This window comes from Vibrio intestinalis, from assembly GCF_025195085.2.
Lineage (GTDB): Bacteria > Pseudomonadota > Gammaproteobacteria > Enterobacterales > Vibrionaceae > Vibrio > Vibrio intestinalis.
This window is the reverse complement of the sequence record NZ_JANAVY020000001.1, coordinates 865,073-922,283: the sequence shown is the minus strand read 5'-3', so window position 1 is coordinate 922,283 and position 57,211 is coordinate 865,073. Positions and strand designations below refer to the sequence as shown.

At 45.7% G+C, this 57,211-nt stretch carries 55 protein-coding genes, 15 tRNA genes and 1 riboswitch (2 of these 71 cut by a window edge); of the genes, 28 read left to right on the top strand and 42 right to left on the bottom strand.

The features are described 5' to 3' along the window. From flgL to MU515_RS04115, 3 genes are all read left to right on the top strand, one after another. Window positions 1–369, top strand: the final stretch of a protein-coding gene (flgL, locus tag MU515_RS04125) for a flagellar hook-associated protein FlgL (protein WP_260259074.1). Its footprint begins 825 nt before the window's first position; 369 of the gene's 1,194 nt are visible here — the last part of the coding sequence; its start codon lies beyond the left edge, outside the window; it ends in the stop codon at window positions 367–369. 419 nt (window positions 370–788) lie between these two features. Further along, window positions 789–1,928 (top strand): flagellin, encoded by a 1,140-nt coding sequence (locus MU515_RS04120; RefSeq protein WP_260259073.1) that lies wholly within the window; start codon window positions 789–791, stop codon window positions 1,926–1,928. Window positions 1,929–2,442: 514 nt separating this feature from the next. Continuing rightward, window positions 2,443–3,579 carry a flagellin gene (locus MU515_RS04115; protein WP_260259072.1) on the top strand — a complete coding sequence of 379 codons (1,137 nt, stop codon included), beginning with the start codon at window positions 2,443–2,445 and terminating at the stop codon, window positions 3,577–3,579. A 421-nt stretch (window positions 3,580–4,000) separates the two neighbouring features. Here MU515_RS04115 and MU515_RS04110 read toward each other — a convergent pair. From MU515_RS04110 to lolB, 19 genes are all read right to left on the bottom strand, one after another. Then, window positions 4,001–4,075: transfer RNA gene (locus MU515_RS04110), tRNA-Gln, on the bottom strand. Between the two features lie 30 nt (window positions 4,076–4,105). Beyond that, window positions 4,106–4,190, bottom strand: a tRNA-Leu gene (locus MU515_RS04105). A 24-nt stretch (window positions 4,191–4,214) separates the two neighbouring features. Beyond that, window positions 4,215–4,299, bottom strand: a tRNA-Leu gene (locus MU515_RS04100). Between the two features lie 52 nt (window positions 4,300–4,351). Continuing rightward, window positions 4,352–4,428, bottom strand: a tRNA-Met gene (locus tag MU515_RS04095). Window positions 4,429–4,447: 19 nt separating this feature from the next. Further along, window positions 4,448–4,532 (bottom strand) — tRNA-Leu (locus MU515_RS04090). Window positions 4,533–4,583: 51 nt separating this feature from the next. Beyond that, window positions 4,584–4,658 (bottom strand) — tRNA-Gln (locus tag MU515_RS04085). A 30-nt stretch (window positions 4,659–4,688) separates the two neighbouring features. Continuing rightward, window positions 4,689–4,773: transfer RNA gene (locus MU515_RS04080), tRNA-Leu, on the bottom strand. A gap of 55 nt (window positions 4,774–4,828) precedes the next feature. Then, window positions 4,829–4,903: transfer RNA gene (locus MU515_RS04075), tRNA-Gln, on the bottom strand. A gap of 16 nt (window positions 4,904–4,919) precedes the next feature. Beyond that, a tRNA-Leu gene (locus MU515_RS04070) sits at window positions 4,920–5,004 on the bottom strand. A 28-nt stretch (window positions 5,005–5,032) separates the two neighbouring features. After that, window positions 5,033–5,117 (bottom strand) — tRNA-Leu (locus MU515_RS04065). Window positions 5,118–5,188: 71 nt separating this feature from the next. Beyond that, window positions 5,189–5,265: transfer RNA gene (locus MU515_RS04060), tRNA-Met, on the bottom strand. Between the two features lie 80 nt (window positions 5,266–5,345). Continuing rightward, window positions 5,346–5,420 (bottom strand) — tRNA-Gln (locus MU515_RS04055). A 29-nt stretch (window positions 5,421–5,449) separates the two neighbouring features. Continuing rightward, window positions 5,450–5,534: transfer RNA gene (locus tag MU515_RS04050), tRNA-Leu, on the bottom strand. A gap of 37 nt (window positions 5,535–5,571) precedes the next feature. Next, a tRNA-Met gene (locus MU515_RS04045) sits at window positions 5,572–5,648 on the bottom strand. A 283-nt stretch (window positions 5,649–5,931) separates the two neighbouring features. Further along, the gene (ychF, locus tag MU515_RS04040; protein WP_260259071.1) at window positions 5,932–7,023 is read right to left on the bottom strand and encodes a redox-regulated ATPase YchF; all 1,092 of its coding nucleotides are present in this window, start codon (window positions 7,021–7,023) and stop codon (window positions 5,932–5,934) included. A gap of 10 nt (window positions 7,024–7,033) precedes the next feature. Continuing rightward, the gene (gene pth, locus MU515_RS04035) at window positions 7,034–7,624 is read right to left on the bottom strand and encodes an aminoacyl-tRNA hydrolase (protein ID WP_260259070.1); all 591 of its coding nucleotides are present in this window, start codon (window positions 7,622–7,624) and stop codon (window positions 7,034–7,036) included. Window positions 7,625–7,774: 150 nt separating this feature from the next. Continuing rightward, entirely contained in the window at window positions 7,775–8,719 is a 945-nt protein-coding gene (locus MU515_RS04030; RefSeq protein WP_260259069.1) for a ribose-phosphate pyrophosphokinase, read from the bottom strand. Between the two features lie 28 nt (window positions 8,720–8,747). Continuing rightward, complete coding sequence (gene ispE, locus MU515_RS04025; RefSeq protein WP_260259068.1) at window positions 8,748–9,620, bottom strand: 4-(cytidine 5'-diphospho)-2-C-methyl-D-erythritol kinase; 873 nt, start codon at window positions 9,618–9,620, stop codon at window positions 8,748–8,750. Beyond that, a complete protein-coding gene (lolB, locus tag MU515_RS04020; protein WP_260259066.1) occupies window positions 9,620–10,237 on the bottom strand; it encodes a lipoprotein insertase outer membrane protein LolB in 618 nt (205 codons plus the stop codon). Before lolB ends, ispE begins: the two co-directional genes overlap by 1 nt. A 282-nt stretch (window positions 10,238–10,519) precedes the next feature. Here lolB and hemA point away from each other — a divergent pair, with 282 nt between their 5' ends. Genes hemA through kdsA form a run of 6 tightly spaced genes read left to right on the top strand, consistent with a single transcriptional unit; the run spans window position 10,520 to window position 15,893 of the window. Beyond that, complete coding sequence (gene hemA, locus MU515_RS04015) at window positions 10,520–11,779, top strand: glutamyl-tRNA reductase (protein ID WP_260259064.1); 1,260 nt, start codon at window positions 10,520–10,522, stop codon at window positions 11,777–11,779. 24 nt (window positions 11,780–11,803) lie between these two features. Then, window positions 11,804–12,892, top strand: coding sequence for a peptide chain release factor 1 (gene prfA, locus MU515_RS04010; protein WP_260259063.1), 1,089 nt, complete (start codon window positions 11,804–11,806; stop codon window positions 12,890–12,892). A gap of 3 nt (window positions 12,893–12,895) precedes the next feature. Next, on the top strand, window positions 12,896–13,762 hold the full coding sequence (gene prmC / locus MU515_RS04005) for a peptide chain release factor N(5)-glutamine methyltransferase (RefSeq protein ID WP_260259062.1): 867 nt from the start codon (window positions 12,896–12,898) through the stop codon (window positions 13,760–13,762). 19 nt (window positions 13,763–13,781) lie between these two features. After that, entirely contained in the window at window positions 13,782–14,162 is a 381-nt protein-coding gene (locus tag MU515_RS04000; protein ID WP_260259061.1) for a SirB2 family protein, read from the top strand. Between the two features lie 18 nt (window positions 14,163–14,180). Continuing rightward, complete coding sequence (locus MU515_RS03995) at window positions 14,181–14,990, top strand: SirB1 family protein (RefSeq protein WP_260259185.1); 810 nt, start codon at window positions 14,181–14,183, stop codon at window positions 14,988–14,990. Window positions 14,991–15,041: 51 nt separating this feature from the next. Further along, window positions 15,042–15,893, top strand: a complete 852-nt coding sequence (gene kdsA, locus MU515_RS03990; protein ID WP_260259060.1) for a 3-deoxy-8-phosphooctulonate synthase — start codon at window positions 15,042–15,044, stop codon at window positions 15,891–15,893. Between the two features lie 52 nt (window positions 15,894–15,945). Here kdsA and MU515_RS03985 read toward each other — a convergent pair whose 3' ends face one another. The 4 genes from MU515_RS03985 to bepA are packed head-to-tail and all read right to left on the bottom strand — an operon-like array spanning window position 15,946 to window position 18,813. Continuing rightward, entirely contained in the window at window positions 15,946–16,380 is a 435-nt protein-coding gene (locus MU515_RS03985) for a DUF2069 domain-containing protein (RefSeq protein WP_260259184.1), read from the bottom strand. A 47-nt stretch (window positions 16,381–16,427) separates the two neighbouring features. Next, on the bottom strand, window positions 16,428–16,997 hold the full coding sequence (wrbA, locus tag MU515_RS03980; protein WP_260259058.1) for an NAD(P)H:quinone oxidoreductase: 570 nt from the start codon (window positions 16,995–16,997) through the stop codon (window positions 16,428–16,430). Next, entirely contained in the window at window positions 16,994–17,338 is a 345-nt protein-coding gene (arsC, locus tag MU515_RS03975) for an arsenate reductase (glutaredoxin) (protein WP_260259057.1), read from the bottom strand. The genes wrbA and arsC overlap by 4 nt, the downstream gene beginning before the upstream one ends. 17 nt (window positions 17,339–17,355) lie before the next feature. Continuing rightward, window positions 17,356–18,813, bottom strand: coding sequence for a beta-barrel assembly-enhancing protease (gene bepA, locus MU515_RS03970; RefSeq protein ID WP_260259056.1), 1,458 nt, complete (start codon window positions 18,811–18,813; stop codon window positions 17,356–17,358). 342 nt (window positions 18,814–19,155) lie between these two features. Between bepA and MU515_RS03965 the strand changes: the two genes are divergently transcribed. From MU515_RS03965 to MU515_RS03955, 3 genes are all read left to right on the top strand, one after another. Beyond that, window positions 19,156–19,383 (top strand): sulfurtransferase TusA family protein, encoded by a 228-nt coding sequence (locus tag MU515_RS03965; RefSeq protein WP_260259055.1) that lies wholly within the window; start codon window positions 19,156–19,158, stop codon window positions 19,381–19,383. Next, complete coding sequence (locus tag MU515_RS03960; RefSeq protein WP_260259054.1) at window positions 19,384–20,451, top strand: AI-2E family transporter; 1,068 nt, start codon at window positions 19,384–19,386, stop codon at window positions 20,449–20,451. It abuts the gene before it with no gap. Window positions 20,452–20,678: 227 nt separating this feature from the next. Then, window positions 20,679–22,550 (top strand): methyl-accepting chemotaxis protein, encoded by a 1,872-nt coding sequence (locus MU515_RS03955; RefSeq protein WP_260259053.1) that lies wholly within the window; start codon window positions 20,679–20,681, stop codon window positions 22,548–22,550. A gap of 73 nt (window positions 22,551–22,623) precedes the next feature. Here MU515_RS03955 and bcp read toward each other — a convergent pair whose 3' ends face one another. Continuing rightward, on the bottom strand, window positions 22,624–23,091 hold the full coding sequence (bcp, locus tag MU515_RS03950; RefSeq protein WP_260259052.1) for a thioredoxin-dependent thiol peroxidase: 468 nt from the start codon (window positions 23,089–23,091) through the stop codon (window positions 22,624–22,626). A gap of 13 nt (window positions 23,092–23,104) precedes the next feature. Further along, window positions 23,105–23,647: a glycine cleavage system transcriptional repressor gene (locus tag MU515_RS03945; protein WP_260259051.1), complete on the bottom strand. Its 543-nt coding sequence runs from the start codon at window positions 23,645–23,647 to the stop codon at window positions 23,105–23,107. A gap of 374 nt (window positions 23,648–24,021) precedes the next feature. On the opposite strand from MU515_RS03945, the gene dapA reads away from it, so the two are divergent. Both dapA and bamC read left to right on the top strand, forming a co-directional pair. Beyond that, on the top strand, window positions 24,022–24,900 hold the full coding sequence (gene dapA / locus MU515_RS03940) for a 4-hydroxy-tetrahydrodipicolinate synthase (RefSeq protein ID WP_260259049.1): 879 nt from the start codon (window positions 24,022–24,024) through the stop codon (window positions 24,898–24,900). Between the two features lie 54 nt (window positions 24,901–24,954). Continuing rightward, window positions 24,955–25,977 (top strand): outer membrane protein assembly factor BamC, encoded by a 1,023-nt coding sequence (bamC, locus tag MU515_RS03935; protein ID WP_260259048.1) that lies wholly within the window; start codon window positions 24,955–24,957, stop codon window positions 25,975–25,977. A gap of 79 nt (window positions 25,978–26,056) precedes the next feature. On the opposite strand, the gene MU515_RS03930 is transcribed toward bamC, so the two are convergent. Together MU515_RS03930 and rnt are read right to left on the bottom strand one after the other, a co-directional pair. Then, window positions 26,057–27,382, bottom strand: a complete 1,326-nt coding sequence (locus MU515_RS03930; RefSeq protein WP_260259047.1) for a Na+/H+ antiporter family protein — start codon at window positions 27,380–27,382, stop codon at window positions 26,057–26,059. Between the two features lie 29 nt (window positions 27,383–27,411). Further along, entirely contained in the window at window positions 27,412–28,062 is a 651-nt protein-coding gene (rnt, locus tag MU515_RS03925; RefSeq protein ID WP_260259046.1) for a ribonuclease T, read from the bottom strand. Window positions 28,063–28,340: 278 nt separating this feature from the next. On the opposite strand from rnt, the gene motY reads away from it, so the two are divergent. After that, complete coding sequence (gene motY, locus MU515_RS03920; protein WP_260259045.1) at window positions 28,341–29,222, top strand: flagellar protein MotY; 882 nt, start codon at window positions 28,341–28,343, stop codon at window positions 29,220–29,222. Window positions 29,223–29,327: 105 nt separating this feature from the next. On the opposite strand, the gene MU515_RS03915 is transcribed toward motY, so the two are convergent. Together MU515_RS03915 and gloA are read right to left on the bottom strand one after the other, a co-directional pair. After that, window positions 29,328–29,765, bottom strand: coding sequence for a DUF2753 domain-containing protein (locus tag MU515_RS03915; protein ID WP_260259044.1), 438 nt, complete (start codon window positions 29,763–29,765; stop codon window positions 29,328–29,330). A gap of 120 nt (window positions 29,766–29,885) precedes the next feature. Next, entirely contained in the window at window positions 29,886–30,302 is a 417-nt protein-coding gene (gene gloA / locus MU515_RS03910; protein ID WP_260259043.1) for a lactoylglutathione lyase, read from the bottom strand. Between the two features lie 141 nt (window positions 30,303–30,443). Between gloA and MU515_RS03905 the strand changes: the two genes are divergently transcribed. Continuing rightward, entirely contained in the window at window positions 30,444–31,349 is a 906-nt protein-coding gene (locus MU515_RS03905) for a siderophore ABC transporter substrate-binding protein (RefSeq protein ID WP_260259042.1), read from the top strand. Window positions 31,350–31,421: 72 nt separating this feature from the next. Here the strand turns inward: MU515_RS03905 and nth are convergent, their stop codons facing one another. The 11 genes from nth to MU515_RS03850 form a co-directional block, all read right to left on the bottom strand. Next, entirely contained in the window at window positions 31,422–32,057 is a 636-nt protein-coding gene (gene nth, locus MU515_RS03900; RefSeq protein WP_260259041.1) for an endonuclease III, read from the bottom strand. 103 nt (window positions 32,058–32,160) lie between these two features. Further along, window positions 32,161–32,853: an electron transport complex subunit E gene (locus MU515_RS03895; protein WP_260259040.1), complete on the bottom strand. Its 693-nt coding sequence runs from the start codon at window positions 32,851–32,853 to the stop codon at window positions 32,161–32,163. Further along, complete coding sequence (rsxG, locus tag MU515_RS03890) at window positions 32,846–33,481, bottom strand: electron transport complex subunit RsxG (RefSeq protein ID WP_260259039.1); 636 nt, start codon at window positions 33,479–33,481, stop codon at window positions 32,846–32,848. The genes MU515_RS03895 and rsxG overlap by 8 nt, the downstream gene beginning before the upstream one ends. Before the next feature lie 9 nt (window positions 33,482–33,490). Beyond that, window positions 33,491–34,537, bottom strand: a complete 1,047-nt coding sequence (gene rsxD / locus MU515_RS03885) for an electron transport complex subunit RsxD (RefSeq protein ID WP_260259038.1) — start codon at window positions 34,535–34,537, stop codon at window positions 33,491–33,493. Next, window positions 34,537–37,311 (bottom strand): electron transport complex subunit RsxC, encoded by a 2,775-nt coding sequence (gene rsxC, locus MU515_RS03880; RefSeq protein ID WP_260259037.1) that lies wholly within the window; start codon window positions 37,309–37,311, stop codon window positions 34,537–34,539. The genes rsxD and rsxC overlap by 1 nt, the downstream gene beginning before the upstream one ends. A gap of 8 nt (window positions 37,312–37,319) precedes the next feature. Further along, window positions 37,320–37,904 (bottom strand): electron transport complex subunit RsxB, encoded by a 585-nt coding sequence (gene rsxB, locus MU515_RS03875; protein WP_260259036.1) that lies wholly within the window; start codon window positions 37,902–37,904, stop codon window positions 37,320–37,322. After that, the gene (rsxA, locus tag MU515_RS03870; protein ID WP_260259034.1) at window positions 37,904–38,485 is read right to left on the bottom strand and encodes an electron transport complex subunit RsxA; all 582 of its coding nucleotides are present in this window, start codon (window positions 38,483–38,485) and stop codon (window positions 37,904–37,906) included. The genes rsxB and rsxA overlap by 1 nt, the downstream gene beginning before the upstream one ends. A 355-nt stretch (window positions 38,486–38,840) precedes the next feature. Then, window positions 38,841–40,247, bottom strand: a complete 1,407-nt coding sequence (locus MU515_RS03865; protein ID WP_260259033.1) for a YfcC family protein — start codon at window positions 40,245–40,247, stop codon at window positions 38,841–38,843. Between the two features lie 69 nt (window positions 40,248–40,316). Continuing rightward, window positions 40,317–41,426, bottom strand: coding sequence for an NAD/NADP octopine/nopaline dehydrogenase family protein (locus tag MU515_RS03860; RefSeq protein ID WP_260259032.1), 1,110 nt, complete (start codon window positions 41,424–41,426; stop codon window positions 40,317–40,319). Window positions 41,427–41,609: 183 nt separating this feature from the next. Then, window positions 41,610–42,557, bottom strand: a complete 948-nt coding sequence (locus MU515_RS03855) for a LysR family transcriptional regulator (protein WP_260259031.1) — start codon at window positions 42,555–42,557, stop codon at window positions 41,610–41,612. A gap of 286 nt (window positions 42,558–42,843) precedes the next feature. After that, window positions 42,844–42,919: transfer RNA gene (locus MU515_RS03850), tRNA-Asn, on the bottom strand. A 547-nt stretch (window positions 42,920–43,466) separates the two neighbouring features. On the opposite strand from MU515_RS03850, the gene uvrB reads away from it, so the two are divergent. From uvrB to luxU, 3 genes are all read left to right on the top strand, one after another. After that, complete coding sequence (gene uvrB / locus MU515_RS03845) at window positions 43,467–45,497, top strand: excinuclease ABC subunit UvrB (RefSeq protein WP_260259030.1); 2,031 nt, start codon at window positions 43,467–43,469, stop codon at window positions 45,495–45,497. Between the two features lie 273 nt (window positions 45,498–45,770). Then, on the top strand, window positions 45,771–47,165 hold the full coding sequence (gene luxO, locus MU515_RS03840) for a quorum-sensing sigma-54 dependent transcriptional regulator LuxO (RefSeq protein WP_260259029.1): 1,395 nt from the start codon (window positions 45,771–45,773) through the stop codon (window positions 47,163–47,165). A gap of 5 nt (window positions 47,166–47,170) precedes the next feature. Continuing rightward, the gene (luxU, locus tag MU515_RS03835) at window positions 47,171–47,509 is read left to right on the top strand and encodes a quorum-sensing phosphorelay protein LuxU (protein WP_260259028.1); all 339 of its coding nucleotides are present in this window, start codon (window positions 47,171–47,173) and stop codon (window positions 47,507–47,509) included. On the opposite strand, the gene MU515_RS03830 is transcribed toward luxU, so the two are convergent. Continuing rightward, window positions 47,495–48,382, bottom strand: coding sequence for a YvcK family protein (locus MU515_RS03830; RefSeq protein WP_260259027.1), 888 nt, complete (start codon window positions 48,380–48,382; stop codon window positions 47,495–47,497). The genes luxU and MU515_RS03830 overlap by 15 nt on opposite strands. A 192-nt stretch (window positions 48,383–48,574) precedes the next feature. Next, window positions 48,575–48,710: riboswitch (molybdenum cofactor riboswitch) on the top strand. Between MU515_RS03830 and moaA the strand changes: the two genes are divergently transcribed. The 9 genes from moaA to udp all read left to right on the top strand — a co-directional run bounded on the left by moaA (window position 48,699) and on the right by udp (window position 57,012). Next, window positions 48,699–49,688 carry a GTP 3',8-cyclase MoaA gene (gene moaA / locus MU515_RS03825; protein WP_260259026.1) on the top strand — a complete coding sequence of 330 codons (990 nt, stop codon included), beginning with the start codon at window positions 48,699–48,701 and terminating at the stop codon, window positions 49,686–49,688. (Overlaps the previous riboswitch by 12 nt.) Before the next feature lie 70 nt (window positions 49,689–49,758). Then, window positions 49,759–50,271 (top strand): molybdenum cofactor biosynthesis protein B, encoded by a 513-nt coding sequence (gene moaB / locus MU515_RS03820; RefSeq protein ID WP_260259025.1) that lies wholly within the window; start codon window positions 49,759–49,761, stop codon window positions 50,269–50,271. A 12-nt stretch (window positions 50,272–50,283) separates the two neighbouring features. Beyond that, entirely contained in the window at window positions 50,284–50,763 is a 480-nt protein-coding gene (gene moaC / locus MU515_RS03815) for a cyclic pyranopterin monophosphate synthase MoaC (RefSeq protein WP_260259024.1), read from the top strand. Further along, a complete protein-coding gene (gene moaD, locus MU515_RS03810) occupies window positions 50,760–51,005 on the top strand; it encodes a molybdopterin synthase sulfur carrier subunit (protein WP_260259023.1) in 246 nt (81 codons plus the stop codon). Before moaC ends, moaD begins: the two co-directional genes overlap by 4 nt. 1 nt (window position 51,006) lies before the next feature. Continuing rightward, window positions 51,007–51,462: a molybdopterin synthase catalytic subunit MoaE gene (gene moaE, locus MU515_RS03805; RefSeq protein WP_260259022.1), complete on the top strand. Its 456-nt coding sequence runs from the start codon at window positions 51,007–51,009 to the stop codon at window positions 51,460–51,462. 243 nt (window positions 51,463–51,705) lie between these two features. After that, window positions 51,706–52,122: a CBS domain-containing protein gene (locus MU515_RS03800; protein ID WP_260259021.1), complete on the top strand. Its 417-nt coding sequence runs from the start codon at window positions 51,706–51,708 to the stop codon at window positions 52,120–52,122. Between the two features lie 66 nt (window positions 52,123–52,188). Further along, the gene (locus tag MU515_RS03795) at window positions 52,189–53,646 is read left to right on the top strand and encodes an MATE family efflux transporter (RefSeq protein ID WP_260259020.1); all 1,458 of its coding nucleotides are present in this window, start codon (window positions 52,189–52,191) and stop codon (window positions 53,644–53,646) included. Window positions 53,647–53,703: 57 nt separating this feature from the next. Further along, the gene (locus MU515_RS03790) at window positions 53,704–56,013 is read left to right on the top strand and encodes a zinc/cadmium/mercury/lead-transporting ATPase (RefSeq protein ID WP_260259019.1); all 2,310 of its coding nucleotides are present in this window, start codon (window positions 53,704–53,706) and stop codon (window positions 56,011–56,013) included. A 240-nt stretch (window positions 56,014–56,253) separates the two neighbouring features. Then, window positions 56,254–57,012: a uridine phosphorylase gene (gene udp / locus MU515_RS03785; RefSeq protein ID WP_260259018.1), complete on the top strand. Its 759-nt coding sequence runs from the start codon at window positions 56,254–56,256 to the stop codon at window positions 57,010–57,012. Between the two features lie 67 nt (window positions 57,013–57,079). Here udp and MU515_RS03780 read toward each other — a convergent pair whose 3' ends face one another. After that, window positions 57,080–57,211, bottom strand: partial view of a hypothetical protein gene (locus tag MU515_RS03780; protein ID WP_260259017.1) — the 3' portion only. It continues 684 nt past the right edge of the window; only the last 132 of its 816 coding nucleotides appear in the window; its start codon lies off the right edge, out of view; it ends in the stop codon at window positions 57,080–57,082.

Genomic DNA, 57,211 nt, shown 5'->3' with positions numbered 1-57,211 from the left:
ATTGAGTTAGAACCACAAAAGACATTCAGCATGTTTGATACTTATAAACGTGCCATTGAACTATCTGAAGGTTCAGTTTCAGATGCTTCAAATACTGGTGAATTGCATCAGGTGGTACAAGAGTTCCACTCAAGCTTTATTCACCTAAATAAAGCGCGTTCTGATGTAGGCGCACGTCTAAATACATTGGACATTCAAGAAGAGCAGCATGAAGACTTCAAAATGACTTTAGCGAAATCTAAAAGCAATTTTGAAGATCTCGATTATGCGTCAGCTGTGATTGAGTTCAGTGAAAACACTCGTGCGCTGCAAGCATCACAACAAGCATTTGGTAAAACCAAAGATTTAACGCTATTCAACTACATCTAATTTGATGCCCTTAACCGGTGTTTTGTCTGGTTTTGGCGTTGAAACTCGCCTTATGTGCTATGCCATAAGCGCAGATGAAGTTGACTCAGGAAGTACACCGACTCCTAAGAAAGAGAAGTGGCAACTGAGTGGCAAATGAGCGGCAATTGTATGATTGCCAATCAAGTAAGCGGCAATGATAAATATCTCAACAATGATTGAGTTTTATTAAGTTGCTAAAAAATATAATAAATTTAATTTAATTCGTCGATTTTTAAAGTTGGCACACTAATTGAATTAAATATTTCAGAGTTTAACGAAACGGTTTTTAAGTTGGGGGAGTTCCCCCTCGCTTAGCAAGTCATTTACGGTCAGTGCTTCCAAATGAGATTAAGCTGGCCGCTTCGCAAGAACTTGCGAACTCACTAGGAGAGCAAATCATGACCATTACAGTAAATACTAACGTGTCGGCGATGACAGCCCAGCGTTACTTGAACAAGGCCACTGGGGATTTAAATACCTCAATGGAACGCTTGTCATCAGGCCAACAAATTAACAGTGCAAAAGACGATGCGGCAGGTCTTCAGATCTCTAACCGTCTAACAGCACAGTCTCGTGGTCTAGATGTGGCAATGCGTAACGCGAATGATGGTATCTCGATTGCTCAAACCGCTGAAGGTGCGATGAACGAGTCAACCAGCATTCTGCAACGTATCCGTGACCTATCGCTACAATCATCGAATGGTACTAACTCAGATTCTGAGCGTGAAGCGATTAACGAAGAAGTGATGGCACTTCAAGACGAATTGAACCGTATTGCAGAAACCACTTCTTTTGGTGGTCGTAAGCTACTAAACGGTTCATTCGGTGAAGCATCATTCCAGATCGGTGCAAGCTCTGGTGAAGCAATCATCATGGGTCTAACAAGCATCCGTGCTGATGATTACCGCATGGGTGGCCAAAGCTTTGAAGCGACAGTAGGTAAAGATAAAACTTGGGGCGTAGAAGCTGCTAAGAACGATCTTACTATCGACTTTACAACTAAGAGTGGTGAAGTGGTAAACCTAGCGGTTCAAGCGAAAATCGGTGACGACATCGAAGAGTTAGCAACGTACCTAAACGGTCAAACTCAACTACTGAACGCATCAGTAGATGAGGAAGGTAAGCTGCAAATCTTTGCCGCTGAACCAAACCTACAAGGTAACATCACCTTCGGTGGCAACCTTGCCTCTGAGCTAGGCCTAACGTCTGGTCCTGGTGTGGCTTCATCGGTACAAAGTATTGATGTGACTTCTGTAGGTGGCGCGCAAAATGCGGTCGGTATCGTAGATGCTGCACTTAAGTATGTAGATTCACAACGTGCGGATCTTGGTGCGAAGCAGAACCGTCTAAGCCACAGCATCAACAACTTGGCGAACATCCAAGAAAACGTTGAAGCATCAAACAGCCGTATTCGTGATACTGATTTCGCGAAAGAAACAACGGCAATGACTAAAGCACAAATTCTGCAACAAGCTGGTACTTCAATTCTGGCTCAAGCGAAACAGTTGCCTAACTCTGCAATGACTCTATTGCAGTAACAGTAAATCACGCTACTAACGTATTCCAGACGTGGAGTTAGTAGCGGGTTTACGGCAAGCATGATTGGTATTGATGATAGAGCTCTCTCTCACTCCTGCTCTTGAATCTAACGTCATTCATGCCACGGCAGCCAAGCTGTGATCATTTCTCTCGATCTCCTCTGGCTACCTCAATAGCCCCAGTTCTCTCAAAGGGTGGGGCTTTTCTTTTATCTATAGAAAACCACTCCTACTTCACTCATTGTTGTACTCACTATTCTTTTTACAGCCAAACTTTCTACTTTATTTACTTTTCAATAAGTTAAATAACTTTAGCCGCAAGGTTCAATTTTTCGAACTGGATCACCAAATCTAGATTAAAGCGCTGTTTTTTCGCCAATTTAGATAATTGCTCTAAAGTTAATCGATTCCTCGTCGCTAATAAGGGTACTTTGAGAGAACTCTTTGGTTTACCGAGACGTCGGAAACCGTTCGGAACTTCCGCTTCTACGGAAATCAATTAGGAGAAACCACCATGGCGGTGAATGTAAATACAAACGTGTCAGCAATGACAGCACAACGTTACCTAAACAGTGCAACTAGTGCGCAGCAGACTTCTATGGAACGTCTATCGTCTGGCTCTAAAATTAACAGTGCTAAAGATGACTCTGCTGGTCTACAAATTTCGAACCGACTAAACGTTCAAAGCCGCGGCCTAGATGTAGCGGTACGAAATGCAAATGATGGTATCTCGATTGCGCAAACGGCTGAAGGTGCGATGAACGAAACCACCAACATCCTGCAACGTATGCGTGACCTATCTCTACAATCATCAAACGGCTCTAACTCAAAATCTGAGCGTGTGGCGATTCAGGAAGAAATTACAGCATTGAATGATGAGCTAAACCGTATCGCGGAAACAACGTCATTTGGTGGTAACAAGCTACTTAACGGTACGTTTGAAACTAAATCAATGCAGATCGGCGCAGATAACGGTGAAGCCGTAATGTTAACGCTAAACGATATGCGTAGTGATAACGTTATGATGGGTGGCAACAGCTACAAAGCGGCAAATGCGAAGACTCCGGATTGGACTGTAGCAGCTGGTACCGATGCTCTAGATATCACTGTAACTGACAAACTTACTGGTACAGCGCAGACTATCAATATCGTAGCGAAAGAAGGCGACGATATCGAAGAACTAGCGACTTACATCAACGGTCAAACTGACATGGTGAAAGCGTCTGTAAGTGATGACGGTAAACTGCAAATGTTTACTGACAACAACAAAGTAGATGGTGCGGCGACTTTCGCTGGCTCACTAGCGACAGATTTAGGTATGGGCGCGGCAACAGCAGTGACTGTTGATGACATCGATGTAACATCGGTAGCGGGCGCACAAGAGTCAGTAGCAATTGTTGATGCAGCACTTAAGTTCGTTGACGGTCACCGTGCAGAACTTGGTGCATTCCAAAACCGCTTTGATCACGCAATCAACAACTTAGACAACATTAACGAAAACGTAAATGCTTCTAAGAGCCGTATTGCTGATACTGACTTTGCGAAAGAAACGACTGCACTAACTAAGTCTCAGATCCTTTCTCAAGCATCAAGCTCTGTTCTTGCGCAAGCAAAACAAGCACCGAATGCAGCACTTGGCCTACTAGGCTAATCGCTCACCTTACTAACAAATCCAGCCTTCGGGCTGGATTTTTTTTGCCTAGTGTTTTGTATAGAGTGATGTGGCTGTATATTTGAAACTATTCAATCGATGACTACCCAAAGAGTAGTCTAAACAATTATGGCTAACGATACTGTGAAGGCTTGATAGGGGCTTGATCGTAAAAGGTATACTTTGCTGCGCATTAACCTAGAACAACCGGAGGAGCGAGTCGGAGGCGTTTTATTAGGTGATTGATCTAGGGAAACTAAGATTGAGATAGGAAGGTATTAGCGATTAGAGTTTAGCTATAAACTTCAGATAAAAGAAAACCCAGCACTTGGCTGGGTTTCTAAATATGGGCTGATTGCTTTAAATCAAACCTTGAGTTGTGAATCACTCATCGAAAGAGGGTATTCACAGACCTTGTATATGGCAGGTCTACCTGGATTCGAACCAGGGAATGGCGGCATCAAAAGCCGCTGCCTTACCGCTTGGCGATAGACCTGCAGGCGATGATGTTACATCATCCAAATCATGGTGCGGAAGGAGAGACTTGAACTCTCACACCTTGCGGCGCCAGAACCTAAATCTGGTGCGTCTACCAATTCCGCCACTTCCGCATGATTTTTAATTGTAGTTCAAGATGGTGCGGAAGGAGAGACTTGAACTCTCACACCTTGCGGCGCCAGAACCTAAATCTGGTGCGTCTACCAATTCCGCCACTTCCGCATCTTGAATCTACTTAATAATTAGTCGATTGGTAAAAACTAATTATTTAATATGGTGGCTACGACGGGATTCGAACCTGTGACCCCATCATTATGAGTGATGTGCTCTAACCAGCTGAGCTACGTAGCCATTTTTCTCTAAAAGAGAATGGTGCGGAAGGAGAGACTTGAACTCTCACACCTTGCGGCGCCAGAACCTAAATCTGGTGCGTCTACCAATTCCGCCACTTCCGCATCAATTTTGTATTCATACCGCTAATTGGTAAAAGCCATATGAAGTTGTAGTGGCAGGTCTACCTGGATTCGAACCAGGGAATGGCGGCATCAAAAGCCGCTGCCTTACCGCTTGGCGATAGACCTGCAGTGCTTTCATAAGAAAGACTTTAATAATGGTGCGGAAGGAGAGACTTGAACTCTCACACCTTGCGGCGCCAGAACCTAAATCTGGTGCGTCTACCAATTCCGCCACTTCCGCAACTTATTCTTTAGTTAACGATGTAATTGGTAAAACATCGGTAACGTTGTAATAATGGCAGGTCTACCTGGATTCGAACCAGGGAATGGCGGCATCAAAAGCCGCTGCCTTACCGCTTGGCGATAGACCTGCAGGCAATTAAATCATGGTGCGGAAGGAGAGACTTGAACTCTCACACCTTGCGGCGCCAGAACCTAAATCTGGTGCGTCTACCAATTCCGCCACTTCCGCATGATTTAATTTATTTGTAGTTTCAAGATGGTGCGGAAGGAGAGACTTGAACTCTCACACCTTGCGGCGCCAGAACCTAAATCTGGTGCGTCTACCAATTCCGCCACTTCCGCATCTTGAATCTACTAACAATTAGTTAATTGGTAAAAACTAACTGTTGTATTTGTTCTTTCAAAAGAAAGAATGGTGGCTACGACGGGATTCGAACCTGTGACCCCATCATTATGAGTGATGTGCTCTAACCAGCTGAGCTACGTAGCCATCTTTGTGAGCGAGACAATATATATAATCTCACTTACAGTGACAACCTCTTTTTGAAAAAAGACCGACACTTTAAATAATGGCAGGTCTACCTGGATTCGAACCAGGGAATGGCGGCATCAAAAGCCGCTGCCTTACCGCTTGGCGATAGACCTGCAGACGATGATTCAAAATCATCTAAACATGGTGCGGAAGGAGAGACTTGAACTCTCACACCTTGCGGCGCCAGAACCTAAATCTGGTGCGTCTACCAATTCCGCCACTTCCGCATCTATTCCTAATTACTTTCTAAAAAGTATTTAGGAATGGTGGCTACGACGGGATTCGAACCTGTGACCCCATCATTATGAGTGATGTGCTCTAACCAGCTGAGCTACGTAGCCAAAACCATGTTTTTCGTTCCTTTCGTTTCGTTGCCGTCTCGTTGGGAACGGGGCGCATTATGCGGAGTTGAGGCAGAACCGTCAACAGTTTTTTTGAATAAATTCGGAGAAATGAATCGTTCGGTTTCTTTTTAAACAAAGAGGCGTGTTAATGATCGAAAACTGCTAGCAAAATGACATTTAGCAAGGCGTTTGACTTGACTCTTTGCTAACAGGAATAAAAAAAGCCAGTAGAGATACTGGCTTTTTAGAACAATTAGTTGGGTGTTTTTTAGCAGTCTAATTACACGTTGAAGCGGAAGTGAACAACATCGCCATCTTTAACAATGTATTCTTTACCTTCAAGACGCCATTTACCTGCTTCTTTCGCACCGCTTTCACCGTTAAATTGAATGAAATCATCGTAGCCAACAACTTCTGCACGGATGAAACCTTTTTCAAAGTCAGTGTGGATTTTACCCGCAGCTTGTGGCGCTGTTGCACCAACAGGGATTGTCCAAGCGCGAACTTCTTTAACACCTGCAGTGAAGTAAGTGTGTAGAGTCAGTAGTTCGTAACCTGAACGGATCACGCGGTTTAGGCCCGGTTCTTCGATACCCATGTCTGCTAAGAACTCTTCACGATCTTCATCATCAAGTTCTGATAGCTCAGATTCGATAGACGCACATACAGGAACAACTACGTTGTTCTCTTTCTCTGCAAATTCACGAACCGCATCTAGGTAAGGGTTGTTTTCAAAGCCGTCTTCGTTAACGTTAGCGATGTACATTGTTGGCTTCAGAGTCAGGAAGTTTAGGTAACCTACTGCTGCTAGCTCTTCTTTAGAAAGCTCAACGGTACGCGCCATGCCACCTTCTGTAAGAACAGGAAGCAGTTTTTCTAGAACAGTCAGTTCAAACTTCGCGTCTTTATCGCCACCTTTCGCTTTTTTAGCGTTACGTTGAATTGCACGCTCACAAGAATCAAGGTCAGCCATTGCTAGCTCAAGGTTGATGACTTCGATATCTTCGATTGGTGATACTTTACCAGCAACGTGAACGATATTTTCGTTTTCGAAACAACGAACCACGTGACCAATTGCGTCAGTTTCACGGATGTTTGCTAGGAACTTGTTACCTAGACCTTCACCACGAGATGCGCCCGCAACAAGACCTGCGATATCGACGAATTCCATCGTAGTTGGCAGCACTTTTTGTGGGTTAACAATCTTAGCCAGTGCGTCAAGACGCAGATCTGGCACAGGTACAACACCTGTGTTTGGTTCGATTGTACAGAACGGGAAGTTCGCTGCTTCGATGCCCGCTTTAGTTAGTGCGTTGAACAGAGTTGATTTACCAACGTTAGGTAGACCAACGATGCCACATTTAAAACCCATGATTGTAACCTTATTCAGCTTTGAACGTGTGTAAGCGATTTTGTGCTTTGCTTAAGCCATCTTTAATTAAGATGTCGAGACAGCGAACTGACTCATCTGCCGCAGCATCAAGTAGCTCTTGCTCTTTAGCGGGAGCTTTCCCTAACACAAAACCTGCCACTTTATCTTTGTGTCCCGGATGGCCAATGCCAATACGAAGACGATAAAAATCTTTGTTGTTGCCAAGTTTGCTAATGGTATCGCGCAGACCGTTATGCCCGCCGTGACCACCACCTTTCTTAAACTTAGCTACTCCAGGAGGTAAGTCTAGCTCGTCGTGAGCGACCATGATCTCTTCTGGTTTAATTTGGTAGAACTTAGCTAAGGCCGCAACGGCTTTACCTGATAAGTTCATGAATGTGGTCGGGATCAATAAACGCAGATCCTGTCCATTCATCATAATGCGTCCAGTGTAACCAAAGAATTTAGGTTCATTCTTTAACGTTACATTATGAACGCGAGCTAATTCCTCAACCACCCAAGCGCCAGCGTTGTGGCGAGTTTTCGCATATTCTGGGCCGGGATTAGCTAGTCCGACAAGAAGTTTGATTTGTTGAGTCAAGGTTGGGATCTCTCTGGAATCTCAAAAAGCGCCGTATGATAGCACACAAATTCGCTCTCGGGCGAGGTTGCGATTTGTGGCTCGATTCAGCAATAAAAAAACACCCCTAAAAAGGGGTGTTTCTTAAATGTCTGAACTGATCGATTTCGATTAGTTGAACATTGCAGAGATAGACTCTTCGTTGCTAATGCGACGAATGGCTTCTGCAAGCATGCGAGATAGGCTTAGCGTAGTTACTTTGCCAGTCGCTTCCATCTCTTTAGGTAGAGTGATTGAGTCAGTTACGATAACTTGGTCTAGTACTGAGTTACCGATGTTCTGAGCAGCATTACCTGAGAATACAGCGTGAGTTGCGTAAGCGAATACACGCTTAGCACCGCGCTCTTTAAGCGCTTCAGCTGCTTTACATAGCGTGCCGCCTGTGTCGATCATGTCGTCAACGATCACACAGTCGCGACCTTCAACATCACCGATTAGGTTCATTACTTCAGATACGTTTGCACGTGGACGACGCTTATCAACGATAGCGATGTCGATATCACCTAGTGCTTTTGCTGTTGCACGAGCACGAACAACGCCGCCTAGGTCAGGAGAAACCACTACTGGGTTTTCTAGACCACGGTTTTCCATGTCTTCTAGAAGAACTGGCGTACCGAAGATGTTGTCTACAGGTACGTCGAAGAAGCCTTGGATTTGCTCTGCGTGTAGGTCGATAGTTAGAACGCGGTCAACACCAACGTTTGAAAGGAAGTCAGCAACAACTTTCGCTGTGATTGGCACACGAGCAGAACGTACACGACGGTCTTGACGAGCGTAACCAAAGTAAGGGATAACTGCAGTAATACGGCCCGCTGAAGCGCGGCGCATTGCGTCAATCATCACTACTAATTCCATTAGGTTGTCATTAGTAGGTGCACAAGTAGATTGGATGATGAATACATCGCTGCCGCGCACGTTTTCGTTGATTTGAACAGCGACTTCGCCATCAGAAAAACGAGAAACAGTTGCGTCACCAAGAGAGATGTATAGACGATCAGCAATACGTTGGGCTAGTTCAGGTGTAGCGTTACCAGCAAATAGCTTCATATCAGGCACGGTGGAAACCTCAGGTTTGCGTCCAGTTTTAGATAGATGTGTTGTGGGCTAAGCGATACTTAGCGAGTGTCTCGTGCAGTGGGGAAATGTTTTTACCTTTCGCCACGAAAGCCGACACTGTGTCAGGCAGTTTATCAAGTACTCGATGTGCTTCGTTTTCACTAGAAAACTCTGCAAAAACACACGATCCAGTACCCGTCAATCTCGACGGCGCGTATTGTAGCAGCCATGAAAGTTGCTTATCAACCTCTGGGTACAGCATTCGCACAATTTTTTCGCAATCGTTTCCGTAAATCCCGTTCAAAAGTGAGGTGATATCTCGCTTCGGCGTATTTCTGGTCAAATCGGGATGAGTGAAAATGTCGACCGTCGCAATACTCACATTTGGCCTAACGACCAAATAGTATTGCTCACTAGGCTCTACTGCGATGATTTTTTCGCCAACTCCTTCGGCAAATGCAGCGTGTCCGCGTACAAAAACAGGAACGTCTGCGCCCAAGGCCAACCCGATTTCTGCGAGTTCATCATCACTGCAATGGGTTTGCCATAAATGGTTAAGCGCTACTAACACGGTGGCTGCATTAGAAGAACCGCCGCCGATACCACCACCCATAGGGAGTACCTTGTTGAGGGAAATGTCTGCGCCTAATTGGCAGTTAGTATGGTGTTGCAGTGCTTTAGCCGCTCGCCAGATGAGATTGTCTTGCAGTGCGACACCAGGGATGTCTGGTGTAAGGGTTATCTCGCCTGAGTCATTTGCGGTAATGGTGAGTTCGTCACCGTGTTCGACAAACTGAAACAAGGTTTGTAGCTCATGGTAGCCATCTTCACGGCGACCAGTGATGTAGAGAAACAGGTTCAGTTTGGCCGGAGATGGCCAGTTAGTGGTGTGGTTTATCATTACTTCAATATCCACTTAGATATAACGATGTTGATGGTAGTGCTGCCTTGCTTAAGTTTTAGCTTATGCGGCACAGGCAAGCTAGAGCCTAAAAAGACCACATCTTGGTAGCTTAAGTACTCTATCTGCCACACTTGTCCTTTAACTTGCTTCGTTACGCTGGCAAGTGTTTGTGATTCATTTAGGGTGTATTCATCGGCATTGGTCGGTTTGCCTAGCAGCCAATCATTTAACTGTTCGACAGGAATTGATAGCCCTGTTAGACGGTAAATCAGTTGGTCGGCACTTAGGTCAGTGAAGTTTTGGTCATCGTAAGTTTCGACACTTGCGCCTTGAGGCGTTATTTGCATGTTGAGAACTGTTTGACCAAGGAATGTTGTTAGGCGTAATTGGCTCTCATCACGATTGTGCTGCCAATGAAAATTTAAAGACTCGCGCTGCTCTGGTGAGATATAACCCAGTTTGCCAGCGGCTTGGTAGTCGCTAATTAAGTCGAGTCTTTGTTGGTGGGCCTGCCACTCGACACTGAGTGTACTGTCTTGGATGGAACTACAACCCAATAAGGTTAGGGCGAAGGCGGTAATGATTGCCCAGCGCGTAAAAAGCGGTTTAAACATATGGCACGGTCTTCCAGTTTGAGCGTCCTTGGGGCGCATACTATAGCATTGTTCTGTTATCTCACCTCTGAGTTAGGTAAGAAAAAAACAAAGATTACAGCGCTTATCAATGTTCTTGTTGCATAAAGGGAGGGCGGGTGAAAGGTATCAAATTGCCTATTTTTTTCGTTACTTAACCGCTTTAGAGTAAAACAAATTCTCGATCCCCTTTTATTCATAAGGGGCATCAAGTAAAATTCCTCTCTTGTTTGTTCATAATTTGATTCAGAGAACCTACGATACATGTCTTTGCTTGCTATAGGTATCAACCATAATACAGCGTCGGTAGAATTGCGTGAAAAAGTCGCTTTCGGACCGGAAAAGCTACCGCAAGCATTGCTACAACTCTCTGAAAACCCGCACGTAAACGGCAGTGTCATTGTCTCTACTTGTAACCGAACAGAAGTTTACTGTGACGTAAAACCTTCAGGTAAGAGCAAAGTCGTTGATTGGCTATCGCAGTTTCACCAAGTCAGCCCTGAAGAGTTAAAACCCAGCCTTTATATTCATGAAGAGCAAGCGGCGATTCGTCACTTAATGCGTGTTTCTTGCGGCCTAGACTCATTAGTTTTGGGCGAGCCACAGATCTTAGGTCAGGTGAAACAGGCTTTTTCTGATTCTCGCGATCAAAAGTCTGTTAACACAGCAATGGAAAAGTGGTTTCAAAAAACGTTTTCAGTGGCGAAACGTGTACGAACAGAAACTGACATTGGCGGTAATGCGGTGTCGGTGGCTTATGCCGCATGTACATTAGCGAAACATATTTTCGAATCGTTACAGCAATCGACAGTGTTGTTGGTTGGTGCAGGTGAAACCATCGAGTTGGTGGCTAAGCACCTCGCAGGTAATGGCTGCACTAATATGATTGTGGCTAACCGAACCAAAGAACGAGCCCAGTTACTGGCCAATGAGTTCGGCGCAGAAGTGATTAGCTTGCCTGAAATTCCTGAGCATTTGCCGCGCGCTGATATTGTGATCAGCTCAACCGCAAGCCCGTTGCCTATTATCGGTAAAGGTATGGTAGAGACCGCGCTGAAATCGCGTCGATACCAACCTATGTTATTGGTTGATATCGCAGTACCGCGTGATATTGAATCGCAAGTGGGCGATTTGAACGATGCTTATCTTTACACCGTTGACGATTTGCAGTCGATCGTAGACAGCAATATTGAACAGCGCAAAGTGGAAGCGATTCAAGCTGAAGCGATTGTCAGTGAAGAAAGTGCGGCATTTATGTCATGGATGCGCTCCCTACAAGGGGTGGATAGTATTCGTGAGTATCGTCAATCTGCCAACGAAATTCGTGAAGAGTTACTGGCAAGAAGTATTCAAGCGCTTGCTGCTGGGGGCGACCCTGAGAAAGTGTTATTGGAGCTGAGCAACAAGCTCACTAACCGATTAATCCATGCTCCTACTCGTTCGTTACAGAGTGCAGCAGAGCAAGGTGAGCCCGCGAAGCTCGCCGTTATTAGACAAAGTTTGGGTCTAGAAGACTCACTATAAATTGAACCCTGAGTTAAGAAAAATATGAAAGCCTCTATTCTATCTAAGTTAGAAACACTGGTTGAGCGTTACGAAGAAGTTCAACACCTCCTTGGCGACCCTGATGTCATCGGCAACCAAGACAAATTCCGTGCGCTATCAAAAGAGTATTCTCAACTGGAAGAAGTGACAAAATGCTTCCAAAGCTACCAGCAAGCACAAGAAGACCTAGCTGCGGCTGAAGAGATGGCCAAAGAAGATGACGCTGAAATGCGTGAAATGGCTCAGGAAGAAATTCAAGAAGCGAAAGCAGCGATTGAACGTTTGAACGATGAACTGCAAATTCTTCTATTACCGAAAGATCCAAACGATGATCGTAACTGTTTCCTAGAGATTCGTGCCGGTGCTGGTGGCGACGAAGCAGGTATCTTTGCGGGTAACTTGTTCCGTATGTACTCGAAGTTCGCTGAAAAGAAAGGTTGGCGCATCGAAGTGATGAGCTGCAACGAGTCAGAGCAGGGCGGTTACAAAGAGATGATCGCTAAAGTGAACGGCGATGGCGCATACGGTATTTTGAAATTTGAGTCAGGCGGCCACCGTGTACAACGTGTGCCAGAAACTGAATCTCAAGGCCGTGTACATACGTCAGCTTGTACTGTTGCTGTGATGCCAGAAATCCCAGAAGCGGATCTACCAGAAATCAAAGCAGGCGACCTTAAAATTGATACTTTCCGTGCATCAGGCGCGGGTGGTCAGCACGTAAACACCACGGACTCAGCAATCCGTATTACCCACCTTCCAACAGGTACGGTCGTAGAGTGTCAGGATGAGCGTTCTCAGCATAAGAACAAAGCGAAAGCGATGTCTGTGCTAGCGGCGCGTATCGTTCAAGCTGAACAAGCTCGCCGAGCGGCAGAGGTCTCTGATACTCGTCGTAACCTACTAGGTTCTGGTGACCGTAGTGACCGCATCCGTACTTACAACTACCCACAAGGTCGTGTATCGGATCACCGCATCAACTTAACTGTCTACCGCTTGAATGAAGTAATGGAAGGCGATTTAGATAGCTTGGTTGATCCTGTGATTCAAGAGCACCAAGCGGATCAGTTGGCAGCATTGGCTGAGAACAACTAATCAATGACAGCAGAACTTAGTGTTGAACAAACACTCAAGCTGGCGGTAGCAAATCTTCAAGAGAGCGGCAGTGATTCGCCGTCTCTTGATGCCGCAGTGTTACTGTGCCATTCATTATCTAAGCCGCGTTCGTTTCTACTTACGTGGCCTGATAAACTGCTTTCTACTGAGCAGCAACAGCAATTCCAAACCCTTCTTAGCCGCCGTATTCAAGGCGAACCCGTTGCGTATATTGTTGGTGAGCGAGAGTTTTGGTCTCTACCGCTAAAAGTGTCGCCAACGACGTTAATTCCTCGTCCTGACACTGAGCGACTGGTTGAACTCGCGCTAGATAAAGCCGCATTAAGTGAAGGCGCGATACTCGATCTTGGCACCGGAACAGGTGCCATTGCGTTAGCACTCGCCTCTGAACTGCCGAGCCGTAAGGTTATCGGGATTGACTTAATGCCAGATGCACAGCAATTAGCGACTGATAATGCGCAAACGCTTGGTATCACAAATAGCACTTTTTTAGCCGGTAGTTGGTTTGAGCCCTTGCAAGCTGGTACGCAGTTTGCTGTTATCGTATCGAATCCACCCTATATTGAAGAAAACGACCCGCACTTACAGCAGGGTGATGTACGTTTTGAGCCACTAAGTGCATTGGTTGCAAAAGACCAAGGCTTGGCTGATATTCGACATATTACCCAATCAGCTAGAGAGTATTTGAGCAATGATGGCTGGTTGCTGTTTGAACATGGATATGACCAAGGTGAAGCCGTACGCCAAATCTTTAACGAGAATGGTTATATTGATGTCGAAACCTATCAAGATTACGGTAACAATGATCGTGTGACCTTGGGTCGTTATGTGGCAAAAACATTCGAATAAATAATAAGAGACAGTGTCCATGTACGAAGGTTTAAAACATTTCCATTTACTGACCATCGCGATTAGCGCGACCTTGCTGTCAGTACGTTTTGCACTATTAATGGCAAACTCGCCATTGCGTGAAAAGAAATTCTTAAAGATATTCCCGCACATTAACGACACCGCGTTGTTGCTATCCGGTATTGGTCTGATCATGCTTACTGGTTACGTACCTTTTACCGATGCTGCGCCTTGGCTAACAAATAAAATTACCTGTATTTTGGCTTACATTGCACTGGGCTTCTTCTCTCTTAAGCTTGCGAAAAACACCTTACTGCGCGTTTTTGGTTTCTTCGGTGCTCTAGGCTGGCTATTAATGGCGAGCAACATTGCACTAACGAAATCACCAACGTTGTTTTAAATGAGTAGGGCAGTAGTGATGCAAACACTGTTTGATGAAGATTTTGATGCTTTGGAGCTTGCTGAAGGCGCTCTAGTGCTAAATCAAGCTGTGAACCCAGAAACGCAGGTCGCTTGGGCGAAGAATGAGTTAAGCCGACTTTTGCAAGAGGCAGAGCTGGCGCTTGTGCACGAGACACATGCAGAGCAAAAATTCGATGCCTTTTTGCGCTTGTTTTATCATGAGTGGGGCTTTCAAGGCGATAAAGACGCTTACTTTGATTCCGCTAACGCGTTTATCGATAAGGTGTTGGAGCGTCGTAAAGGCATTCCGGTCAGTTTAGGAGCACTTATTCTTTTTATTGGTCGACAGCTTGGCTTCCCAATTGAAGGGGTGGCTTTTCCTACGCAGTTTTTGCTTAAACTTGATTGGCCGGGTAAAGAGCCAAGCTATGTGAATCCATTCAATGGCGAGTATGTGTCACAACATACATTACGCGCATGGCTGGTGGGGCATAAAGGCCCATTTGCTAAACTAAAACCGAAACATTTACAGAAGGTTGATCACCCAACGGTGATTGGTCGTTGGCTAGCGCTGATTAAAAGTGCTTTATTAAGAGAAGAGCGTTACGCATTGGCATTGCGCTGTACGGATCTGGCTTTAACCTTTGTCCCTGATGACCCGTATGAAATTCGCGATCGCGGCTTTATCTATCAGCAGCTAGACTGTCATCAAGTTGCACTAAGTGATTACCAATATTTTATTGATCAGTGCCCGGATGACCCAGCAGCAGAATTATTAAAGAACCAAGTTAACGCCATGAGTCAAACTCAGGTAACCTTACACTAAGCCTAGCTTCTTGGATGCTCGGCATAAATACGTTGAAATAGAGAGAAAAAGATGGAACAAAAAATCGTTCACGTTGGTGATATTCCAGTAGCTAACGATAAACCGTTTACCTTATTTGCAGGTATGAACGTTCTAGAATCTCGTGATCTTGCAATGCAGATCTGTGAGCACTACGTGAAGGTCACTGAAAAGTTAGGCATTCCATACGTGTTCAAAGCATCGTTTGATAAAGCTAACCGTAGCTCAGTTCACTCTTACCGTGGTCCTGGCTTAGAAGAAGGTATGAAAATCTTCCAAGAGCTAAAAGATACCTTCGGCGTAAAAATCATTACTGACGTACACACAGAAGCGCAAGCTCAGCCTGTTGCTGAAGTAGTAGACGTTATTCAGCTTCCTGCATTCCTTGCTCGTCAAACTGACCTTGTTGAAGCAATGGCGAAAACAGGTGCGGTAATCAACGTTAAGAAACCTCAGTTCATGAGCCCTGGCCAAGTGGGTAACATCGTTGAGAAGTTTGCTGAGTGTGGCAACGAAAACGTTATTCTATGTGAGCGTGGCGCGTGCCATGGTTACGATAACCTAGTGGTAGATATGTTAGGCTTTGGCGTAATGAAAAAAGCGTCAAACGGTAGCCCAATCATCTTCGACGTAACACACTCACTGCAAATGCGTGATCCATCTGGTGCAGCATCTGGTGGCCGTCGTGAGCAAACTGTTGAACTTGCTAAAGCGGGTCTTGCAACGGGTATTGCTGGTCTATTTATTGAAGCGCACCCGAACCCAGAACAAGCTCGTTGTGATGGTCCTTCAGCGCTTCCTCTAGACAAACTAGAACCATTCCTAGCGCAGATGAAAGCACTTGATGACCTAATCAAAGGCTTTGAACATATCGATATCAAATAATCGATAAGGTTTGATTGAAAAAGCTGCCAATCGGCAGCTTTTTTATTGCGTGCTAGTCGTCAAATTGACTGCGTTCTTGCTTTTCCACTTCGCTCAAACGTTTTAGCTTCATACCTAGCTCTTTTCCTCGTGCTCTGGCGTAAAGCGTATTGCCAAGAAATGCCATGCTAGTAAGCACTAACTCCACGCTGGCAAGCCAGCGCTCACCATCATCAATATAAAGAATGGTGAATCCGTGTAAAAAGTAGAGCATTAAAATGAAGTTGGCCCAAGCGTGGGTATAGGGACGACCGGCCAAAATGCCTGGAAGAGGAAGCAGTAAAGGGATAGCCCAAGCGATCGCGAGGGTTGCGTTATTGATGTGAGGATGTGGTGATAGCTCAAATTGCCAAATGGCAACCCACATTAGCAGCGCAAGGTTGCCACACAAGGCTAAGAGCCGATAGAGCCGAGTTGTAGGCTGCATCGCTTTGAGCGCTTTATCCATATTTTCCACTGGGTGAACTTCGACTTCCTTGTTCGACATATTGACTCCTAAGTTAACGAGGTGGCGATAGTGGCTAATCTTTTTCCTAATTGTTGAGCGAGTTCGATTTCATCATCGGTTAATGGTTGGTTTCGTCCATGGCTAACGCTGCTTGCACCGTAAGGTGTGCCGCCTGATTGGGTGTTGTGTAAAGCAGGCTCAGAGTAGGGAATACCCAGCACCATCATGCCGTGATGAAGCAGTGGCAGCATCATGGTTTGAAGTGTGGTTTCTTGGCCGCCATGGAGGCTTGATGAAGAGGTAAAGACGCAAGCGGGTTTGTCGATCAAATCACCCGATAACCACAGCATGGTCGATTGATCCCAAAAGTGCTTAAGAGGCGCCGCCATATTGCCAAACCACACAGGGCTGCCCATCGCTAACCCGTGACATTGTTTTAGCTCCTCAAGCGTGATGATGGGATCGCTTGCAGGCTGTTGCTGAGGTTCTATTTCGGCAACCGTTCGTAGTAGAGCCTCGCAGTGAGGGATAGATTCTATCCCTCGTGCGATTTGTCGTGCTATCGCTTTGGTCGAGCCATGACGACTGTAATACAAGACAACAATTTGTCTTATCATAGAATCTCTAACACCTGCTCTGGTGGACGGCCGTGTTTCGCTTGGCCATTTGCCACAACAATTGGGCGCTCAATCAGTTTTGGGTTTTGCGCCATCGCGTTAAACAGTGTTTCATCGTCGGCCTCTTTTAGCGCCAACTCTTTATAGACATCTTCTTTCGTACGCATCATATCGCGAACACTTTCTAGACCAAGTTGGTTAAACAGTTGCTTTAACTGTTCTACTGAAGGGGTGTCTTCAAGGTATTTGACTACTTGCGGCTCAATACCTTTTTCTTCCAATAATGCCAACGTTTGACGACTCTTTGAGCAACGAGGGTTGTGGTAAATCACGACTGACATAGATTTCTCCATTTGATTTATTGTAATGACATGAATCGGTCACGCATCACCATCAGTTGGTCGATACGCGCGTCATATCTGGCTTGCTTTAGACTTCCTAGTTCGGCCAGTTGGCTGGCCTGTGTGTAATATTGTATTGCTTTGCCCCAATTGGCTTTTAGCGCCAGGATTTCAGCGCGAGCGGCTAAGTCTTCATCGCTATGCCCAAGATGGATGTGAGCTTCAGACAATAAATGCCAGCCAGTTGTGTCGTTGGGATTGTCATGAGTGTAGCGCTGTAACTGTCTGATCGCTTGCTCATTTTTATCTTGTTTGATCAGCACGTTGGCGTAATTAATCATCAATACTGGGTTTGATGGTGTCGACTTTAACGCCTTAGTTAGCATTGCTTCTGCCCTCTCTGGTTGTTCAAGACCGAGATAGACATCCGACATCGCATCTAAATAGAACAGGTTATTCGGGTCTTGTTTGAGTATAGGTAGCAAAATCTCTTGCGCTTTGCTGAACTCGCGATTGTCTAAATGCACTAGCGCGCGGCCATACTCGAAGGCTGGTTTGAGATCTGGAGAGACTTTTCTTTCCGTGCGCGTGAACCAATCTTGCGCTGCTTCGGGTTTGATTCCGGTGTAGCGCGCAACAATTCGGGAGCGAGCAAGATGATAATCCAAATTAGGTTGGATTCGCATCGGCGGATAGCTTTCGGCGCGCGCACGCGTATCGGTGAGACGATCTTGAGGCAGTGGGTGCGTAAGCAGCATTGGTGGTGGTTTGCTCGCGTAGCGATACTCATCCGCTAGTCGATCAAAGAATCGTGGCATAGCTTGAACGTCAAACCCTGCTTTTGCTAGCGTAGAGATGCCAAATCTATCGGCTTCTCGTTCATTACTACGGGTGTAGTTGATTGTGCCTTGCATTGCGCCAGCACTAGTAGCCGTGAGGGCGGCAATACCTGCTTCAGGGGCGGCAATCGCTAATAGTAATGAGCCGGCTAATGCAGCAATGGTCGCAGGCGTTCTGCGCGCTTGATCTTCCATACTGCGGGCAAGGTGGCGCTGAGTCACGTGAGCAATTTCGTGCGCCATCACAGAGGCCAACTCACTTTCTGATTGCGCGTGCAAAAATAGCCCAGAGTGCAGAGCCACATAGCCACCAAAGAAAGCAAATGCGTTGATATTGCGATCGCGAATCATGAAGAAGGTGAACGGAGTTTTTACATCATTAGCATTAGCGACCAACTGATGACCAAGGCGATCAATATATTGGTTGATGACAGGGTCATTAACAATCGGCGCGCGGCTACGCAGCATACGCATGTAAGCATCACCATATTGCAGTTCTTGGTCTATGGTGAGCGTACCACTTGCCGCTGTACCAATCTCAGGCAAGGCAAGGCTGTTAGACAATGCGGGTGCTGATGGTAAGCATAATGCGGTAGCAGTAAATAAAGCTAAAATTGAACGCGTTCGTTTAAACATACTAAGCCGGCTTAACTCCGTTTGTAATTATCTTTGCTGGCCTCAAAAAATGGGCATGCGTGGTTTGAGTACCTGTGACTATATAGACACTTTATTGCCGTGATGGTTTCAAAGCAAATAAACTTAAGGATTATGGCCTGTTTTCGGCTTATTTTTATTCGAAATAACAGACTGTTAAGTTTGTTTCTAGTAATGGCAGGTTTGGATTGCAGCCAGTATGTTTGTCTACTCGACCCAATACGTAACGTCCTCATTTTATGGGCAATAGTAGAAATCTGCCCCGATAAGGTGATTTAAGTATACAATGTTGGCTTTCGAACAATATTAGAGGATGGCAAGGAGTTGGCCAGTCTAGACTTAAGGGATCAAGTTTGCCCAATGTCATTGCTGCTGATGAAACGTCATGTTGTTTTGTTAGAAGTAGGACAAACGACGGAAATCTGGGTTTCAGACCCGAGCTCTAAATCTGATATTGTGCGCTTTTTAGAAAAGAACGCCTACACGCTCAGTTGCAACAAGCAGGGAAGTGATTTCTGTTTGCTAGTGACCAAAGAAAAGGAACCATGTTAGATGTTAGAAATGGTCAATCGTTGGTATAAACGACGATTCTCTGATCCACACGCTGTTAGTTTAGTTGCCATACTATTTTTCGGTTTTATCACTATCTATTTTTTCGGCAACCTAATCGCGCCCCTGCTGGTGGCTATCGTATTAGCTTACCTGCTGGAATGGCCTGTCTCACAGCTAAGTAAATTAGGGATGCCGAGAACCGTGTCGGTGATCTTGGTAATTGTCTCTTTCTCAAGCGTGATGTTGTTGGCGGTTTTTGGCCTGGTTCCGACCATTTGGCAGCAAGTCGGCAATTTGATTAATGATATCCCTAATATGTACACCGGATTGCAGCAGTTTATTGCCGAGCTACCGGAGAAGTACCCTGAGTTGGCTAACTTCCAAATTGTCGAATCTTTAGTGACCAACGCGAAGAACCAAGTGATCACTGTGGGTGAAACCGTTGTGAAGGGTTCTTTAGCGTCATTAGTCAGCTTGGCTACTTTAGCGGTTTACCTCATTTTGGTACCACTTCTCGTGTTTTTCTTGTTGAAAGACAAACAAGAGATGATCTCGATGGCCAGTGGCATGTTGCCGCGTAATCGCAAGCTAGCGACTAAAGTTTGGGACGAAATGAATCAACAAATCTCTAATTACATTCGCGGTAAAGTGATGGAGATTTTGATCGTGGGTGGCGTGAGTTACGTGACGTTTGCCATCTTAGATTTGCGTTACTCAGTATTGCTAGCGGTGGCTGTTGGTTTATCTGTATTGATTCCATACATTGGTGCAGCGGCAGTGACGCTGCCAGTAGCGATTGTCGGTTTATTCCAGTGGGGACTCGCACCAGAGTTCTACTATCTGTTGGTGGCCTACGGAATTATTCAAGCCTTAGATGGTAACGTACTAGTGCCTGTACTGTTCTCTGAGGCGGTGAACCTACACCCTGTGGCGATCATTGTCGCAGTTCTGGTTTTTGGTGGTTTGTGGGGATTTTGGGGCGTATTTTTCGCGATTCCTCTAGCCACATTGGTTAAAGCTGTGTGGAATGCTCTTCCAAGTCAAGAACCTGCTGAAGCCGAAACGTAAACGCTGAAATTACCAAGTAAGATGATTATTCAACCCAGATGCATGAGTATCTGGGTTTTTTGTTATTTATAAATCATGGGTTTATAAATAAGGTTACAGTTATAATTATTTTTGTTAAAAAGATTACTAAAGTCGATGATGGATAAGTCGATAAATTAAGAGTCGAGAGACTCATTATAAAAAACGTAAACACAACGTTAGGTCATTATTTCATTTAGAGGGATGTCATGAAATTTAGCCAAAAAATTGTTGCTGCTTCTTCATTGCTACTATTTGTCACCGTATTACTGCTTTCTATACAGCAGCTAATGTTGGTGAAACACGAAGTTGAAACTTTAGTGGATACCAGTCTTACCGAGATTGAACAGGGGATCAGCCTCACGGTAAGCGCGGAGATGAACAGCAAACGCGATCTTGCTACGTCTTCAACAGAAATCATTCAACTGTCACCTTATGACCGCTCTTATGTGGCCAATATCTTAGAAACACCAGTCATCAAACAAGGCTTTCTTGCCGTCGGTTTTGGTTACGAGTCTGATGGCTCAGTGATTGAAAACGATGACGGATGGGAAGTGGATTCAAGCTACGACCCGCGTAAGCGCCCTTGGTACATTGCTACCCAATCAAAAGGTGCGGTGATCGTTACTGACCCTTATGTAGATGCTTCAACTAAGAAAGTGATTATCTCTATTGGTACGCCAGTAAAAGATAACGGCACATTTGTCGCAGGTATGTTCTATGACCTAGAGCTCACCGGCCTTGCTGAGTTGGTGAACAAAACTGATTTACTTGGGGCGGGCTATCTGTTCATTGTGACCGAAGACGGCACAACCATTGCCCACCCAGAGGCGGAAAATAACGGCGAGAAGATGGCGAGCTATTTGCCAAATGTCGCCATTAAAGAGGGAGCACAGCGCTTTGAAAAAGATGGTGTTCCTTATTTAGTTCGCTTTACCAAAGTGGCCTCTGAAGGTTGGTACGTCGGCTCATTAGTGGATGAGTCTATCGCTTTTGCCACCGTCGCTGAAATGCGCAGTAGCTCGATCATCTACATTGTAATTGCTCTGGTTTTGAGTGTGATTGGATTGTCTTTATTGATTAAATACCTAATGAAACCACTCGGGGACTTGAACCGTGCGATTCAAGATGTGGCGTCAGGTCAAGGGGATTTAACCAAGCGATTAGACACCAATACGGATGCCGAGTTTGCTGAACTTGCACGCGGATTCAACACCTTCACGGAAAGTTTACAGCAGCAAATCATTCAATCGAAAGCGATTGGTGCAGAGATCTTAAGTGGCACCGAAATGGCAGTGACCAGCGCGCAGCAATCTTCAACTGCGGTACATAGCCAGCTTGAAGAGCTAGAGCAACTTGCTACAGCAATGAATGAAATGTCGGTCACAGCAACTGAAGTCGCTAATAATGCTCAAGGTGCTGCGGAAGCCGTGAAAGAAGCGGATCAAGCAACGATTGAAGGGTCAAACGTGGTGAGTGATACCACAGATGCCATCAATCAACTTTCAATGCGAGTGGATCAAGCGGTTGAAGAGGTTGTCGGATTAGAGTCTGCGACTTCTAACATCGAAACCATTTTGAAAGTAATCAACGATATCGCAGATCAAACGAATTTGCTGGCGCTTAATGCTGCTATCGAGGCGGCGCGAGCTGGTGACTCTGGTCGTGGTTTTGCGGTCGTTGCGGATGAGGTTCGTACCCTAGCGCAAAGAACTCAGGAATCCACTACTGAGATCCGCAATATGATTGAGCAGTTGCAAGTTGGCGCAAGCTCAGTATCGAATGCAATGAATGAAAGTAAATCGACAGCGGATGTTGCCGTAGAACGCGCGCAGCAAGCGGATGCCTCTTTGCAAGTTATTCGAACCATCATTCAACGTATTACCGATATGAACCTGCAAATTGCTTCTGCAGCGGAAGAGCAGAGCCTAGTATCGGAAGAGATCAACAGTAATACAGTGCGTATTAAAGATCTTTCTACTCAGGTTTCAGAGTCGGCTAATAAATCGAATGTGGCGATGCAGCAACAAACTGAGAATGTTCGTAAGCAAGATGAGCTATTGAACAAGTTTATTGTTTAACTACCTTTCAAACATAAGCCAGAAACGAAAAACGCCAGCAAAAGCTGGCGTCTTTTATTGAAGCGATAAACTACTAGTTTTCGTTTAGGTAGTTCAGCACCACTTCATGGTGATCTTTGGTTTTGAACTTATTGAATACGTGTTCAATCACACCTTCTTCATTAATTAGGAAGCTGATGCGGTGGAGGCCGTCGTATACTTTGCCCATGAACTTTTTCTCGCCCCACACACCAAATTGTTCCGCAACGGCGTGGTCTTCGTCAGAAAGTAGAGTGAAGTTAAGGTTATCTCGCTCGATGAATTTACCTAGGCGTTTTACCGGGTCAATGCTGACGCCTAATACTACAACATTGTGTTCATCCAATTCTGCTTTAGTATCGCGTAGGCCTTGCGCTTGCACCGTACAACCCGGCGTCATTGCTTTCGGGTAGAAGTAGAAAAGGACTTTCTTACCAGCGAAATCAGAAAGTGACACTGTGTTGCCATCTTGGTCGAGCAGTGAAAAGGCGGGAGCAGGTGAGCCTGCAGTGAGCGTATTCATGGAGATTCCTTTTTTATTGGCTGTTTTTTATGAAGTTCAATGACCCTTTTACGCTGAGCTCGGCGCAGAGTTCATTGAACTCTTCTTGAATTTGCATCAGGTTACACTCTGAATCCACCAAGGCAGTTAATGCCAGATGAAACTGGTCCGAATCGGCATGAAGTTTGTCTTTCTCATGAGTTTGAGCACTTAGAGAAGAAAGGCCGATTTGCTTGTTGGCAAAGAACTGAGTGAATTTTTCAGTTAGCCCTGGCTTGTCATCAGACTCGATAAACACTTCAAGCGTGTAAGAGTTATTAGGATGGTCATGCTTTGAGGTGCGCTTCATCATGGTGATGAGGTCATGCTCTTGGCCAAGTAGAGGTAGCGTGGTTTCTACGCGGGTGATGGCCGCGTTATTGCCAGAGAGCAACATGATTAAGGTGAATTCATTGCCAAATAGAGCAATGCGACTATCAACAATATTGCAGCCAGAACGAGTTACTAAATGTACCACTTGATTGCATACGCCTGGGCGGTCGGTTCCTACAGCGGTAATCACCAGATGCTGAGTCATAATATCACTTCGATTTCCTTACATTAGACAAATAGCTTAGCACAGTTAGTGGCGAGAAAAACGCCGCACAAGAGCATTTTTGAGTGATAGCTGAGTAATTGTACACTTAGCGGTTGAAGCCTGACTGGCCTTTGACACAAGGGGTAAGAAAAGGCGTATTTTGCTCGCCTTCATTGAATACTTGACGAGTATTGAGAACCATTTAGATTCATTGAAACCTGTTGTGCAATATGACGTAGGTCTGAATTCTGTATCTTGATGTCAGTTAGGTATAAATATTCATACTAATAGGCGATTTAAGCGCGTTTAATCGCTTGTGTTTTTGAATCGCATTAAAGTACCATGCTGAAAGAAGCAAAATAAGGGAGATAGACATGTTTTCAGGAAGTATCGTAGCGCTAATTACACCATTTAATCTCGACGGAGAAGTGGATTACGCAAGCCTGAAGAAGCTGGTCGACCATCATGTCGAAGCCGGTACGGACGCTATCGTATCTGTTGGTACGACGGGTGAGTCTGCGACGTTAACTGTCGAAGAGCATGTCAAGGTAGTAGCAAAAACAGTTGAGTTTGCGGATGGACGCATTCCTGTTATTGCTGGTACTGGCGCAAACGCGACCCACGAAGCAGTGACTTTTAGTCGATTACTTAACAATTCAGGCATCGTAGGTTGCTTGAGTGTGACTCCGTATTACAATAAGCCGACTCAAGAGGGCTTGTTCCAACATTTTACTGCTATCGCTGAAGAAAGCGATGTGCCACAAATTCTTTATAACGTGCCGGGCCGCACAGGTGTTGACCTACTGCCAGAGACTGTGGCGCGTTTAGCTAAACACCCAAACATTGTTGCGCTGAAAGATGCGACAGGTGATTTAGAAAGAATTGCAATTCACCGTGAACTTTGTGGCGAAGATTTTATCTTACTAAGTGGTGATGATTCGACAGGCTTAGATTTTGTCCGTCTTGGCGGCCAAGGCGTGATTTCGGTAACGAACAATATCGCAGCGAAAGACATGGCTGATATGTTCCGTCTTGCTCGTGAAGGCAAGTTTGACGAAGCTGAAATCATCAACAAGCGTTTGATGACGCTACATAAGAATTTATTTGTCGAGTCAAGCCCGATCCCAGTTAAATGGGCAGCACACAAAATGAGTCTGATTGAAAACGGTTGTCTTCGCCTGCCACTGACAGAGCTGTCAGAGGAAGCGATACCGACTGTTTCTCAAGCCATGACTGAGGCTTGTATTTACTAATTTATAATGGATTGCTGAGGCTGCGGCCTCAGCATTTATCTATCAGGAGTTTCAATGAAATTGTCATCCCAGCTAGTTGTTAGTTCGCTAGCTGTTTTTGTTTTAAGTGCATGTTCCGGAAATGCAAGTCAACGCCGTCAGGCACAGGACGACTTTGAGTATCTCAATACTCCTACGTTTAGTGAATGGCAGTCTATTGAAGGTGCTGAACCTCAGTTTTACACCAACTACCAAGTGCCTCAAGGTGACTTCCGAGGTGGTGTTGGCCCTCAAGTAGACATTCGTCCTCCGCAACAAATTCTTGAATTGATTCCTGGCGCTCGAATTGACCGCAAAGGTGGCGATGTGACCCTTTGGTTACTTCGTGCAACTGAAGCCGACAAAGTGTGGTCAACTGCGCAAACGATGCTGAATGAACGCGGTATCGGTATTCAAAATCAAACAGAAAACAGCATTGAAACCGGTTGGGTTACTTGGGTTTCAGAAGATGAAGATTTACCGCTAAGTGCGCGTTACCAAATCTCTCGCGTGACGTCGAATGGTCGTCATGGTGTTCACCTTGCGTTAATTGATTGGCGTGAAGGCTCTGACGTTAAGCCAGTAACTTTGACGAACAAAGAGCGTTACAGCGCATTGATGAGTAACTTGGTTACTGCTCGTTATGATTTGGATATTCGTTTAGAAGCTGAGCGCAAAGCGCGTGAGTTGGTGAAGAACATTCCAATCACTATGGGTACTGACCGCTCTGGTTTACCAGTGATTATCGCTCGTGCGCCATATGATGTACTTTGGAACCGTTTGCCAGATATCTTGCCAGCGATGGGCTTTAATATTGAAGAACGTAACCGCTCACAAGGTACTATCAAAGCGAAATACGTTGAACAGGACGATGAGTTCTGGCAAGAAATTGGTGTAAAACCGGTTGAGCTTAGATCAATTACTTATACCTTCCTATTTGGTGACCTTGGTAACCGCACGTCGATCAACGTGACCGATGCGAAAGGTAAGCCAGTAGAAAGCGAGCTACTAAAAGATATGGTGCCAGTATTGGCAGCAATGGCAGAGAAATACCAATAATCTCTGCAGCGACAAATTCGCGTAGATACAAAAAAGCTGACTCATTTGAGTCAGCTTTTTTTATATCACATGGGCGCGGTTATAGAACCATCGCCGCCAACCAACCAAAGGCAATCAGTGGTAAGTTGTAGTGAATAAAGGTTGGGACAACCGTTTCCCATATATGCTCATGCTGCCCATCAGCATTTAGGCCGGATGTTGGGCCTAAAGTCGAATCCGAGGCTGGAGAGCCAGCATCACCAAGCGCTGCCGCCGTGCCGACTAGAGCGATAGTTGCCATCGGAGAGAAACCAAATGCTGCCGCAAGAGGAACATAGATAGTGGCAATAATTGGAATAGTAGAAAACGACGAGCCGATACCCATAGTCACCAATAGGCCAACCACTAACATTAATAGTGCAGCGAGAGGTTTGTTGTCACCAATGCTGGTGGATAGAGCTTCAACCAAAGATTCAACGCCACCAGTTTGCTTCATGACTGCGGCAAAGCCTGCAGCAGAGATCATAATGAAACCAATCATGGCCATCATGTGAACGCCTTTAGTGAACACATCATGGGTTTCTTTCCATGCGATAACGCCACCAAAGGTAAACACCATAAAGCCCGCTAGTGCACCAATGATCATTGAGCCTGTCGCCAATTGAACGGCTAGGGCAGCAACAATACCTGCAGCGGCAATAAAGATGTTCTTCTTGTTAATTGTTTGCGTTTGTTGTTCTGTGGTAGTGTGTGCTGTTTCAGCGTACTCACGTGGTTTACGGTAAGTAAACAGCACGGCTGTGAGTAGGCCAAACAACATACCAGCAGCTGGTAGTAGCATTGCTGTTGGAACTTGGCTCGCTACAACATTATCTAGGCCGTTGTCATGTAGGTTTTTAAGCAGAATGTTGTTTAGGAAAATACCACCAAAACCAACCGGTAGAACCATGTATGGTGTGATTAGGCCAAATGTTAGCACACACGCAACCATACGACGGTCAAGTTTGAGTTTGGCAAATACGCCCAGCAAAGGTGGAATAAGAATAGGGATAAAGGCGATATGAACTGGAATGACGTTTTGAGACGACATAGTTACTAATACTAGGGCAACAAGTACAGCGTATTTCAAGCCAGTAGAGGCCGCGCCGCTTTCTTTGCCATGTAGACGTTTAATAACGCTATTTGCTAGTAGATCGGTAATACCAGATTTAGAAATCGCGACAGCAAAAGTACCAAGCATTGCATAGCTAAGTGCGATAGTTGCACCGCCACCAAGGCCGCTCTCAAATGCTGAGACCGCATCGTTTAGACTCATGCCCGACACTAGACCACCGACAATTGCGCTGAATGTCAGGGCGACCACAACATTCACTCGCATCAGTGCTAGTACCAGCATGATACAGACAGAAATTACAACAGGGTTCATAATTAACTCATTGATTGTGTTTACAATTATTATTCTTCGACATCATCAGTAATAGGCCAGCCACCAAGAGCTTTCCATTTATTAACGATGCCACAGAAGAGCTCTGCGGTTTTTTGTGTATCGTATAGCGCAGAATGGGCTTCTTTGTTGTCAAATTCCATCCCAGCAGTTTTGCATGCTTTGGCCAGAACGGTTTGGCCGTAAGCAAGGCCACTTAGTGCGGCAGTATCAAAAGTTGCGAAGGGGTGGAACGGGACTCGTTTTAACTTGCTGCGTTCGCTCGCTTCCATCACAAAGCTGTGGTCGAAAGTGGCATTGTGAGCAACGATAATTGCGCGGCTACAATCCGCGGCTTTTTGCTCTTTACGCACAAGTTTGTAGATTTCCTTGAGAGCTTCAGATTCGGCAACCGCACCACGCAATGGGCTAAATGGGTCGTGGATTCCGGTAAACTCTAGTGCTTCTTTCTCTAGGTTCGCGCCCTCAAAGGGCTCAACATGAAAGTGAATCGTCGACGCTGGATGAAGATCGCCATGCTCATCCATTTTTAAGGTGATGGCACAAATTTCGAGTAGTGCGTCAGTTTTGGCGTTAAATCCCGCGGTTTCAACATCGATTACCACAGGGAAATAGCCGCGAAAGCGTTTTTTAAGCGTCAATGCTTCGTTTTCTACAGTCATGTTTAGTTAATTTTGTGTGATTAGAGAAGCATTATTGCAGATTCTATCTGCAATACCAATCGCCAATAGCAGGAGATATCGCCTTGTTATTCCTTTGCTAATATCATTGAGTGGCGAGGGATTAGGCGTTGTTTCTATTTATTGCTGATAGAAGTAGCAACAATAAGTGTATTCGCTTGAGCAACCAAAAGTTGGCGGGCTTCTTGCTTTATACTTAGCAACAACGATAAGCGGCAAGCTAGTGCCGCGTGTGACATATTCAAGAGTAAAGTTAAAACATGAAGAAGCGGTTAGCCACAAGCGTAGCACTTTCAATGATTTCTATAGCAGCCCCAAGTGTTGCTATGGATAAACACTACGTGGCGACACCTCAACAGTCTCAATGGCAAATGGTGGTCAACACGCCATTAGAATGCCGCTTGGTTCACCCTATCCCAAATTATGGTGATGCGGTGTTCTCTTCTCATGCCAGTAAAAAACTTAACTTGGATTTTGAACTCAAAATGAAGCGCCCTATGGGTGAAACGCGTGATGTTTCCCTTGTTTCTATGCCGCCAGCTTGGCGTCCGGGTGAGGGCGCAGATCGCATGACCAATATTCGTTTCTTTAAACAATTTGATGGTTATGTAGGTGGTCAAACAGCGTGGAGCTTACTGAGCGAACTTGAGAAAGGTCGTTATCCGACATTTAGCTATCAAGAATGGCAAAGCCGAGATCAAAGGGTAGAAGTTGCGCTCTCTTCGGTACTGTTCCAACCTAAGTACAATGTATTCAGTGATTGTATTGCTAACCTGCTGCCATACAGCTTTGAAGATATCTCATTCACGATCCTTCACTATGATCGCTCAAGTGTTCAATTGAACAAGGCATCGCAGAAACGTTTGGCACAAATTGCCGAGTATATTCGTCACAACCAAGATATTGATTTGGTGTTGGTATCCACTTATACCGATTCGGAAGACAGTAAAAGTGCTAGCCAGCAACTTTCGGAGCAGCGTGCTGAAGTGTTGAGAAGTTACTTTGAGTCGATTGGTATGCCACAAGACCGTATTCAGGTACAAGGTTACGGTAAGCGTCGACCAATTGCCGATAACGCCTCGCCAATTGGCAAAGACAAAAACCGCCGCGTAGTGATTTCACTGGGGCGTACTAACGTTTAGCACTCTTGTTTAGTGGTATTGCTACACGCTAGAAAAGTAAAAACCAGCCGTTTGGCTGGTTTTTTTGTATTGGCGTGACTAAATCACCAATAAGGGGAAACTTAATTAGTTTAGACGGAATTTTGCGATTAGGTTGCAGTTTGTCGCTGTGTCTATATCTTGCACCATACGTGCAATTTTTGGGTTTGGGTGGCGTTTCATGAACTCAATCAGCGCTTTTTTACAGCAGCCCATTGAATCTACAAAAGCATCACAGTCACTGTTCGGACATTGAGGTACCAGTGTTAGCACCTTTTCCGAAGCCAGTTTTAGATATTTTAACTCATACTTTACATCACCCATGGTTCGCCAAAATGACGCCATGTTGTGACAAGAGATGACTGAAATCATCAGACGGTCTTCTACGTCAATCGATTCAGAATCACCGATATCTTCGCTTAGAGTCAGAGCTTGTTGATAGTGAAGAATACTACGCAAATGATCTTTTTCTTTTAGAGCGATATCAGCCAGTAAAGTATGTTTCTCCCAGTCAGCGATACCCATTTCATAAATCTCCATCTTCCAGATGCGATAAAGATTAAATGATAATGATTATCATGTAAAGTGTTAATAATTCACCATGGAAGTTGCAGCGAATTATTAACACGAATTTTACTTAGATGACTAACCTTCTAGGCCAGCAGATGCTTGGGTATTCTGAATAAGTTCAATCATGTATCCGTCAGGGTCTTTGACGAATGCAATGTGTGTTGAGCCACCTTTTACCGGGCCTGCTTCGCGCGTTACATTACCGCCCGCAGCTTTGATGGCATCACAAGTTGCGTAAATGTCGTCAACGCCGATGGCGATATGACCAAATGCGTTGCCAAGGTCGTATTCACTTGTGCCCCAGTTGTAAGTCAGCTCAATCACTGAACCTTGAGACTCATCACCGTAGCCTAGGAAAGCAAGAGTGTATTTGTACTCTTCGTTGTCGTGCTGACGCAGCAATGTCATGCCCATTACGTCAGTGTAAAATTGGATAGATTTATCTAAGTTACCCACGCGAAGCATGGTATGAAGAATGCGGCCATTTGACATGGAAGTGCTCCAAAATTAAACAAAATTACGTTTTATCTTAGCACGGATTTGTCTAAGTAAATGCGCCTTTTGCTTGATTGCTCAATAAGGTATGGGTATATTTGCCAACCACTGATAATGACTCTCATTAAGGTTTATGGAATGAACAAGTACCTAGGTATTTTTCTCGCAATGTTGTTTTCTACGGCAGCAATGGCAGAAACAGTCACAATCGAGCACCAGAAAGGAAAAACAGAAGTTGAAGTGCAACCAAAGCGGGTTGTCGCGATTGGTTTTGGTGTATTGGATGCGCTTGACAAGTTTGGTATTGATCCGGTTGCTGTGGCGAATGCCTCGCACCTACCTTCCTATCTGGCGAAGTATAACCAAAACGATTATCCATCAGCAGGTAGTCATTTTGAGCCGGATTTTGAAAATATTTTCACCGCCAAACCAGATCTTATTATTATTGGCCCTCGCGCTTCCTCTAAATATGATGAGCTTTCTGATATTGCGCCGACCATTATCTTTTCGGCAAATTTGAAACACGACTATTGGACGAGTACGCAGCAGCAGTGGCGAAACTTGGGCAAAATTTTTGCTATCGAAGATAAAGTGGAACAGAAGATCAAACAGTTGGATGCGCAAATCTCAGCGATTCGTGAGCATAATCAAGGCAACAAAATTGATGCTCTGACGGTATTGAGCCTGGGTGAGAACATTACCACCTTTGGCGCGCATTCGCGTTTCTCTGCGATCTATCAAGATTTTGGTTTCCTTGAGACGGTGAAAAAAGAAGACGCAGGTAACCACGGTGATCTGGTGTCTTATGAATTCATCCACGAAGTAAACCCAAGCATTATTCTCGCGATTGACCGTAATAAGCTCGATGCTAATTCAAACTACGATTTAACTCAGGCGTTTGATAATGATCTAATCAAGCAGACTAAAGCTTACAAAAATAAGCGGATTGCTTTCTTGGATGTAGACTCTTGGTATGTATCGATTGCTGGTGTTCACTCTACCGAGCAAATGATCAAAGATGTGCAAAGCGTAACGGAGCTTTAATCCGTCAATAACTTATAAAGTGCATTAAAAAGGCAGCCTATGGCTGCCTTAGTTTTTTGGCTCGAGGCGAGTCTACACTTCTGTTTTTTCTTTAAACTCACACAAGTCTTCAATAATACAACTGCCGCAGCGTGGCTTGCGGGCAACACAGGTATAACGGCCGTGTAGAATCAACCAGTGGTGTACATCGAGTTTGAATTCCTTTGGCACGACTTTAAGCAGCTTTTCTTCTACTTGGTCTACGTTTTTACCCATGGCAAATTTGGTTCGATTCGAAACGCGATAAATGTGCGTATCGACAGCGATAGTTGGCCAACCAAAGGCGGTATTCAGTACAACGTTAGCGGTTTTGCGTCCAACACCAGGTAGAGCCTCTAACGCCTCTCGGTTTTCAGGGACTTCACCATTGTGTTGCTCGAGTAAAATTCGGCAAGTTTTAATGACGTTTTCCGCTTTTGAATTAAATAGCCCGATAGTTTTGATGTAATCCTTTACGCCATCGACACCTAAGTCGAGCAACCCTTGCGGCGTGTTCGCGACAGGGTAGAGTTTATCCGTGGCTTTGTTTACGCTAACGTCGGTTGCTTGTGCGGAAAGTAATACCGCTATAAGCAGTTCGAAAGGAGTGCTCCAATTTAGTTCTGTCTGCGGGTTAGGATTGTTTTCCCTCAGCCGCTCAAGAATCTCAATGCGTTTGGTTTTGTTCATTTTGTTGGCTGCTGCTTCTAGTGTGACCAGTCAGATGAGTACCTCTTCGGGCGTGTTATTTCATTCTGACTGGTTTTGGTTTACATCTCGCTTACCGAGATGATTAAGAGTTGGTAACGCGTACTCGCTCTATCGCCTGTTTTTGTTGTTTTGGTTGGCGATCGGCTAGTTTTTTATCAATGACATTTTTCAACGCGATCATTAAGCCTACGCCAATAAAAGCGCCTGGAGGCAATAAGGCGAGTAGAAAACTGTTATCGATTTGGAATACTTCGATGCGTAATACTTTTGCCCACTCACCGAGCAGTAAGTCAGCACCGTCGAATAGTGTGCCATTGCCAATTAATTCACGCATTGCACCTAGAGCGACTAGAGCCGCCGTCATACCCATGCCCATCCAAAAGCCATCTTGAGCTGACGGTAACAGCGCATTTTTTGAGGCAAAAGCTTCTGCGCGGCCAATGATGATGCAGTTGGTCACAATCAGCGGGATAAAGATACCCAGCGATAGGTATAAACCGTAGGCGTAAGCATTCATCAGTAACTGAACACAGGTTACTAGTGACGCGATGATCATAACGAAAACCGGAATACGCACTTCTTTTGGCACGTAATCTTTAACTAACGATACGGTCACGTTAGAACCCACTAGCACCAATAACGTCGCGACGCCTAGGCCTAATGCGTTGGTGACTGTTGATGAAACCGCAAGTAGTGGACAAAGCCCAAGTAGCTGAACAAGGGCAGGGTTGTTATCCCACAGGCCATCCTTAATCAGTTTTTTATGCTCAACCATGGTTACCTCCACAGTTTAAAGGTTGTTCTAACAACGTTTGACGGTTTTGGTTAACGTAGTCGACGGTATTTCTTACCGCTTTCACCACAGCGCGAGGTGTAATGGTTGCACCGGTAAATTGATCAAATTGACCGCCATCTTTGCGCACCAACCATGTATCACGGTTATCGTCGGAGACGTTTTTGCCAGTAAAGCCCAAAATCCAATCGCCGACCCTTAAGTCTATTTTATCACCCAGTCCTGGGGTTTCTTGGTGAGATAGCACTCGAGTGCCCGTGATCGTACCATCGTGCTTGATACCAACAATGATTTTAATTGCACCGTTATAGCCGTCAGGGGCGATAGCTTCGATAGCAATCGCACTCGGTTGGCCGTTTAGAGTCGCGATATAGGCAGGCATCGGCTCTTCTGTGCCTAACGCTGCATCTTTAACCAAAGTGCAAGATTGGTACATTTCGTTGTCGTGCAGTTTATGCGGAATCACTTGGTTAAGTACCGAGAGCAATTGCGCTTTTTCTTGCTGATGAATCTGATCTTTGGTCAGATATTGAGTTAGCGCCACTAAGCCTGTTGAAGCACAAGCAAACAAGGCTAGTGTTGCGCCATTTTTGCGTATCGCGTTTAGCATACGTGTTCCTTAGTGCCCATAAGTTCGAGGTTTAGTGTAGTAGTCAATTAAAGGTACACACATGTTCGCCAGCAGTACAGCAAACGCCACGCCATCAGGGAAGCCGCCCCAGCTGCGAATGATAAATACCATCGCACCGATAAACGCACCGAAAATCAGGCGTCCTTTAACTGTCGTTGAAGCCGACACCGGATCGGTAGCAATAAAGAATGCACCTAGCATGGTTGCACCAGAGAAGAGGTGAATCATAGGTGAAGCCGTTTGCTCTGGTGTGATGAACATGAATAGGCCACTGATAACCAGTAATGAAGTCAGGAAGCCGACTGGGATATGCCAGTTAATGACACGCAGCTTAATGAGCGCGAGGCCACCTGCTAGGTAAGAAAGGTTAACCCACTGCCAACCCAAGCCCGCAAATGGGCCAAATTGAGGCTGTCTTACTGCTTCGCTGACGGTACTGCCTGTGAGTAGGGCGGTTTTTAGGCTGTCTAGCGGAGTTGCCATTGTGACGCCGTCAATACCGGTACGAATTTGCTGCAATGACAGCCCTTCGTTATTGAAGCCAGTAAAGATGAGTGAAAATGCATCCCCCATCGAGATAGGCGTAGCTTGTAACTCAACTGGTGAGATCCAGCTGGTCATCTGTAATGGGAATGAGATCAGCAATACCACATAAGCGACCATTGCAGGATTAAATAGGTTTTGGCCAATACCACCATATAGGTGCTTAGCGATGATGATCGCGAAGATAAGGCCAATGGTGATGACCCACCAAGGAGAAAGTGGTGGAATAGCGATCGCCAGTAACCAAGCGGTCACCAGCGCACTGTTATCACGTAGTGCAGACATCGGTGAGCGTTTACGCAATAACATGACCAGCCCTTCAAGGGTTAAGCCAAGTACGATCGCGAGACCGAGTTGGATAAGTGTTCCCCATCCAAAAAAGTAAGTCTGTGCTGCTAAACCAGGGATAGCACATAGCGCTACCCACTTCATTAGGTCAGGAGTGCTTCTGCGGCTATGCGCATGGGGTGAGCTGGCAATGAAAAAGGCCACTACTCTTTCTCCTCAGATTGTTTCAATTTTTCTTGTTCTGCTTTACGCGCCTTAGCGCGGGCTATCGCGGCGGCAACGGCTGCCTTTTTCGGGTCAACTTCCGGTTCAGGTGTTGATTCTGATGCAGGTTCGATTTCTGCTTCCGATTGCGCATTAGCTTGTTGCTCTGCTTTACGTGCTTTAGCTCGCGCTATCGCGGCAGCAACGGTTGCCTTTTTCGGATCGACTTCTGGTCCAGGTGTCGATTCTGATACCGGTTCGCTTGCCGCTTCCTGCTGGGTATTGGCTTGCTGCTCTGCTTTGCGCGCTTTAGCTCTCGCGATTGCGGCAGCAACGGCTGCTTTTTTAGGGTCGACTTCTGGCTCAGGTGTTGATACTGATACAGGTTTGCTTACCGCTTCCGGCTGGGTATCGGCTTGTTGCTCAGCTTTGCGCGCTTTAGCTCGCGCGATTGCTGCAGCAACGGCTGCTTTTTTCGGGTCGACTTCTGGCTCAGGTGTCGATTCTGATACAGGTTCGCTTGCCGCTTCCGATTGGGCATTAGCTTGCTGCTCTGCTTTACGTGCTTTAGCTCGCGCTATCGCGGCAGCAACGGCTGCCTTTTTCGGATCGACTTCTGGCTCAGGTGTAGATTCCGATGCTGGTTCCGTTACTGATTGAGTATCGGCTTGTTGCTCTGCTTTACGCGCTTTTGCTCGCGCTATTGCAGCTGCAACGGCAGCTTTCTTTGGTTCGGCTTTCTGATCTGATGGTGTTTGCTCAGAGCTTGTTGCCTGTGCAGATTCAGCTTGCTGTTCAGCCTTGCGTGCTTTTGCACGAGCAACCGCAGCGGCAACGGCGGCTTTCTTATCGTCTGCCGCTTCAGCATTATTTGAAGTACTGTTTGATTCGGCCTTTTTTGCTTTCGCACGGGCAAGCGCGGCTGCAACTGCTGCTTTTTTATCACCAGCCTCAGTTTGACCGATGTCTTCTTTTGCTGCGGCTTTCTTCGCTTTTGCTCGCGCTATCGCTGCAGCAACAGCATCTTTCTTGTCAGTAGCGCTATCTGCAGGAGCTTGTTCTTTTTCTGCTTTGCGTTCACGTGCAAGACGTTTGCGCTCTTCGCGCAATTTCGCCATTTCGCTGTTGTCAGGTTCAGATTGACCAGCTTGCTGCGCAGCGGCTTGTTTGGCTTTTGCTTTGGCAATCGCCGCTGCTACGGCTGGTTTCACTGTTGGCTCAGCAGGCTTGTCTGTTGAATCCGATTTTTGCGCTTTCACACGTGCAATGGCCGCCGCGATGGCATCGTCGCCACCGGTTTTCTTCATCTCTTGACGACGATCGTCAGCTGCCTTTTTAAAGCGATTCTCGCGTTCGGCTTTGTCGCGTTCTAGGCGAGCTTTTTTCTCTTCAAAGCGTTGTTTCGCGCGCTCCGCTGCTTCTGCTTCTTCTTTGCGAGTACGAATCTCAGCTTTTGCTTGGCGATAGTATTGAACCAGCGGAATTTCACTAGGGCAGACAAAGGCGCAAGCGCCGCATTCAATACAATCTTTAAGATTAAGCTCTTCGCACTTATCAAATTCTTCTGCTTTGGCATGCCATTGCAGTTGTTGTGGAAGTAATGAGGCAGGGCAGGCCTCGGCGCACTGACCACAGCGAATACACGCCATCTCGTATTGATCAGAAGCGATCTCACGTCGAGTCGGCGCTAAAATACAGTTGGCTGTTTTGGTGATAGGGACTGCTGAGTGTGGCAGCGTAAAGCCCATCATTGGGCCGCCCATAATTAAACGCGGTAACTTTTTATCCGCTTTATAGCCAAATTCGGTGAGTAAATCTTCCACCGAAGTGCCAATCAGCGCCCAAACGTTTTTCGGTTGCTTAAAGGTTTTACCCGTTAAGGTCACGATGCGCTCGATTAATGGCTCGCCATGACAAACGGCGCGTTGAATGGCATACAGCGAACCAACGTTTTGCACCAACAAGCCAATGTCAGCCGGAATGCCGTTATTGGGTACTTCTTTGTTGGTGAGGACTTTAATTAGCTGTTTTTCACCACCCGACGGGTATTTGGTCGGGATAACACGAATCACAATGTCTTTGTGTTCGGCGGCTCTTTCTAGCGCTTTAATCGCTTTTGGCTTGTTATCTTCAATACCGATAACTGTCAGTTTCGGCTTGAGGATGTGCTCAACAATTTCAATGCCTTGAATCACTGCGTCCGCGTATTGCTGCATTAGAATATCGTCAGCGGTGATGTATGGTTCACACTCAGCGGCATTGACGATCAAGATTTCTGTACGGGCTAAACCGGATTGGATTTTCTTAGCAGTAGGGAAGCCAGCACCACCCATACCAGATACACCCGCTTGGCGAATCACTTCGATAAGTTCATCAGGGGTTTTATTAGTAAAGTCTGCAATGGGATTGCGTTCAATCCATTGGTCTTGCTGGTCTGGTTTGATTACCACACACATTTCGCTTAAACCAGATGGATGAGCAGTAGTGCGAGGTTCTATTGCCGTGATCGTGCCTGAGGTTGGCGCATGCACTGGCAACATGAAGCTCATGTCGTATTTAGTGAGCGGCTGACCTTTAAGAACGTGATCGCCTACATTTACGATAAGGTTACCGGGCTTACCAATGTGCTGTTTGATTGGTAATACGATCTCTTGAGGGATTGCGGCACGAGCAATATCCGTTTTTAAAGACTGCTTTTTGTTTTCTGGTGGATGAACGCCACCAGGGAAATCCCAAAGTGCGCCAGTTTTGATTTGTTCGATTAATGACAACATACCAGTCCTTAATTCACACTATTCTGCTGCTCAGCAGAATCGGTAATATCAACAACAGGAATGGCGTTCAATTGCCACTTCCAATTCGCTGTAGTGGTTTCTACAGGGATCATTTCAATACAATCGGTTGGGCACGGTGCAACACATAAATCACAACCAGTACATTCATCCTTAATGACGGTGTGGAGCGCTTTAGTACCACCAACGATGGCATCAACCGGGCACGCTTGAATACATTTTGTGCAGCCAATGCACATGTCTTCGTGAATAAAGGCGACGGTTTTCACTGACTCCGATAAATCATGCGCTGATTCAGTCGCTTCAACGCCCATGAGATCGGCGAGCTTTTCAATGGTTGCTTGGCCGCCAGGAGGACACTTGTTTATTGAATCGCCGTTAGCAATTGCTTCGGCGTATGGGCGACAGCCTGGATAGCCGCATTGACCACACTGGGTCTGAGGCAGAATTTCATCAATTTGATCGACGATAGGATCGGCATCAACTTTAAATCGGATCGATGCAAAACCAAGTACGGCACCAAATAACGCTGCAAGGGCTGCGAGAGCGATGATGGCAATTAAAATGGTACTCATTATAGCTTCACCAACCCAGTAAAGCCCATGAATGCTAGTGACATAAGGCCTGCGGTGATCATCGCAATAGAAGCGCCTTTAAAAGGAGCGGGTACATCAGCCGCAGCAATGCGCTCACGCATTGAAGCAAATAGGATCAAGACTAACGAGAAACCGACTGCCGCACCAAAACCGTAGATGATAGATTCGATGAAGTTATGGTTTTCATTGATGTTCAGTAGCGCTACGCCTAAAACTGCGCAGTTAGTAGTGATCAGAGGTAAGAAGATCCCGAGCAGGCGGTACAAGGTCGGGCTGCTTTTGTGCACCACCATTTCGGTAAATTGCACCACCACGGCGATCACAAGAATAAAGCTCATAGTACGCAAATACTGTAGGCCCAAAGGGACTAAAATGTAACTTTCAACAAGATACGCGCACACTGACGCCAGAGTTAGCACAAATGTGGTTGCTAACCCCATACCAATAGCAGTTTCTAGCTTCTTAGAAACTCCCATAAATGGACATAAGCCCAAAAACTTCACCAGTACAAAGTTGTTGACGAGCACAGTGCCGACCAACAACAAAAGATATTCGGTCATAATTATATAATTTAAGTAATCCGATCCCGCCATTATCCTGCTTTGGCTGCTATTTAACAACCAAGGAAAGCTAAGGTTTTATACTCTTGATTAAAAATTATACGCAATCTAAAGCAAGATTGGTTAGCCAATCGTTTACTGCCGAGAGTCAGTTAGCAATGGAGCTTGCAACAAAATGAGTGATTTGACAGTAATTGAAGTGTAGTCACTTAATTGCGGGGCGCAGCGGTGAATTTTACCCATTCGGAGAATGATGCTGCCTGTTTTCTGGTGAGGGAGAAGTTTAGATACGAAAAAGCCGCATACGATGATGCGGCTTTCCTGAATTTTGGTTCGCCTATTGAGCTAACCATATTTAACCTAGCATCACTCCCAAACTCAGTAACACCATCACCATTACAGTCAATATAGCTAATAATGGCCCAATAAATTTCAACCACGCAGGGTAAGCTATGCGACCAATAGCTAAACCACCCATCACTACACCTGAAGTTGGTGTGACAAGGTTGGGTAGACCTGATGCTGATTGGTAAGCGGTTACGACTAACTCACGGCTTACGCCAGCAAAGTCGGCAAGTGGTGCCAAAATTGGCATCGACAATACAGCTAAACCAGAAGAAGAAGGTACAACCAGACACATTACAGCTTCAATCCAATAAATGGCGTTGATAAACGCAACTTCATGTAGGCCGCCAAGCAACCCTTCTGCGTAGTTTAAAATAGTGTGAGTGATATTGCCGTTGTCCATGACAACGACAAGACCGCGTGCGATGGCGATGATCAAGGCCACCCCGAGCAGATCACGAGCGCCGTTAACGAAACTCTCGGTGACTTCTGCTTCTGACATGCAAGCCACTATGCCGACGACAATACTTGAGCCGATAAACAGTGCGGATAGCTCTGCCATCCACCAACCCGCGATAGAGACACCCCACATCATAATCACAAAGGTAATGCCAAAAATGGCCAAGATTACTTTACGAGTGGTAGTGAATTCTGGCGTTTTTTGCTGTTTGCCGTGTAAGAAATGATCAAGGTTTGATTCACGCTGGTGGGCAACAATAGAGAGCTCAGGGTTATGTTTTACTTTTTCTGCGTAACGCATGACGTAAACGACACATGCGATCCAACCAAGCACCAAAATGATTGCGCGTAATGCAAAGCCTTCCATAAAGTTGATTTCTGCTGCGTTAGAGGCAATCACAGTCGCAAATGGGTTAATAGTTGAGCCCAAGCAGCCGATGCCAGCGCCAATCATAATGATGGCAACACCAACAATGCTGTCGTAACCTGCGGCGATCATGACTGGAATTAAAAGTGCGTAAAATGGGATTGTTTCTTCCGCCATGCCGTAGACAGTGCCACCTAGGGCGAACAGCCCCATTAGGATTGGAATCATCCACTTCTCGCGCCCTGTTAGGCGTTGCATTGTGCCGGCGATACCCGCATCAATTGCTCCGGTATGTGTGACCACAGCTAGAAAGCCACCAATAACCAAAACAAACAGTGCCACGTCAACTGCTCGTGCGGCATAGCTAATCGGATCATAAAAACCTTGAATTGGTGCCATCAGGATATCGACGATTCCTTGTGGATTGGCATCAACCGTTTGATAGGTACCAACAACGGGCACCATTCTCCCCAAGGTTTCGTTGGTTTCCATCTGGTACTGACCTGCTGGAATCGCCCAAGTTAAGATTGCCATTAATACCGTGAGCAACATTAAGATCGTATAAGCGGAAGGAAATTTAATTTTTGTCATAGGGTTGTCCTCTTGTTTTTATGGGCACTAGGCCCATAAATGTTCGGTCACAATTACGTGCTCCACGGTTTAGTTAACGAAGTCCATAATTTCTTGAGCGGACTTATTGTCTAACCCCATGAGTTTTAAAGTTCTTCCACTTTCAAAGTAGTTGGTATCGTTGTAAGCATTATCGATATGCAAACACGAGGTAATAATTGGCGTGCTAATCTCCAGTAATTGTGCGAATTCGTAGCAAGGAACTAACAAATAAGCGGCATCTTCGGTGATATAACGATTGCTGGCTGAACTCGGTGCGCTGTTCAATTTACCGTGAGTTTCTGAGGTGCGGTTTACTTCGTATACGCTCTCGCAGTCCATCGCGTATAGAGCATTCATCGCATTGAGTTCAGGTTGTAGCTCAAGACCTAGCCCTGCACCAATAGACTGGCGCTCTGCTTCCATCGTGGCTGCCGCTTTGGCGGTGGAGACCGAACAACAATCTTTGTAGTAATTGAACTGGCCGTCGAAGTTTTCCAGTAACCCCATATTTAGGGTAGTGAGCAGCGGATGACCACCAAAATTAATGTTCTCTAACCCTGCTTCAATAACATTTCTCAATGGTCTAAGTGGCAACGGCATCACAGGTTGAAGCCTTTCTATCGCGCTATCAATGCGACCTGCCGGAAAAGCAGCAACTGGGAGAAACTGTTTCATACCTAGGATGGCAATCTCGGCTGGGCCCACAATACGCGTCGCCCACGGGATAGAAATTGCGTCTACAAAGGTTACGTCAAGCGCTTCGTAGCCCTGTTCGTGCTTGATGCGATTGAGGACTAATGAACCATAATTGCCTGGCATTAGCATGATAATGTGTCCATCGCGCAGATGGGGTAGCATCTCGATGAACAAGGGTTCTTGAGCAAATGACGGAACGGGCAACACAAGAATATCAGAGTATGCGAGTGTCTCTGCTAGGTCTCGCGTGACTTTATCGCATTGCTCAAATCCCGCGTAGATAAGTGGCGTGTCGTTAAAGTGTTCTAAGGCACGAATGCCGCCGTGTTGTTCGATATCTGTAAGAGGTTGATCAAATCCAGGAGCTCCGTATAAGCATACGTCGGCACCGTTAAGTGTGAAGTGGTAGGCCGCTGTAAGACCAGCATTGCCAGACCCGATGACTGACACACGAGGTTTCATAAATCTTTCCTTATTCATGTCTGATTGAACTGCTTATCCAGACTAAGGAAGAGCGGCGCTTAATCGCCAATGACAAAGTTGTAGACTAGTATGCAAAAAGGTAATGCTTGTAGATGGTTTTGTTTTTAATTGACTGAAAAGTTTGAACTTTATTTACATTTTCTAGTTGGCTTAGTTATCCGGTTAACTGTGAAGTTGCGCTTCCAGTGGCTCATTGAGGTCTCGCATTGGGCCAATTTTTAAGTAGATATCCATTTGGTCTGCCAGCAGCATAAAGTGCTCGATGAACTGCTGAGCGTGACGATGGATTGGTTTAAGAGCTGGGTAGAGAATATCGAACTCAAAGGGCAAGCTGAACACGAGCGGGCGCATCACGACGTTAGCATGCTCACTCTCGATGTGAGCGGTAAATGGGTCCGTTATTGCAATCCCAATCCCTTCACGAACCAAAGCCGCCGCGGTGCTGGCGAGTGAGACTTCAATTTGTTCGATAGTTGATAGGTTGTAACGGCGCAGCAAGGCGTCTACGCGTCGTTGGGTGATGTCTTTCTCATGGCGAATTAATACTTGTCCAGCGATGTCATACAGGTCAATCACTGTCCGTTTGGCAAGCGGGGAACTGGCTGGGATCAAACAGACTGACTCACACTCCACTTTTTGTGCTTTGACTCCGGCAAGGTGTTCGTCGACAAATGCGAAGCCGATGTCGGTGGTCTGGCTTTGGACTCGGTGGACGACTTCTTCAGAGCGGTAGGTTTTAAAGCTGATTTTCATCTTGCCGGTTTGTTTTAGAAACGTCGCTAATATTCGCGGTAGAAAGGCATTGGAAAGTAGTGGCATAGCCGCGATATTCAAACTACCAAAGTGACGAGAGCGAATCGAGGATGCGGATTGGGACAATCCGGACATCGCGTCGAACACTTTTGCGACTTCAAGATAGAAGGCTTGCCCTTCATCACTTAATTCAAGACGGTTACCTTTACGAATAAACAACTGAAAGCCGATACGTTGTTCTAATCCCGATATCAAACGACTGACGGCCGGTTGACTTAAGTTCAAGCGTTCAGCTGCGGCAGTCACCGTTTGGCATTCAACGACTGCTTTGAACGCGTTCAACTGGGCGAGTTTCATAAGGTAGGGTTTCCGTACACAACATTAAGGTGGATATACGTTAACAAAGCGACTTAGTTTTGTCGCAAAGCGAACTCAGTTCTATGAGTTATATTGTCAAAATTATCATTTCCCCCTGCTCTGATTGGTACTTCATAAGTAAGAGCATGCGAATAGCGAGACTATTTATGAATCAAAACGGCTAAGCAGGAACGGGGGAGAAAAGAGAGCAAAAGACTGTAATTACATGAAATTGTGATATTCAGATACGAAAAAGCCGCATACGATGATGCGGCTTTTCTGAATTTGGCTCCCCCTGCGGGACTCGAACCTGCGACATACGGATTAACAGTCCGCCGTTCTACCAACTGAACTAAGGGGGAATTGCTTTAAAGCGGTGCGAATATTAACGAGAGGGTGAAAAAGTGTCAATAGTTGTGCGCTAGAATTCGATGAAATTCGCCAACTAAAATTGCTTTACTTTTCGCTAAGCCTTGCCGTGTATGGGCTAGGTTTACTTATCCACCAAATTTGTGGATAAGTGTGTTAATGAATTCTTAGCAAAAAAAGTTATTCACAAAACTGCCTTTTATTGACCAAAAATCAAACAAAAAGATCGAGCGGTAATCTATTGTAAAATAAGGCTTCAATAAGAAATAAGATCAAAAAACAATCAAAAAGGTGAAAAGTGATCTTCTGCGAGATAGCACACAATTTACGGTTTTTGTGTATAAGCTGTGTATTGAAAAATGAGATTTTTAGGAAGGGATTCCCAGTAGGGCGAAGAATATTATCAGGTTCATCATCTCGGATCTAGCGATATTGAAGCGTTTTGGACAAAACAGGCAATAATTTTTTATCTAGCTCTTGAGTCTGTATATATATACAGACAAAATAGAGCTTCTGCTGCGAATTTACTCTGAGGATACTATGAGCAAACTGTATGAGTTAGTCTCTGACTATAAACCATCGGGCGACCAACCGACTGCAATCGCGAAACTGCTTGACGGTTTAGACTCCGGCCTTGCCCATCAGACGTTGCTCGGTGTTACTGGCTCGGGTAAAACTTTTACTTTGGCTAATGTCATTGCAACTGCTCAGCGCCCAGCTATTTTGCTTGCGCCCAATAAAACCTTGGCGGCGCAGCTGTATGGTGAAATGAAGTCATTCTTTCCTAACAACGCGGTAGAATATTTTGTTTCTTACTACGATTACTATCAGCCAGAAGCGTACGTACCCACTACCGATACCTTTATTGAAAAAGACGCCTCAGTTAATGCTCATATCGAACAGATGCGTTTATCAGCGACTAAAGCCCTGTTAGAGCGTAAAGATGCCATCATCGTGGCATCAGTATCGGCGATTTATGGTCTTGGCGATCCTCAGGCTTATTTACAGATGATGCTGCACATTCGTCGTGGCGACATTATGGATCAGCGCGATATTTTGCGTCGTCTAGCAGAGCTACAATACAGTCGTAATGACGTGGCATTCGAACGAGGCCAATTTAGGGTGCGCGGGGAAGTGATCGATATTTTCCCTGCTGAATCGGATCAAGATGCGGTTCGTATCGAAATGTTCGATGATGAAATTGACTGCATTAGCGTATTTGATCCGCTCACCGGTGCCATCAAACAACGAGATTTACCTCGTTTCACTATTTACCCTAAGACTCACTATGTGACGCCGCGTGAACGTATTTTAGACGCGGTAGAAAACATTAAGGTCGAGTTAGAGCAGCGCAAAAAGTATCTTCTGGATAACAACAAATTGCTAGAAGAGCAGCGCATTAGCCAGCGTACTCAATTTGACATTGAAATGATGAACGAGCTTGGTTTCTGTTCTGGCATTGAAAACTACTCCCGTTATTTAAGTGGACGCAGTGAGGGTGAGCCACCACCGACTTTGTTTGATTATTTACCTAATGACGGCTTATTGATTATCGATGAGTCTCACGTCACGGTGCCACAAATTGGTGCCATGTTTAAAGGTGACCGTTCGCGCAAAGAGACGCTGGTGGAATTTGGCTTCCGTCTACCTTCTGCGTTAGATAACCGTCCAATGAAGTTTGAAGAGTTTGAATCTATTGCACCGCAAACCATCTTTGTCTCGGCAACCCCAGGCAACTATGAGCTAGAAAAATCAGATGGTGATGTTGCAGACCAAGTGGTTCGTCCTACGGGCTTGTTGGATCCACTTTTGGAAGTTCGCCCAGTGGCGACTCAAGTCGATGATCTACTTTCTGAGATTCGTATTCGAGCGGCCAAAGATGAACGTGTACTGGTGACAACACTTACCAAACGTATGGCTGAGGATTTAACCGAGTACCTAACTGAGCATGATGTGCGCGTTCGATACCTGCACTCAGATATTGATACCGTGGAAAGGGTAGAGATCATTCGCGATTTGCGACTGGGTGAATTTGATGTGTTAGTGGGTATTAACTTACTGCGTGAAGGTTTAGATATGCCGGAAGTCTCGCTAGTGGCGATTCTTGATGCGGATAAAGAGGGCTTCTTGCGTTCAGAGCGCTCTTTGATTCAGACCATTGGCCGTGCTGCGCGTAATGTGCAAGGTAAAGCGATTCTCTATGCGGATCGAATTACAGGCTCAATGAAGAAAGCGATGGATGAAACTGAGCGTCGCCGTGAAAAACAGCAAGCTTATAACGAAGAGCAAGGTATCACACCACAAGCACTAAAACGTAATATCAAAGATATTATGGAACTGGGCGATATCACCAAATCGAAAAAGCAGCGTAACAATAAGCAAGTTCCATTGTCGAAAGTGGCTGAGCCTTCTCAAGACTATGCAGTGATGTCTCCTCAAGAGCTAGAGAAAGACATCAGCAAGCTGGAAGCGCAGATGTATCAGCACGCGCAAGACCTTGAGTTTGAACTGGCTGCCGCGAAGCGTGATGAGATTGAGAAGTTGCGTGCGCAATTCATTACCAATAGCTAGTTGGTATTGGGGCTGAATTTTAGGCAAAAAAATAGCCAATAGAAATACGTTCTATTGGCTGATATTTGTGAATACTAAGTTCACTAACAACGTCAGTTGGCTAGGTGACCCTTGAGGGTCAATATACATATAGCATCATTCGTGCCAGTTTTAGATGTGATTTTGCTGGCCAATTTCAGCCGATTACTTTCTTTTACAGAGTTTTATTTGCAAATTGCAATGCGCAATGCAATGATTTAAACAAATTGCAAACGTTTAATCATTGGCTAGGTTATGCAACATAATAATGAAACTCAAAAGTCCAAGTACCTTTTAATGGTGGAAGATACCGTCTCCGTCGCGGCGCTGTATCGTTCCTATCTGACGCCTTTAGGTATCGATATCAACATAGTGGGTACTGGTAGAGAAGCCATTGAAAGCTTAAGTTTTCGCACGCCTGATCTGATCTTACTCGATTTACGCCTCCCTGATATGACCGGTATGGATGTGTTGCACTCTGTGAAGCAGCAACGCCCTGATGTTCCAGTCATTTTTATGACTGCTCATGGCTCGATTGATACTGCGGTAGAAGCGATGCGTCATGGTGCGCAGGACTTTCTAATTAAGCCGTGTGAGGCTGACCGACTGCGTGTCACAGTCAATAACGCTATACGTAAAGCCACCAAATTAAAGAATGAAGCAGATAACCCCGGTAACCAAAGTTATCAAGAGTTTATCGGTAGTAGCCACACCATGCAAGCGGTCTATCGCACCATTGACTCCGCAGCTGCAAGTAAAGCGAGTATTTTTATCACCGGCGAGAGTGGTACGGGTAAAGAAGTGTGTGCAGAGGCCATTCACGCGGCGAGTAAGCGCGGGGATAAACCGTTTATTGCGATTAACTGTGCAGCCATCCCTAAAGACTTGATTGAGAGTGAGTTGTTTGGTCACGTAAAAGGCGCGTTTACTGGCGCAGCGACTGACAGGCAAGGGGCGGCAGAGCTCGCAGATGGTGGTACTCTGTTCCTCGATGAGCTGTGTGAAATGGATTTAGACTTGCAAACTAAACTGTTGCGATTCATCCAAACCGGTACCTTCCAAAAGGTAGGCTCTTCAAAAATGAAGAGTGTAGACGTTCGCTTTGTTTGTGCGACCAACCGTGACCCATGGAAGGAAGTTCAGGAAGGGCGATTCCGTGAAGATTTGTATTATCGCTTGTATGTTATCCCGCTTCATTTACCGCCTTTGCGTGAACGCGGTGAAGATGTCATTGAAATTGCATACTCCTTGCTAGGATTTATGTCCAAAGAGGAAGGCAAAGACTTTGTAAGGCTTGCCCCTGATGTTGTAGAACGCTTTGCTCGTTATGAGTGGCCAGGTAATGTTCGACAATTGCAAAACGTATTACGTAACGTGGTTGTATTGAACAAAGGCAAAGAAATTCAACTTGATATGTTGCCGCCACCACTAAATCAGCCGAGTGATAATCCGATCACAGCCACTATTCAAGAGAGTGGTATTCTGTCGGTGCACGATATTTATCCTCTTTGGGTGACGGAAAAAAATGCGATAGAACAGGCGATTAAAGCGTGTGATGGCAATATCCCGAAAGCGGCCGGTTATTTAGATGTGAGTCCATCAACCTTATATCGTAAGTTACAAGCATGGAATGCAAAGGAAACTCAGTAACAGCTATGGAAGTACTAAATTCAGTCAAAGTAGAACAATTGGGCAGTGAAATAGGCGCAGATAATGTGCCGGTTTTATTAGAGATTTTCTTGGGTGAATTGGCCCAATACATTGCTAATTTGCAACAATGTTCATCAAACCAAGATGCTTACTTGCGTGAGATAAGCCATGCGCTGAAAAGTAGTGCGGCTAGCTTTGGCGCTGAAGCCTTGTGCGCATTAGCCAATGAATATGACGCTGCGGGGAAGTCGGGTGAAGTGCTCAATGCCGATCAGCATAAGCAACAAATGTTGTCGCTGCTCAATGAGACAGAGCAGCGATATAAAGATTTACTCAGCCAATAAATCGATGATAGCTTGATGCAGTTTATCGCGGTCGTGACGCCAATCTCGGTTGGGTGATGCCAGTTCAGTGGTGGTACAGTTCCACTCTTGCAGTTCAGGGTGTGGAGTATCACCCAATACCACATCTAGTTTCCGGCCGTAGCACGCGCGCTCACACCACTCTAGTTTTTCTCGTAACGTCATTCGACCCGCAGGCCCGTATTCAGGCGATAGGTTTTCGACAAACACCAATTGCGCGGTTGCATTATTGCAGATTGCACGGCCGACTTCTGGTAGTAGAAGCGGTGGCATCACACTGGTCAAAAAGCTGCCCGGGCCGAGAATGATCATATCGGCTTGCTCAATGGCCATGACACCTTCTTTGGTAGCAGGAACTTCTGGCTCAAGGTCTAGACGCAATAAATCTTGTGTCATCTCATCGACGCTAGTCTCTCCGGTCACCCATTTGCCTTCTTTAGAGAGCGCTCTTAAATCCGATGGGTGCTCCGACATAGGCACGATATTGACATCGACCTTAAGCATGTTGCGAATCAGATTAATCGCATCCAATGGTCGAACGGATAAGTTATCTAGTGCGGTTAGCATCAAGTTACCAAGGTTATGGCCATCGAGCTCGCCTGCGCCTTTAAAGCGGTATTCAAACATCATTGAACTGATGGAAGGCTCCGTGATGAGCTGGTTAACGCAATTACGAGTATCACCCCATGCGATGCCGCCTTGGCAGTGACGAATACGACCCGTTGAGCCACCGTTATCTGTGGTGGTGACAATACCAGTCGCATTGCTAGAGAAATCTTTTAGCGCAGCAAGCATGCGTCCAAGACCGTGGCCGCCACCGATCGCGACCACTTTGTTTTTACGATATACACTCATTAGTTTTTTCTTATTTTGTCATATCCATCTACAATTTAAGTTAATCCATTTACTACTGGTACTCAATAGTAGGTAATTTGCGCCCAAAGCACGATTTTTTCGCCTAGAGGGTGGAATCACTTACAATTATTAAGTATTTTATCGGTCAGCTACTGTTGATTCTGAAGGGTTTATCCCATTCGTTGATTGCAACAGTTGCCATAACTCCGAGCTCTATTCGCTAAGTTCCCATGAATAAGCGCATAAAGCCAGTGACAAGTTGTCACAAGGGCATAATTGGAAATGATTATGCCTCCCGTGTTTGGAAAGGTGTTCCGTGGCGCAACAATTAGAAGATAAATTTCATCGCAAGTTTTATTACTTGCGTCTCTCTGTTACAGACGTTTGTAACTTCAAATGTACCTATTGTTTACCTGATGGCTATAAGCCTTCGGGGCAGAAAAACTCGTCTTTTTTAACCCTACCAGAGATCAAACGTGTCGTAAGAGCGTTTGCAGATTGTGGTACGTCTAAAGTGCGTATTACTGGTGGTGAGCCGAGTTTACGCAAAGACTTTACTGACATTATTGCCACGGTAGCCAATACCGATGGTATCCGCAAAGTTGCGACAACCACCAATGGTTATCGCATGGAAAAGCAAGTTGCTGAGTGGCAGCAAGCAGGTCTTACTCATATAAATGTCAGTGTCGATAGTCTTGACCCACGCCTTTTCCACCAAATCACGGGTGAGAACAAATTCAATCAAGTGATGGCGGGCATCGACCGCGCATTTGAGGTTGGCTATAAGCAAGTCAAAGTGAACGTGGTATTGATGAAGCACTTCAATGCGCATCAATTGCCGCAGTTCTTAGAGTGGATCAAACACCGTCCTATTCAATTGCGTTTTATTGAATTAATGCAAACGGGCGAGATGGATGATCTGTTTAAAGAGCACCATGTGTCAGGTGTTGCGATTCGCAACCAATTGATGGCGCAAGGTTGGTTACTCAAAGTTCGTGAAAAGAACGATGGTCCTGCTCAAGTCTATTTTCATCCGGATTATGAAGGCGAAATTGGCCTGATTATGCCGTATGAAAAAGGCTTTTGTGAGAGCTGTAACCGACTGCGTGTTTCTGCACTTGGTAAGCTTCATTTATGCTTGTTTGGTGACCACGGTGTTGAGCTGCGCGATTTGCTCGAACACGACAGCCAAGAGCCACAATTGATTCAACGAATTCAAGATCAGCTGCAAACCAAATCGGTAAGCCATTTCCTTCATGATGGTAATGCCGGTATGACGCCTCACTTGGCGTCGATTGGCGGCTAATTTTACAATCCCAAATCATTTGAGCCAGATGACTGGCCAATAATAAATATCATAATAGGTAGGTGAGCACATGGGTCATGCAGAGAGCAAGTTCCAACCAGCAAACATCGCAGTTCTAACCGTTTCAGATACACGTACAGAAGAAAATGACACTTCAGGCGGCTACTTAGCTGAACAGGCAAAAGGTGCAGGCCATAACGTAGTAGACAAGCAGATCGTAATTGATGACATGTACAAAATCCGTGCGATTGTGTCTCAATGGATCGCTGATGAAAACGTTCAAGCGATAATGATTACTGGTGGTACAGGCTTTACTTCACGTGATAGTACTCCTGAAGCACTTAAGCCGCTGTTTGACAAAGAAGTTGAAGGCTTTGGTGAGTTGTTCCGTATGGTTTCTTATGAAGAAATCGGTACATCAACGATTCAATCTCGCGCGATTGCAGGCTTTGCTAACCACACAGTAATTTTTGCTATGCCGGGCTCAACCGGTGCATGCCGTACAGGTTGGACGAAAATCATTAAGCAGCAGCTTGATGCAAGCCACCGCCCTTGTAACTTTATGCCGCATCTAGCGATTTAAGTTGGAGGGTGCATGAGCCAATTTACTCATATTAATGCCTCTGGCGAAGCAAACATGGTTGATGTGTCAGCTAAGGCTGAAACTGTGCGTGAAGCGCGCGCTGAAGCTTTTGTGCACATGGCGCCTGAAACGCTAAACCTGATTACTTCTGGTCAGCATCATAAAGGTGATGTATTCGCGACCGCACGTATTGCTGGTATCCAAGCGGCTAAGAAAACTTGGGATTTGATCCCACTGTGCCATCCTCTGCTTTTGTCGAAAGTAGAAGTTCAGCTCGAAGCCATTGAAGCTGAAAACATGGTTCGTATTGAATCTGTTTGTAAGCTTGCGGGTAAAACTGGCGTTGAGATGGAAGCGTTAACTGCGGCGTCAGTGGCGGCTTTGACCATTTACGACATGTGTAAAGCAGTGCAAAAAGATATGGTAATTGGCCAAGTTCGCTTACTAGAGAAAACCGGTGGTAAGTCGGGTCACTTTAAGGTGGAAGCATGATTAAAGTTTTATTCTTCGCCCAAACTCGCGAACTGGTTGGGATTGATGAGCTAGAGCTGACACAAGAGTTTACAACGGTAGAACAGATTCGCGCTCATTTGTCTCAACAAGAGGGTAAGTGGGATTTGGCACTAGAGCCGGGTAAGCTACTTGCTGCTGTGAATCAATCTATTGTGCCGCTGGATCATCCGGTAACACAAGGCGATGAAGTCGCTTTCTTCCCACCCGTAACCGGAGGCTAATATGGACTCTCGCGTAGCGGTAATGGTTGAAGATTTTGATGTTGGTGCTGAATATCAGCAACTGGCGCAAGGCAGTGCATCAGGCGCAGTGGTTACTTTTGTTGGCAAAGTTAGAGACATGAACCTTGGTGATAATGTCACAGGCTTGTCACTGGAGCATTACCCGGGGATGACGGAAAAAGCTCTGGCGGAAATCTGTGATGCAGCTGAAAAGCGTTGGCCACTGCAGGGCGTACGCGTGATTCATCGCGTTGGTGATTTAGATATCGGTGATCAAATTGTATTCGTGGGTGTGGCAAGTGCACACCGCGGCGCTGCATTTGAAGCGTGTGAGTTTGTGATGGACTATCTAAAGACCAAAGCTCCGTTTTGGAAGAAAGAGCGCACGACAGAGTCAACACGCTGGGTCGACTCGCGTGATTCAGATGCCAAAGCGGCAGAGCGCTGGCAACAATAGCTTCGTAACTTAAACGATTTTTAAGCGGCCACCAGAGTAATCTGGGGGCCGTTTTTTTATCTGAACGCGGCGCTGCTTATACCGATTTATACGCTCTCAGCAATAGCGATAGATTTTGCCTATTAGAAAAATTGTCGCTTCCCATTTAGTAAAATCAAGAAATTAGACGACACTTAGTTTAAGAGACAAATCTCTCAGTATTGTTTGAATAATGCAATGTCGGTTGTACATAAGGAGACCAACATGGAATCGCTAAAAGTAAGAGATTATATGACACTGCAAGCGGTGACGTTTAAACCAGAAATGTCGCTAAGTGCAGCTTTAGATAAAGTGATGGGATCTGATTATCTTGGTGGTCCAGTCATCAATGAAAAAGAAGAAGTGATTGGCTTTTTGTCAGGACAAGACTTGTTAGAAAAATTGATCAAAGTGAGTTACTTCTGCCAAGATACGCATATCGTCAGTGATTGTATGCACCCAGAAGTGCTTTCAGTATCGCCAGATATGAACATTATCGAGTTAGCGGAAATGATGAAGATAGGTAAGCCTAAAGTTTACCCCGTTATCGATAATGGACGGTTGGTCGGTATTATTACTCGTAAAGATGTACTTCGAGCGATAGCGAAAAACATCGATGCGTGTTTTAAGCATCCAGTGTAGAATGGGGTACGGATAAAAGGCGCGCAAAGCGCCTTTTTCAGTTTTAAGGCTAATGAAGAGAATAACATGAGCGATCAAAGTGCCAAATTTCTAGAAGGTTCAACCATGCGTCATATATTGGTGATGTCTGGTGCGGGGTCTGTTGGATTAATGGCCTTGTTCGTGGTCGATCTGCTCGACATGTTGTTCATTAGTATGCTTGGTCAAGTGGAACTCGCGGCTGCCGTCGGTTTTGCGGGTACGCTGATTTTCTTCTCAACCTCGATTTCTATCGGTACTTCGATTGCGATGGGAGCATTGGTTTCCAAAGCGATTGGTGCTAAGCAAACCCATCATGCGCGGTCACTCAGCACTAGCGTAATGTTTACGGCGTTTTTCATTAGTAGCTTGGTATGTGCGGTTATGTATTGGCATATTCCTGAACTATTAGCCGCTATCGGGGCAAAAGGTTTAGCAGCCGAGCGCGCTCAAGCTTACCTACAAATATTATTGCCAAGTGGCCCTGTGCTTGCACTGGCAATGGCCGCAGGTGCTGGTCTTCGTGCAGCAGGGGATGCTAAGCGCTCAATGTGGGCAACCTTATCGGGCGGCATCGTCAACGCTATATTGGACCCTATCTTTATCTTTGTTTTCGATTGGAACGTGGAAGGTGCTGCTATCGCATCAGTGTTTGCGCGTTTCACGGTATTGGGCTTCTCACTTTATCCATTAATTCGAGTGCATCAGTTGGTTGCGCCATTTGCGTTTTCCGCTTGGTCGAACAATCTTAAAGCCATTTTGACCATCGCTATCCCCGCGATTATCACCAATATCGCCACTCCAATTGGCAACGCGATTGTTACCTCGTCTATTGCTCAATTTGGTGAGAACTTTGTTGCTGGTTTTGCGGTGATAGGTCGAGTTACGCCAGTTTGTTTCGCGGTGATTTTTGCCTTGTCAGGAGCTGTTGGGCCGATCATAGGTCAAAACTTTGGTGCTGAGCGCTACGATAGAGTGAAAGAGACGTTGTATAACTCATTGATCGTTACCACGCTGTACACCATTTTGGTCTGCATCATTCTTTATTTTGTCCAAGGTTGGATAGTCATTGGCTTTAGTTTGACGGGCGATGCGGCACTGATTGTTACGACCTTCTGTACGTTTGTGGCGATCAGTTTTGTGTTTAATGGCGCGCAGTTTGTTGCCAACACTTCATTCAACAATTTAGGTAAGCCACTTTACTCCACGGCATTGAACTTGGGTAAGGCAACGCTTGGTACGTTACCTTTTGTTCACTTTGGCGCTTTATGGTTTGGTGCTGAAGGGGTACTTTATGGGCAAGCATTAGGCAGCACTTTGTTTGGTCTGATCGCCACTTGGGCATTACATCGCCATATTGTGCAGCTTACCGAAGGCAGCGAATTACCAATCGTTGAAGATGACCCATCGATTACCTGCGTTAACTCGCAACCGTTTTGCAGTCATGATGCTGTGTTGATTGATGAAGTGGCGGTAACAAGCGAAATCAATGAAAAATCCGCTTGACCTTGGAGTCGTATCCAAGGTTTAAGCTATTGGTGTACCTAGGAAGGAGATTCTCGTATGTGCACCAAACATGATGCGTGCCGCTCAGATAAAATCGCGGCCAACCCTGCGCAAGCTGGCTCTTGCGCTAGTCCAAAAATCACCACGATTAAGATGGCCACTGCCACTGCCACTGCGTCAAGCGGTGATTGCTGTAGCTCTCAGAGCTGTAGCAGTAATGCTGACCCAACCGATGAGGAAAGCGACTCCGGTCTTTCCAATACTGCAAGATTTACTCAAAGCTGGAAGATTGAAGGGATGGATTGCCCTGCCTGCGCGCGTAAAGTTGAAACTGCGGTGCAGAAAATCTCTGGCATTTTAGAAGCCAAGGTATTATTCGCGACTGAAAAACTCGTGATTAAATCGAATGATTTAGCGATTGCACCTGTCATTGAACAGGCAATCCTTGATGCTGGTTTTACCTTCAGCGACCCGAATCAAAAGTCTTCTCAGCCGAAGCCGTCAGGTTGGCTGCATATCTTGAAGCAAAATGGCCAGATTATCGCGATTGCCTCTGCCATGGCGGTCGCTGGTCTTATCAAACCTGCGTTTCCACAAGTCAGCGAATGGTTGTTTATTATTACCTGTTTGGCTGGTTTGTATCCTATTGGTAAGAAAGCGATATCGCTAGCGAAAGCAGGTACGCCTTTTGCCATCGAAACCTTAATGAGCGTGGCTGCATTAGGCGCGTTATACCTGGGTGAAAGTGTTGAAGCCGCGATGGTGTTATTGCTGTTTTTAATCGGTGAGCGATTAGAAGCATTTGCGGCATCTCGCGCTCGAAGTGGTGTGCAAGCCTTGATGGAACTTGTGCCTGAAACCGCAATTAAAATTGTCGATGGTCAGCGTGTTGAAGTGAGCGCGAGTGAGCTAACCCTTGGCGACGAAATTGAAGTTGCGCCCGGTGCACGACTACCTGCCGATGGTAAATTAATTGGCGATGCGGCCAGTTTTGATGAAAGCGCGTTAACCGGTGAATCTATTCCTGTTGATCGCTACAGCGGTGAATCTGTTATGGCTGGCGCTGTAGTGGTGGATAAGGTTGTTCGTCTAACGATTACTTCCAAGCAGGGTGAAAATGCGATTGATCGTATTTTGCATCTCATTGAAGAGGCTGAATCTCGTAAAGCGCCATTGGAGCGTTTCTTAGACCGCTTTAGCCGCTGGTACACACCTTTGATGATGTTAGTGTCTCTGTTTGTGATTATTACGCCACCGTTGTTGTTCGCTCAGCCATGGGAAACATGGGTATATCGTGGTTTAGCTCTGTTATTGATTGCCTGCCCATGTGCCTTGGTTATTTCCACTCCTGCGGCGATTACCTCTGGTCTAGCGGCAGGAGCACGACGAGGTGCGCTAATTAAAGGTGGCGCTGCGCTTGAGCAATTAGGTCGTGTAGAGACCATCGCATTTGATAAAACCGGGACTTTAACCAAAGGCAAACCGGAAGTGACTGATGTGGTCGCGATTGGTGAGTACAGCCAAGCCATTTTGATTGAAAAAATCGCGGCAATTGAAGTGGGCTCTAGTCACCCGCTGGCTGTTTCTTTGGTCAAACGTGCGAAACAGCAGGCAATTGTTCTCCCTGAAGCCGAAGACAAACAAGCCCTTATTGGTAGCGGTATTCAAGGTAAGGTTGATGGCATCCTTTATCGCGCGGTTGCGCCAAGTAAGCTTGATATTTCGCTAGACTCTATTATAAGCGAGCAAGTAGAGCAGCTTGAAAACCAAGGTAAAACGGTGATCGTCGCTTTGGAGCAAGAGAAGGTGATGGGGTTGATTGCTTGGCAAGATACATTGCGTGAAGATGCTAAACAAGCGGTCAGCGTGCTAAACAAACTCGGTATTCATTCAATCATGCTAACGGGCGATAACCCTCGCAGCGCAGCGGCGATTAGCTCGATGATTGATATCGATTATAAAGCGGGCTTGTTACCACAAGATAAAGTCCACTACGTTGAATCGCTCTCTGCTCAAGCGAATGTAGCTATGGTTGGTGATGGGATTAACGATGCTCCAGCAATGAAAGCGGCGAGTATCGGGATTGCAATGGGAGGAGGCACCGATGTCGCGCTTGAGACGGCTGATGCCGCTATTACCCATAATCGCCTGACTGAGTTAGCTGGCATGATTGAATTATCCCGTGCGACGCTCAACAACATTCGTCAAAACATCTTTTTGGCGCTTGGGCTGAAAGGTGTATTTTTAGTGACGAGTTTATTGGGTATCACCGGCCTGTGGGTTGCTGTGTTAGCTGACAGCGGAGCAACCGCTTTGGTGACTCTTAATGCGCTTAGATTGCTTAAATTTAAGTCAAAGCAGGTATAACATTCTCACCAGATGAAAAGGTAGCCCCCACTGGGCTATCTTTTTTATGCAATAAATTGTGCTTACTAACCATTGAATTGTGATGCCAAACGTTTTTATGTGTAAATGAAAGAAATGTTACTCTGCTGTATGTGATTGCAATCACTCTTTATCAGTGGGGAGTTGGTTAGAGTAATTTGGTACCCAATGATTCTATCGAGCGAACCCAAACAGAGAGTTTGCCGCAATAAGGAGTTTCCTATGTCTCAAGCTGTATTCCACCTAGGTGTTACTGAAGCTGATCTTGCTGGTGCTACACTGGCGATTATTCCTGGTGACCCAGCACGCGTTCAAAAAATCGCAGAAGAAATGGAAAACCCAGTTTTTCTAGCAAGTCATCGCGAATACACACTTTACCGTGCTGAGCTTGATGGTAAACCAGTTGTGGTTTGTTCTACTGGTATCGGTGGTCCATCAACGTCTATCGCTGTTGAAGAGTTAGCACAACTTGGTGTTCGTACTTTCCTACGTGTTGGTACAACAGGTGCGATTCAACCACACGTAAATGTGGGTGATATGATTGTTTCAACAGGTTCTGTTCGCCTTGACGGTGCAAGCCTACACTTTGCGCCAATGGAATTCCCAGCAGTGGCTGACTTTGATGTTGCAACAGCAATGAAAGCAGCGGTTGAAGAATCTGGCGCGCCAGTCCACATGGGTGTGACGGCTTCAAGCGATACTTTCTACCCTGGTCAAGAACGTTACGACACCTTCTCTGGTCGTGTTGTTAAGCGTTTCCAAGGCTCTATGAAAGAGTGGCAAGATATGGGTGTGCTGAACTTTGAAATGGAGTCAGCAACGCTACTTACCATGTGTGCAAGTTCTGGTCTTAAAGCAGGTTGTGTTGCAGGTGTAATCATCAACCGTACTCAAAAAGAAATCCCAGATCATGCAACACTGAAAGAGACAGAAGCTCGCTCAATCAAAGTGGTTGTAGAAGCTGCGCGTAAGATGCTTTAAGCCTCTCGCTAAGAATCCAATCCAATAACGTATTCTTTTCCTTTAAGCCACCTTCGGGTGGCTTTTTTTATTGGCTGGGCGCAAGCTCTGGCAATGGCTGATGGAGGCTTTCACTCAAGTCACTTAGCATATTGTCATACACGGCCGCGATGAGCGATGAGACATTGCTGGTCAGCTGGTACAGCTGCTGGTTATCAAT

Bases quoted from the DNA above. Each gene is read 5' to 3' on its own strand.
- MU515_RS04120 (WP_260259073.1), top strand. From the start codon at position 789: ATGACCATTACAGTAAATACTAACGTGTCGGCGATGACAGCCCAGCGT.
- MU515_RS04115 (WP_260259072.1), top strand. From the start codon at position 2,443: ATGGCGGTGAATGTAAATACAAACGTGTCAGCAATGACAGCACAACGT.
- ychF (WP_260259071.1), bottom strand. From the start codon at position 7,023: ATGGGTTTTAAATGTGGCATCGTTGGTCTACCTAACGTTGGTAAATCA.
- ispE (WP_260259068.1), bottom strand. From the start codon at position 9,620: ATGATAAACCACACCACTAACTGGCCATCTCCGGCCAAACTGAACCTG.
- lolB (WP_260259066.1), bottom strand. From the start codon at position 10,237: ATGTTTAAACCGCTTTTTACGCGCTGGGCAATCATTACCGCCTTCGCC.
- hemA (WP_260259064.1), top strand. From the start codon at position 10,520: ATGTCTTTGCTTGCTATAGGTATCAACCATAATACAGCGTCGGTAGAA.
- prfA (WP_260259063.1), top strand. From the start codon at position 11,804: ATGAAAGCCTCTATTCTATCTAAGTTAGAAACACTGGTTGAGCGTTAC.
- prmC (WP_260259062.1), top strand. From the start codon at position 12,896: ATGACAGCAGAACTTAGTGTTGAACAAACACTCAAGCTGGCGGTAGCA.
- MU515_RS04000 (WP_260259061.1), top strand. From the start codon at position 13,782: ATGTACGAAGGTTTAAAACATTTCCATTTACTGACCATCGCGATTAGC.
- MU515_RS03995 (WP_260259185.1), top strand. From the start codon at position 14,181: ATGCAAACACTGTTTGATGAAGATTTTGATGCTTTGGAGCTTGCTGAA.
- kdsA (WP_260259060.1), top strand. From the start codon at position 15,042: ATGGAACAAAAAATCGTTCACGTTGGTGATATTCCAGTAGCTAACGAT.
- MU515_RS03985 (WP_260259184.1), bottom strand. From the start codon at position 16,380: ATGGATAAAGCGCTCAAAGCGATGCAGCCTACAACTCGGCTCTATCGG.
- wrbA (WP_260259058.1), bottom strand. From the start codon at position 16,997: ATGATAAGACAAATTGTTGTCTTGTATTACAGTCGTCATGGCTCGACC.
- arsC (WP_260259057.1), bottom strand. From the start codon at position 17,338: ATGTCAGTCGTGATTTACCACAACCCTCGTTGCTCAAAGAGTCGTCAA.
- bepA (WP_260259056.1), bottom strand. From the start codon at position 18,813: ATGTTTAAACGAACGCGTTCAATTTTAGCTTTATTTACTGCTACCGCA.
- MU515_RS03960 (WP_260259054.1), top strand. From the start codon at position 19,384: ATGTTAGAAATGGTCAATCGTTGGTATAAACGACGATTCTCTGATCCA.
- MU515_RS03955 (WP_260259053.1), top strand. From the start codon at position 20,679: ATGAAATTTAGCCAAAAAATTGTTGCTGCTTCTTCATTGCTACTATTT.
- bcp (WP_260259052.1), bottom strand. From the start codon at position 23,091: ATGAATACGCTCACTGCAGGCTCACCTGCTCCCGCCTTTTCACTGCTC.
- MU515_RS03945 (WP_260259051.1), bottom strand. From the start codon at position 23,647: ATGACTCAGCATCTGGTGATTACCGCTGTAGGAACCGACCGCCCAGGC.
- dapA (WP_260259049.1), top strand. From the start codon at position 24,022: ATGTTTTCAGGAAGTATCGTAGCGCTAATTACACCATTTAATCTCGAC.
- bamC (WP_260259048.1), top strand. From the start codon at position 24,955: ATGAAATTGTCATCCCAGCTAGTTGTTAGTTCGCTAGCTGTTTTTGTT.
- MU515_RS03930 (WP_260259047.1), bottom strand. From the start codon at position 27,382: ATGAACCCTGTTGTAATTTCTGTCTGTATCATGCTGGTACTAGCACTG.
- rnt (WP_260259046.1), bottom strand. From the start codon at position 28,062: ATGACTGTAGAAAACGAAGCATTGACGCTTAAAAAACGCTTTCGCGGC.
- motY (WP_260259045.1), top strand. From the start codon at position 28,341: ATGAAGAAGCGGTTAGCCACAAGCGTAGCACTTTCAATGATTTCTATA.
- MU515_RS03915 (WP_260259044.1), bottom strand. From the start codon at position 29,765: ATGGGTATCGCTGACTGGGAGAAACATACTTTACTGGCTGATATCGCT.
- gloA (WP_260259043.1), bottom strand. From the start codon at position 30,302: ATGTCAAATGGCCGCATTCTTCATACCATGCTTCGCGTGGGTAACTTA.
- MU515_RS03905 (WP_260259042.1), top strand. From the start codon at position 30,444: ATGAACAAGTACCTAGGTATTTTTCTCGCAATGTTGTTTTCTACGGCA.
- nth (WP_260259041.1), bottom strand. From the start codon at position 32,057: ATGAACAAAACCAAACGCATTGAGATTCTTGAGCGGCTGAGGGAAAAC.
- MU515_RS03895 (WP_260259040.1), bottom strand. From the start codon at position 32,853: ATGGTTGAGCATAAAAAACTGATTAAGGATGGCCTGTGGGATAACAAC.
- rsxG (WP_260259039.1), bottom strand. From the start codon at position 33,481: ATGCTAAACGCGATACGCAAAAATGGCGCAACACTAGCCTTGTTTGCT.
- rsxC (WP_260259037.1), bottom strand. From the start codon at position 37,311: ATGTTGTCATTAATCGAACAAATCAAAACTGGCGCACTTTGGGATTTC.
- rsxB (WP_260259036.1), bottom strand. From the start codon at position 37,904: ATGAGTACCATTTTAATTGCCATCATCGCTCTCGCAGCCCTTGCAGCG.
- rsxA (WP_260259034.1), bottom strand. From the start codon at position 38,485: ATGACCGAATATCTTTTGTTGTTGGTCGGCACTGTGCTCGTCAACAAC.
- MU515_RS03865 (WP_260259033.1), bottom strand. From the start codon at position 40,247: ATGACAAAAATTAAATTTCCTTCCGCTTATACGATCTTAATGTTGCTC.
- MU515_RS03860 (WP_260259032.1), bottom strand. From the start codon at position 41,426: ATGAAACCTCGTGTGTCAGTCATCGGGTCTGGCAATGCTGGTCTTACA.
- MU515_RS03855 (WP_260259031.1), bottom strand. From the start codon at position 42,557: ATGAAACTCGCCCAGTTGAACGCGTTCAAAGCAGTCGTTGAATGCCAA.
- uvrB (WP_260259030.1), top strand. From the start codon at position 43,467: ATGAGCAAACTGTATGAGTTAGTCTCTGACTATAAACCATCGGGCGAC.
- luxO (WP_260259029.1), top strand. From the start codon at position 45,771: ATGCAACATAATAATGAAACTCAAAAGTCCAAGTACCTTTTAATGGTG.
- luxU (WP_260259028.1), top strand. From the start codon at position 47,171: ATGGAAGTACTAAATTCAGTCAAAGTAGAACAATTGGGCAGTGAAATA.
- MU515_RS03830 (WP_260259027.1), bottom strand. From the start codon at position 48,382: ATGAGTGTATATCGTAAAAACAAAGTGGTCGCGATCGGTGGCGGCCAC.
- moaB (WP_260259025.1), top strand. From the start codon at position 49,759: ATGGGTCATGCAGAGAGCAAGTTCCAACCAGCAAACATCGCAGTTCTA.
- moaC (WP_260259024.1), top strand. From the start codon at position 50,284: ATGAGCCAATTTACTCATATTAATGCCTCTGGCGAAGCAAACATGGTT.
- moaD (WP_260259023.1), top strand. From the start codon at position 50,760: ATGATTAAAGTTTTATTCTTCGCCCAAACTCGCGAACTGGTTGGGATT.
- moaE (WP_260259022.1), top strand. From the start codon at position 51,007: ATGGACTCTCGCGTAGCGGTAATGGTTGAAGATTTTGATGTTGGTGCT.
- MU515_RS03800 (WP_260259021.1), top strand. From the start codon at position 51,706: ATGGAATCGCTAAAAGTAAGAGATTATATGACACTGCAAGCGGTGACG.
- MU515_RS03795 (WP_260259020.1), top strand. From the start codon at position 52,189: ATGAGCGATCAAAGTGCCAAATTTCTAGAAGGTTCAACCATGCGTCAT.
- MU515_RS03790 (WP_260259019.1), top strand. From the start codon at position 53,704: ATGTGCACCAAACATGATGCGTGCCGCTCAGATAAAATCGCGGCCAAC.
- udp (WP_260259018.1), top strand. From the start codon at position 56,254: ATGTCTCAAGCTGTATTCCACCTAGGTGTTACTGAAGCTGATCTTGCT.